This is a genomic window from Actinoplanes aureus, from assembly GCF_015704865.1.
In the GTDB taxonomy this organism is placed as follows: domain Bacteria; phylum Actinomycetota; class Actinomycetes; order Mycobacteriales; family Micromonosporaceae; genus Actinoplanes; species Actinoplanes aureus.
In genome coordinates this window covers 337,877-395,547 of sequence record NZ_JADQTO010000001.1, presented here as the reverse complement: position 1 = coordinate 395,547, position 57,671 = coordinate 337,877, and the positions used below count along the sequence as shown (strand labels likewise).

The 57,671-nt window shown below is 70.9% G+C and carries 44 protein-coding genes and 2 pseudogenes (1 of these 46 cut by a window edge); 20 read left to right on the top strand and 26 right to left on the bottom strand.

Annotated elements, in window-relative coordinates:
• Window positions 1-24: 24 nt before the first annotated feature.
• The 5 genes from I4J89_RS01795 to I4J89_RS01775 all read left to right on the top strand — a co-directional run bounded on the left by I4J89_RS01795 (window position 25) and on the right by I4J89_RS01775 (window position 9,245).
• Window positions 25-1,467 carry an MFS transporter gene (locus I4J89_RS01795; protein ID WP_196412003.1) on the top strand — a complete coding sequence of 481 codons (1,443 nt, stop codon included), beginning with the start codon at window positions 25-27 and terminating at the stop codon, window positions 1,465-1,467.
• Between the two features lie 54 nt (window positions 1,468-1,521).
• On the top strand, window positions 1,522-2,520 hold the full coding sequence (locus I4J89_RS01790; RefSeq protein WP_196412002.1) for a magnesium transporter CorA family protein: 999 nt from the start codon (window positions 1,522-1,524) through the stop codon (window positions 2,518-2,520).
• Between the two features lie 61 nt (window positions 2,521-2,581).
• Entirely contained in the window at window positions 2,582-5,599 is a 3,018-nt protein-coding gene (locus I4J89_RS01785; RefSeq protein WP_196412001.1) for a permease-like cell division protein FtsX, read from the top strand.
• The gene (locus I4J89_RS01780) at window positions 5,596-8,604 is read left to right on the top strand and encodes an FtsX-like permease family protein (protein WP_196412000.1); all 3,009 of its coding nucleotides are present in this window, start codon (window positions 5,596-5,598) and stop codon (window positions 8,602-8,604) included. The genes I4J89_RS01785 and I4J89_RS01780 overlap by 4 nt, the downstream gene beginning before the upstream one ends.
• The gene (locus I4J89_RS01775; protein WP_196411999.1) at window positions 8,592-9,245 is read left to right on the top strand and encodes an ABC transporter ATP-binding protein; all 654 of its coding nucleotides are present in this window, start codon (window positions 8,592-8,594) and stop codon (window positions 9,243-9,245) included. Before I4J89_RS01780 ends, I4J89_RS01775 begins: the two co-directional genes overlap by 13 nt.
• 87 nt (window positions 9,246-9,332) lie before the next feature.
• On the opposite strand, the gene I4J89_RS01770 is transcribed toward I4J89_RS01775, so the two are convergent.
• Window positions 9,333-10,178, bottom strand: coding sequence for an ABC transporter ATP-binding protein (locus I4J89_RS01770; protein WP_196411998.1), 846 nt, complete (start codon window positions 10,176-10,178; stop codon window positions 9,333-9,335).
• 139 nt (window positions 10,179-10,317) lie between these two features.
• On the opposite strand from I4J89_RS01770, the gene I4J89_RS01765 reads away from it, so the two are divergent.
• The 3 genes from I4J89_RS01765 to I4J89_RS01755 are packed head-to-tail and all read left to right on the top strand — an operon-like array spanning window position 10,318 to window position 15,081.
• The gene (locus I4J89_RS01765) at window positions 10,318-11,256 is read left to right on the top strand and encodes a ribose-phosphate diphosphokinase (RefSeq protein ID WP_196411997.1); all 939 of its coding nucleotides are present in this window, start codon (window positions 10,318-10,320) and stop codon (window positions 11,254-11,256) included.
• A gap of 50 nt (window positions 11,257-11,306) precedes the next feature.
• On the top strand, window positions 11,307-13,334 hold the full coding sequence (locus tag I4J89_RS01760) for a hybrid sensor histidine kinase/response regulator (RefSeq protein ID WP_230858164.1): 2,028 nt from the start codon (window positions 11,307-11,309) through the stop codon (window positions 13,332-13,334).
• A gap of 46 nt (window positions 13,335-13,380) precedes the next feature.
• On the top strand, window positions 13,381-15,081 hold the full coding sequence (locus I4J89_RS01755) for a serine/threonine-protein kinase (RefSeq protein WP_230858163.1): 1,701 nt from the start codon (window positions 13,381-13,383) through the stop codon (window positions 15,079-15,081).
• Window positions 15,082-15,261: 180 nt separating this feature from the next.
• Here the strand turns inward: I4J89_RS01755 and I4J89_RS01750 are convergent, their stop codons facing one another.
• Both I4J89_RS01750 and I4J89_RS01745 read right to left on the bottom strand, forming a co-directional pair.
• Window positions 15,262-15,549, bottom strand: a complete 288-nt coding sequence (locus tag I4J89_RS01750; RefSeq protein ID WP_196411994.1) for a PLD nuclease N-terminal domain-containing protein — start codon at window positions 15,547-15,549, stop codon at window positions 15,262-15,264.
• A 203-nt stretch (window positions 15,550-15,752) separates the two neighbouring features.
• A complete protein-coding gene (locus tag I4J89_RS01745) occupies window positions 15,753-16,535 on the bottom strand; it encodes an SGNH/GDSL hydrolase family protein (RefSeq protein ID WP_196411993.1) in 783 nt (260 codons plus the stop codon).
• Between the two features lie 239 nt (window positions 16,536-16,774).
• Between I4J89_RS01745 and I4J89_RS01740 the strand changes: the two genes are divergently transcribed.
• Window positions 16,775-17,149 (top strand): hypothetical protein, encoded by a 375-nt coding sequence (locus I4J89_RS01740; protein ID WP_196411992.1) that lies wholly within the window; start codon window positions 16,775-16,777, stop codon window positions 17,147-17,149.
• A 135-nt stretch (window positions 17,150-17,284) separates the two neighbouring features.
• On the opposite strand, the gene I4J89_RS01735 is transcribed toward I4J89_RS01740, so the two are convergent.
• Window positions 17,285-18,298, bottom strand: a complete 1,014-nt coding sequence (locus tag I4J89_RS01735) for a LacI family DNA-binding transcriptional regulator (protein ID WP_196411991.1) — start codon at window positions 18,296-18,298, stop codon at window positions 17,285-17,287.
• Between the two features lie 133 nt (window positions 18,299-18,431).
• Between I4J89_RS01735 and I4J89_RS01730 the strand changes: the two genes are divergently transcribed.
• The 5 genes and pseudogenes from I4J89_RS01730 to I4J89_RS01710 all read left to right on the top strand — a co-directional run bounded on the left by I4J89_RS01730 (window position 18,432) and on the right by I4J89_RS01710 (window position 25,479).
• Window positions 18,432-20,408 carry a beta-galactosidase gene (locus I4J89_RS01730; protein ID WP_196411990.1) on the top strand — a complete coding sequence of 659 codons (1,977 nt, stop codon included), beginning with the start codon at window positions 18,432-18,434 and terminating at the stop codon, window positions 20,406-20,408.
• Window positions 20,405-21,271 (top strand): carbohydrate ABC transporter permease, encoded by an 867-nt coding sequence (locus tag I4J89_RS01725; RefSeq protein ID WP_196411989.1) that lies wholly within the window; start codon window positions 20,405-20,407, stop codon window positions 21,269-21,271. Before I4J89_RS01730 ends, I4J89_RS01725 begins: the two co-directional genes overlap by 4 nt.
• A complete protein-coding gene (locus I4J89_RS01720) occupies window positions 21,268-22,095 on the top strand; it encodes a carbohydrate ABC transporter permease (protein ID WP_309238146.1) in 828 nt (275 codons plus the stop codon). The genes I4J89_RS01725 and I4J89_RS01720 overlap by 4 nt, the downstream gene beginning before the upstream one ends.
• A 10-nt stretch (window positions 22,096-22,105) precedes the next feature.
• Window positions 22,106-23,125, top strand: a pseudogene (locus I4J89_RS01715) (ABC transporter substrate-binding protein); the annotation flags it as partial.
• A 356-nt stretch (window positions 23,126-23,481) separates the two neighbouring features.
• The gene (locus tag I4J89_RS01710) at window positions 23,482-25,479 is read left to right on the top strand and encodes an alpha-galactosidase (protein WP_196411988.1); all 1,998 of its coding nucleotides are present in this window, start codon (window positions 23,482-23,484) and stop codon (window positions 25,477-25,479) included.
• Here I4J89_RS01710 and I4J89_RS01705 read toward each other — a convergent pair.
• Genes I4J89_RS01705 through I4J89_RS01690 form a run of 4 tightly spaced genes read right to left on the bottom strand, consistent with a single transcriptional unit; the run spans window position 25,462 to window position 28,682 of the window.
• Entirely contained in the window at window positions 25,462-25,722 is a 261-nt protein-coding gene (locus I4J89_RS01705; protein WP_196411987.1) for a DUF6510 family protein, read from the bottom strand. The two genes, I4J89_RS01710 and I4J89_RS01705, sit on opposite strands and share 18 nt — an antisense overlap.
• Window positions 25,722-26,477 carry a ferredoxin reductase gene (locus tag I4J89_RS01700; protein ID WP_196411986.1) on the bottom strand — a complete coding sequence of 252 codons (756 nt, stop codon included), beginning with the start codon at window positions 26,475-26,477 and terminating at the stop codon, window positions 25,722-25,724. Before I4J89_RS01700 ends, I4J89_RS01705 begins: the two co-directional genes overlap by 1 nt.
• Complete coding sequence (locus tag I4J89_RS01695; protein ID WP_196411985.1) at window positions 26,447-27,046, bottom strand: sulfite oxidase-like oxidoreductase; 600 nt, start codon at window positions 27,044-27,046, stop codon at window positions 26,447-26,449. Before I4J89_RS01695 ends, I4J89_RS01700 begins: the two co-directional genes overlap by 31 nt.
• 31 nt (window positions 27,047-27,077) lie before the next feature.
• Window positions 27,078-28,682 carry a S8 family serine peptidase gene (locus I4J89_RS01690; RefSeq protein ID WP_309238145.1) on the bottom strand — a complete coding sequence of 535 codons (1,605 nt, stop codon included), beginning with the start codon at window positions 28,680-28,682 and terminating at the stop codon, window positions 27,078-27,080.
• A 109-nt stretch (window positions 28,683-28,791) separates the two neighbouring features.
• Here I4J89_RS01690 and I4J89_RS01685 point away from each other — a divergent pair, with 109 nt between their 5' ends.
• Together I4J89_RS01685 and I4J89_RS01680 are read left to right on the top strand one after the other, a co-directional pair.
• The gene (locus I4J89_RS01685; protein ID WP_196411984.1) at window positions 28,792-29,226 is read left to right on the top strand and encodes a nitroreductase family deazaflavin-dependent oxidoreductase; all 435 of its coding nucleotides are present in this window, start codon (window positions 28,792-28,794) and stop codon (window positions 29,224-29,226) included.
• Between the two features lie 65 nt (window positions 29,227-29,291).
• Window positions 29,292-30,422: a DUF5925 domain-containing protein gene (locus tag I4J89_RS01680; RefSeq protein ID WP_196411983.1), complete on the top strand. Its 1,131-nt coding sequence runs from the start codon at window positions 29,292-29,294 to the stop codon at window positions 30,420-30,422.
• A 675-nt stretch (window positions 30,423-31,097) separates the two neighbouring features.
• On the opposite strand, the gene I4J89_RS01675 is transcribed toward I4J89_RS01680, so the two are convergent.
• The 8 genes from I4J89_RS01675 to I4J89_RS01640 form a co-directional block, all read right to left on the bottom strand.
• Entirely contained in the window at window positions 31,098-33,059 is a 1,962-nt protein-coding gene (locus tag I4J89_RS01675; RefSeq protein ID WP_196411982.1) for a S8 family serine peptidase, read from the bottom strand.
• A 187-nt stretch (window positions 33,060-33,246) separates the two neighbouring features.
• Window positions 33,247-34,656, bottom strand: a complete 1,410-nt coding sequence (locus tag I4J89_RS01670; RefSeq protein WP_196411981.1) for a multicopper oxidase family protein — start codon at window positions 34,654-34,656, stop codon at window positions 33,247-33,249.
• A gap of 4 nt (window positions 34,657-34,660) precedes the next feature.
• The gene (locus tag I4J89_RS01665) at window positions 34,661-35,095 is read right to left on the bottom strand and encodes a hypothetical protein (RefSeq protein WP_196411980.1); all 435 of its coding nucleotides are present in this window, start codon (window positions 35,093-35,095) and stop codon (window positions 34,661-34,663) included.
• Window positions 35,096-35,265: 170 nt separating this feature from the next.
• Complete coding sequence (locus I4J89_RS01660) at window positions 35,266-35,559, bottom strand: DUF1540 domain-containing protein (protein WP_196411979.1); 294 nt, start codon at window positions 35,557-35,559, stop codon at window positions 35,266-35,268.
• Window positions 35,560-35,807: 248 nt separating this feature from the next.
• Window positions 35,808-37,016: an adenylosuccinate synthetase gene (locus I4J89_RS01655; protein ID WP_196411978.1), complete on the bottom strand. Its 1,209-nt coding sequence runs from the start codon at window positions 37,014-37,016 to the stop codon at window positions 35,808-35,810.
• Window positions 37,013-37,972 carry a hypothetical protein gene (locus I4J89_RS01650; protein WP_196411977.1) on the bottom strand — a complete coding sequence of 320 codons (960 nt, stop codon included), beginning with the start codon at window positions 37,970-37,972 and terminating at the stop codon, window positions 37,013-37,015. The genes I4J89_RS01655 and I4J89_RS01650 overlap by 4 nt, the downstream gene beginning before the upstream one ends.
• An 11-nt stretch (window positions 37,973-37,983) precedes the next feature.
• Complete coding sequence (locus I4J89_RS01645) at window positions 37,984-38,922, bottom strand: serine/threonine-protein kinase (RefSeq protein ID WP_196411976.1); 939 nt, start codon at window positions 38,920-38,922, stop codon at window positions 37,984-37,986.
• A gap of 49 nt (window positions 38,923-38,971) precedes the next feature.
• Window positions 38,972-39,721: an NUDIX hydrolase gene (locus I4J89_RS01640; RefSeq protein WP_196411975.1), complete on the bottom strand. Its 750-nt coding sequence runs from the start codon at window positions 39,719-39,721 to the stop codon at window positions 38,972-38,974.
• 234 nt (window positions 39,722-39,955) lie between these two features.
• Here I4J89_RS01640 and I4J89_RS01635 point away from each other — a divergent pair, with 234 nt between their 5' ends.
• Window positions 39,956-40,573: a hypothetical protein gene (locus tag I4J89_RS01635; RefSeq protein WP_196411974.1), complete on the top strand. Its 618-nt coding sequence runs from the start codon at window positions 39,956-39,958 to the stop codon at window positions 40,571-40,573.
• Between the two features lie 119 nt (window positions 40,574-40,692).
• Here I4J89_RS01635 and I4J89_RS01630 read toward each other — a convergent pair whose 3' ends face one another.
• Both I4J89_RS01630 and I4J89_RS01625 read right to left on the bottom strand, forming a co-directional pair.
• Window positions 40,693-42,399: an IPT/TIG domain-containing protein gene (locus I4J89_RS01630; protein ID WP_196411973.1), complete on the bottom strand. Its 1,707-nt coding sequence runs from the start codon at window positions 42,397-42,399 to the stop codon at window positions 40,693-40,695.
• An 833-nt stretch (window positions 42,400-43,232) separates the two neighbouring features.
• Window positions 43,233-44,021, bottom strand: coding sequence for a hypothetical protein (locus tag I4J89_RS01625; protein ID WP_196411972.1), 789 nt, complete (start codon window positions 44,019-44,021; stop codon window positions 43,233-43,235).
• A gap of 230 nt (window positions 44,022-44,251) precedes the next feature.
• On the opposite strand from I4J89_RS01625, the gene I4J89_RS01620 reads away from it, so the two are divergent.
• Window positions 44,252-46,138: a S8 family peptidase gene (locus I4J89_RS01620; RefSeq protein ID WP_196411971.1), complete on the top strand. Its 1,887-nt coding sequence runs from the start codon at window positions 44,252-44,254 to the stop codon at window positions 46,136-46,138.
• Between the two features lie 84 nt (window positions 46,139-46,222).
• On the opposite strand, the gene I4J89_RS01615 is transcribed toward I4J89_RS01620, so the two are convergent.
• Window positions 46,223-46,948: a hypothetical protein gene (locus tag I4J89_RS01615; RefSeq protein ID WP_196411970.1), complete on the bottom strand. Its 726-nt coding sequence runs from the start codon at window positions 46,946-46,948 to the stop codon at window positions 46,223-46,225.
• A 369-nt stretch (window positions 46,949-47,317) separates the two neighbouring features.
• On the opposite strand from I4J89_RS01615, the gene I4J89_RS01610 reads away from it, so the two are divergent.
• On the top strand, window positions 47,318-47,548 hold the full coding sequence (locus I4J89_RS01610) for a hypothetical protein (protein WP_196411969.1): 231 nt from the start codon (window positions 47,318-47,320) through the stop codon (window positions 47,546-47,548).
• A gap of 104 nt (window positions 47,549-47,652) precedes the next feature.
• Here I4J89_RS01610 and I4J89_RS01605 read toward each other — a convergent pair whose 3' ends face one another.
• The 6 genes from I4J89_RS01605 to I4J89_RS01580 are packed head-to-tail and all read right to left on the bottom strand — an operon-like array spanning window position 47,653 to window position 56,391.
• A complete protein-coding gene (locus tag I4J89_RS01605; RefSeq protein ID WP_196411968.1) occupies window positions 47,653-48,414 on the bottom strand; it encodes a class I SAM-dependent methyltransferase in 762 nt (253 codons plus the stop codon).
• Between the two features lie 60 nt (window positions 48,415-48,474).
• Complete coding sequence (locus I4J89_RS01600; RefSeq protein WP_309238144.1) at window positions 48,475-49,665, bottom strand: VWA domain-containing protein; 1,191 nt, start codon at window positions 49,663-49,665, stop codon at window positions 48,475-48,477.
• Between the two features lie 22 nt (window positions 49,666-49,687).
• The gene (locus I4J89_RS01595; RefSeq protein ID WP_196411967.1) at window positions 49,688-49,894 is read right to left on the bottom strand and encodes a hypothetical protein; all 207 of its coding nucleotides are present in this window, start codon (window positions 49,892-49,894) and stop codon (window positions 49,688-49,690) included.
• Complete coding sequence (locus tag I4J89_RS01590; RefSeq protein WP_230858162.1) at window positions 49,891-52,320, bottom strand: DUF5682 family protein; 2,430 nt, start codon at window positions 52,318-52,320, stop codon at window positions 49,891-49,893. The genes I4J89_RS01595 and I4J89_RS01590 overlap by 4 nt, the downstream gene beginning before the upstream one ends.
• Window positions 52,313-53,374 carry an ATP-binding protein gene (locus I4J89_RS01585; RefSeq protein ID WP_196411966.1) on the bottom strand — a complete coding sequence of 354 codons (1,062 nt, stop codon included), beginning with the start codon at window positions 53,372-53,374 and terminating at the stop codon, window positions 52,313-52,315. Before I4J89_RS01585 ends, I4J89_RS01590 begins: the two co-directional genes overlap by 8 nt.
• Window positions 53,371-56,391: an SWIM zinc finger family protein gene (locus I4J89_RS01580; protein ID WP_196411965.1), complete on the bottom strand. Its 3,021-nt coding sequence runs from the start codon at window positions 56,389-56,391 to the stop codon at window positions 53,371-53,373. The genes I4J89_RS01585 and I4J89_RS01580 overlap by 4 nt, the downstream gene beginning before the upstream one ends.
• Before the next feature lie 50 nt (window positions 56,392-56,441).
• On the opposite strand from I4J89_RS01580, the gene I4J89_RS49190 reads away from it, so the two are divergent.
• Window positions 56,442-57,086: an NAD-dependent epimerase/dehydratase family protein gene (locus I4J89_RS49190; RefSeq protein ID WP_230858161.1), complete on the top strand. Its 645-nt coding sequence runs from the start codon at window positions 56,442-56,444 to the stop codon at window positions 57,084-57,086.
• 69 nt (window positions 57,087-57,155) lie between these two features.
• Here the strand turns inward: I4J89_RS49190 and I4J89_RS49185 are convergent.
• A pseudogene (locus I4J89_RS49185) lies at window positions 57,156-57,671 on the bottom strand (EamA family transporter); its annotated part runs 240 nt beyond the window's last position; the annotation flags it as partial.

The window sequence follows — 57,671 nt, the reverse complement described above, 5'->3', positions numbered from 1 at the left end:
GGACGCCGTACAGGGGGAGGCCTGATGGAAAAGAATCGACGGTGGTGGGCGCTTGTCGCGGTGGCGCTCGGCACCTTCATGACGTATCTGGACAACAACGTCGTCAACGTGGCCTTGCCCAGCATTCAGCGGGACCTCGGCCTGAGCATCGCCGGCCTGGAGTGGATCACCAGCGCGTACATCCTGGTCTTCGCCGGCCTGCTGCTGGCCGGCGGCCGCATCGCGGACGTGCTCGGCACCCGGCTCGCGTTCCTGGCCGGCCTGGTGGTCTTCACCGTGGCGTCGGTCGCGGCGGGCCTGGCCGACAGTCAGGGTCTGCTGATCAGCGCGCGGGCCGTGCAGGGCGTCGGCGCGGCACTGCTGGCGCCCGCCTCGCTGGCGCTGCTCCAGGAGCTCTTCCCGGACCCGAAGGAGCGCGGTACGGCCATCGGCGTCTGGGGCGGGGTGGGCGCACTCGCTCTCGCGGTCGGCCCGTTCACCGGCGGAGTGCTCAGCGAGTACGTCTCCTGGGGCTGGATCTTCCTGATCAACCTGCCGATCGGTGTGGCCACGCTGGCCATCCTGCTGTTCAGCGTCCCGTCGGGGCACGGCGCCGCACAACGGACGGCCGGACTGACCCGCGTCCTGCGACGCCTGGACCCGGCCGGGCTGGCCGCGTCGTCCGTGTCGCTGTTCGCTCTCACGTACGCATTGATCGAAGGTGACGCTGAGGGCTGGACCTCGCCGCTGATCCTCGGGTTCTTCGGGGTGGCCGCGGTCGCGGCCGTGGTGTTCGTGTTCCTGCAGAGCCGCAACGCGGACTCGATGATGAACCTGGCGTTCTTCCGCTCCCGGATGTTCACCGGCGGGCTGCTGGCGATGGGCCTGTGGGCCTTCGGCGTCTTCGGCATCTACTTCTACATGGCGATCTACCTGCAGAACGTGCTCGGCTTCTCGCCGACCGGCGCCGGCGCGGCGTTTATCCCGATGGCGATCATCACCGCCGTCGGCGCGGTCCTCGCGCCGCGCCTGGAGGCCCGCTTCGGCGTCGCCCGGGTGACCGCTTTCGGTCTCGCCGTGATGGCCGCCGCCATCGGTGGCATCGCGCGGTACGGCGAGGGCACCAGCTACGGCGACCTGCTGCCCTGGTTCGCGCTGTACGGCGTCGGCGGCGGCCTGCTGATCCCGTTGAGCACCGTGGTGGTCGACGCGCTGCCGCCCGGCCGGGCCGGGATCGCGTCCGGGATGCTCAACGTCTCCCGGGAGGTGTTCGGCCTGCTCGGCGTGACGGTGCTCGGCGCGATCCTGTCCAACCGGGCGAACGCCGCCACCGGCTCCGAGATGCACCGCTTCCTGGAGGGCTACCAGTTCTCGCTCATCGTGGCGGCGGTGCTCGTCGCCGTCGGCGTCCCGGTCAGCCTCTACATGCTGCGCCGTGGTGGGCAATCGAAGACCGTCACCGAGGAGCGGGTCCTGGAGGCGGTCTGACGGCTGCGCCGCGGCCGGTCGCACGGCCGGCCGCGGCGATCTTACTGTGGTGCGGTGACCGCACTTTCCTGTCCTGTCCGGACCCGGCTCTACGAGGCCGGCCGGGTGATCGCGGAGGACTTCGCCGCCGACCAGACCGCCGGCCTGCTGCGCGCCCACCCGGACGCGGTGGTCTGGCTGGACCTCTACGCACCCGGCCAGGCCGACCTGGAGGCCGTGGCCACCGACTTCGGACTGCACCCGCTGGCTGTCGAGGACGCGGTCGAGGAACATCAACGACCGAAGATCGATCGGTACGCCGATCACCTCTTCGTCAACCTCTACGCCGTCCGGTTCCACGGCGACGGGACCACCGCGCAGCTTCGCAAGGTCGAGATCAGCGCCTTCGTCACCAGCCGGGCGCTGATCACCGTGCACAAGTCACCGGGCGACATCGACGTGCTGCTCCAACGCTGGGACACCGACCCCGAGCTGGGTGCCGTCGGCGGCGTCAACTTCCTGGTCTACGGCCTGCTCGACGTCGTGGTGGACAGCCAGTACGCGACCGCCCGGTCGATCGACGAGGCGATGGACACCGCCGAGGACCAACTGCTGGAGGAGGGCGGCGCGCCCCGTCCGGTTCGGCTCTACGGTTTCGCGCTGCGCAAGTGCCTGGCCAATCTGCTCCGGGTGGTCGCGCCCATGCGTGACGTCGTCGACCAGCTGGACAAGGCCGAGATCGAGCCGGTGAACGACCATCTGCGGGCGTACTACCGGGACGTCGAGGACCAGGCTCAGCGGACCCTGGAGCTGACCGAGCACTCCCGGACCCGGATCACCGAGCTGCTCGACGCCGACTCCACCGAGCAGGGCAACGTGCTGAACCAGGTCACCCGCAAACTCGCCGCCTGGGCCGCGATCATCGCGGTGCCGACCGCGCTCACCGGTTTCTTCGGACAGAATCTGCCGTACCCCGGGTACGACAACCAGGGCGGCTTCCTGGCGAGCAGCATTCTCATCGCCACGTCCGCGATCGGCCTGTACGTCTTCCTGAAGCGGCGCGGCTGGCTGTAAAAACCGGGCCCCCGAACGGCCGGTTGATCGCGTAACCTCGCCCCAAACCGGGGGAGGGGCCATGTTCGCACTCGTCTTCGGCGCGGTGCGGACCCGGGCCGCCCAGGTGCTGACGATTCTCGTGCTCACCGCCCTCGCGGCAGCCGTCGCCGCAGCCGGACCGTGGTACGCGTTCGCCGCCGTCGGTGAGGCCGCCACCGCGTACCTCGAGGTCGCCCCGCCGGCCCAGCGCACCGTCTCGGTGCAGAGCCGGATCGAGACCCAGGGCAAGGCGGAGGCCGAACTGGCCGAGTTCACCGACCAGGTGGTGTCCGGGCTGCCGGCCGGTCTCGGTGACGGGCTCGCCGGGATGGCCGGGCCGGTCAGCGTGCGTACCGGCCCGGCGAGCACGAGCATGCCGGTGGCGTACCGGGACGGGTTCTGCGAGCACGTCCGTCTGACCGGCAGCTGTCCCGCCGCCCGCGGTGAGATCGCGATCAGTCACGAGGCGGCTCAGCGGCTCGGCATCCGGGCCGGCGAGGTTCTGTCGATCGTCACCACCACGGCGAGCGGCCGGCTCGACATGCGGGTGGTGGCGCTCTACGCGCTCGTCGACCCGGGCGGGACGTACTGGGCCAATCGCCTGTTCCGCCCCGAGGCCACGCTGGATCCGGCGTTCACCACGGTGGACACGTTCACCCACCGGCAGCTGTGGGTGCCGACCATGGCGTACGACGTCGTGGTGCCGGACGCCATGCTCCGCGGCGACGGCGGGCGCGACTTCGTCGCCGAGATCGACGCCGCCGACCTGCGGCTCGGCCAGGTCCAGCTGCGGATGGGTACCCAGGCCCGGCCGCTGCACCAGGCCATCACCAACGACCGGTACACGATTCTGACCGGTGTGCTGACCGCCGGCGTACAGATGCTGATTCTGACCTGGTTCGCGGTCGGACTGGCCGGCTGGTTCACCCTGCGCGAGCGGCGCGCCGACGCGGCGCTGCTCAAGCTGCGCGGGGTGAGCCGGTTCGGGATGCTCCGGCTGGCCTGGGGACAGCACCTGGTGCCGCTGATCCTCGGCGTGCTGGCCGGGGTCCCGGCCGGTTACCTGCTGGCCCGCGGCCTGGCCGGCCCGGTCACCGTCGCACCCGACCGCGAGGCGGCGCTGGTGTTCTGCGCCGCGGCGGTGGCGGCGGTCCTGTTCGGAAGCCTGGCCGTGCTGGCCGCCGTCGAGGCCACCGTGCTCGGCCGGCCGGTGTCCGCGCTGCTCACCCGGGCCGGTTCCATCCGGGGTGCCTGGCGCCCGGCGGTGGTGGACGTACTCCTGATGGTCATCGCGGCCGCCGCGGTCTACCAGGCCCGTACGACCGGCGCCGGATACGGGCTCGGCCCGGCCGCGCCCGCTTTGGTCGCGCTGGCGGTCGGTCTGCTGGCCGCTCGGCTGCTGAGCCGCGCGGCGGCCCGGGGCGGCGGGGCGGCGCTGCGGGCCGGGCGCCTGCGTACCGGCCTGACCGCCCTGCGATTCTCCCGCGCACCCGGGACCGACCGGGTCTTCGCGCTGCTCGTGGTGGCGGTCGCGCTGTTCACGACGGCGGCCGGTGGCTGGCGGGCGGAGAGCGGGTCCCGGGCCGACCGCAGCATTGCCGACCTCGGCGCCGAACGGGTTCTCACCGTCGAGGCGATCAACCGCACCGCGCTGCTGCACGCGGTCCGCGGTGTCGATCCGGGCGGCCGGGAGGCGATGGCGGCGGTCTGGAACCGTGGCAATGTTCAGGAGGTCCTCGAGGTGGACACCGCCCGGCTGGCCGCGGTGACCACCTGGCGACCGGAGTACGGCCCGGCGAGCCGGTTCCCGGACGCCGTGGCCGAGGACACCCGGCCGCCGATGCCGCTGGTCACCGAGGACAGTCTGACGCTGCGGGTCCGGCGCGAGGGGCCGGCCGTGGCGCTCGCCCTCCAGCTTCAGCACGAGGGCACCGGCCTGCCGGTGACCGCCGGGTTCGGAATGCTGCCGGCGGGTGAGCACACGGTGACCGTGCCGGTGTCCGGGTGCACCGAAGCGCCGGGCTGCCGGATCGTGCGCTGGGAACTGACCACCCCGCCGGACCGGAACCGGCGGATCGACCCGCCGCCGCCCGGGGCTTCGGCCACCGTGCTGAGGCTCGGTCAGGGCGGCACGGACACCGGAGTCCTCGACGCCGCGCTGCTCGGCGACATCAGCCGGTGGCGGGCCGCCACCACCGGTGCGGCCCTGGACGTCACGGCCGCGGACGGGACCCTGCGGCTGGCCGCCGACTCCAACCCCACCGAGGTGATAAGGCCGGGTGCGGAGGCCTGGACGTCGGACACGCTGCCGATGCCGGCCCTGCTCGCCGGTCCGGCACCGGAGGACTGGCTGGACACCGAGCCGACCCTGATGGCGTACGGCGAGGCGCTACCGCTGCGGGTGCTCGACCAGGTGGCCGCCCTGCCGGTGGTCGGCCGGGGCGGCCTGATGATCGACCTGGACGCGGCCCGCCGGTTCGCCGCCGAGTCCGATCCGGGCGGGGAATACCAGGTGTGGCTGGCGCCCGGGGCCCGGCCCGGCATCGTGGCCGATCTGACCGCTGCCGGGCTGACCGTGACCGGCGACGCCACCGCGGCCGGCTACGCGGACCGGCTCGGCGCGCAGGGCCCCGCCGTGGTGGTCCGCTTCGCCCTGGTCGCCGGTGTCGCGGCGCTCCTGCTCGCGGCGGCGATGCTGGCGGTCGCCGTCACGGTCGACCGCCGTTCGCTCGCCGAGCAGCTCGCGGCGTTGCGCGTACAGGGCCTGACCCGCCGGACCGCGGTCGGCACCGGGTACGCGGGCACCGTCGCGCTTGTCCTCGCCGGCCTGCTCGGCGGTGTCCTGGCCGGGCTCCTGGCGGTCGCGCTCACCGACTGGACCGTGCCGCCGTTCACCGACGGCTGGGCCGTGCTGGCTCCGCCCGGCCCACTGGACGCCGCCGCGGTCGCCCTGGCGGCACTCGGCTCCCTGGTGGTGCTCGGCCTGGCCGCCTGGCTGGCGCTGGCACCGCTGATCCGCGGCATGCACGAGGGCCACACGAGGGGAGAGGGCCGATGATCTCCCTGGTCCTGGCGATGGTCTGGACGCGGCGCGGGCAGGCGCTCACTCTCGCCCTGCTCGCCATGCTCGCCGTCTCCTCGGCGGTCGCGGCGCCGGCCTTCCTGATCGCCGCCGAGCGCGCGATCGCCGACGGCCAGATCGCCACCGCCTCCACAAGCGATCTGAGCCTGGTGGCCCGCCGCAGCCACGACGTCCGGGAGGACCCGGAGAGCGGCGGCACCCCGGAGGTCAAGTTCCCGGATGTCGGGCAGGTCCTGCTCAACCTGGACGGGTTCACCTACTACCACTCCGCCGAGGTCGCCACGGTCGGTCTCGAGGAGGCCGACACCTACCCCTCCCGGCTCGTCTTCCGCCAGGAGATCTGCGCCCACGTACGGATCCTGACCGGCCGCTGCCTGGCCGCCGAGGGTGACGTGCTGCTCGGCGAGAAGACCGCGGAACGGCTCGGGCTGGCCGCCGGCGACTCGATCGTCCTGCGAGCGGCCCGGCAGAACGAGGCCACCCGCCCGATCACCTGGCGGCCGGACGCCGTGCCGAAGACGCTCACCGTGGCCGGCACCTACCGGCCGATCGACCCGACCGGCGCGTACTGGGCGTTGCACGGCTACTTCCTGTCCGGTCCGGACATCGGTCCGGGCGAGCCGCTCTTCACCAACACGGTCACGCTGAACTCGATGAAGCGGACCATCACGGTGATGGCCATCGACGGTGTCGCCGAGCCCGGCACGCTGGACATCGACCGGCTCGACGAGCTGCGGGCCGACCTGAACCAACTCAACAGCACCGCGAGCGAACTACAGGACTCGCTGCTGTTCGACACCGGGATCCCCCGGGTGCTGGACCGCATCGACGAGGGACGGGCGGTGGCCGGTCTGCTGGTGCCGGTCCTGTCCGTACCGCTGGTCCTGCTCGCCTGCTTCACCATCTACCTGACCGTCGGTTACGGAGCGCAGGGCCGGCAGAGCGAGCTCGCCGTCGTCGCCCTGCGCGGCGCGCGCTGGTGGACCCGCTGGTGGCTGGCGACCGGCGAGAGCCTCGCCGCGGTCCTGGCCGGCGCCGTCGTCGGCTGCCTGACCGGGCAGCTGCTGGTCAACCTGGTGGCCGCGGTCCTGTTCCCCGGCGTCGGCACCGATCCCGCCTTCACCTCGCTGGAGTACGCGCCGGCCGCCGCGGTGGCCGCCCTGGTCGCGGCGGTGGCGGCCCAGCGCCGGCAACTCATGAGCCCGGTCACCGGCCTGCTGCGGCGGACTCCGGCGGCCGACCACCACCGGTTCACGGTCACCGAGGCGGTGGTGGCGGTGCTCGCCGTGGCGACCGGTGTCCAGTTCGCCCTCTCCGGCGGCGCCCTCGACGGGATCGGCCTGTTCGCGCCCGCGCTGCTCATCCTGGCGCTCGCCCTGCTCGCCGCCCGGGCACTGCTTCCCCTGGTCAACCGGTACGCGAGCCGGGCGCTGCGGCGTGGCCGGCTCGGCATCGCCCTGGCCGGGATCCAGCTCTCCCGCCGCCCCGGTGCCGGTCAGCTGTTCGCCCTGCTGGTGGCCGCCGCCGCGGTCGCCGCGTACGGGACCAGCGCGGTGGACACCGCCGCTCGCGGCCGTGCTGTCGAGGCCCACCTGGGTACCGGAGCCGCCCGGGTGATCACCGTGGAGCCGGTGACCCGGCAGCGGCTGCTCGACGGGGTCCGGGCCGCCGACCCGCAGAAGCGGTTCGCGATGGCTGTCACGATCCTCCCGGGTGGGGGAACCGGGGTGGGTGCCGGTCTCGCCCTGGACACCGAACGGCTGGCCGCGGTCGCCGCTTGGCCGGGTGGCGCCCCGGACCCGGACGCGTTGCACCAGCTCATGCGCCCGCCGGTGCCGCAGTTCCCCACCTTCGGCTCCTCGGACATCGCCTTGGACCTGGCGACGTCCAGCGCGAATCTGCGGTTGGCGGTCTTCCTGTCGTCCACGACCGGGCTCGGCGGAACCGATGTGGAGTTCGAGCTGAAGCCGGGCACGCACACCTACCGGGAGAACGTGCCGATGTGCGAGGGCGGCTGCCGGCTCACCGGCATACGGATCGGCGGGATGGGCACCGCCGCCGATGTGGCCGGGCAGCTGGTGATCCGCGGGCTGAACACCACCGAGCCGGCCCCGCTGACCGACCCGGCCCGCTGGCGGACGTCCGAGGAGGTCCGCCTGTCGTCCGCGCCGGACGGGCTCCGGGCCGACGTCGAGGTCTCCGCCAGCGTCGCCGAGAACGGCTGGATCCAGCCGGCCAGCGCGCCCCTGCCGCTGCCGGTCGCCTACGCGGGCCGGGCGCCGGCCGACTGGATCATCAACGATCTGAGCTTCGACTCGATTCCGGTCAAGCCGGTCGCGACGCTGCCCGCGGTGCCCGCGCTGGGCCGGCAGGCGACCCTGGTCGATCTGGAGTACGTGACGCAGTTCCCGGTCGAGGCGAAGCCGGTGGCGGATCCGCAGGTCTGGCTCAGCGCGGACGCACCGGACGACGTTCTCGAGCGGCTGCGGGCACAGGGTCTGCGGATGGTCTCCGACGTCTCGGCCGATGACGCCCGGGCCAGCCTGGACAAGGAGGGTCCGGCGGTCGCCCTCTGGTTCTACCTGCTCAGTGCGGTCCTTGCCGGGCTGCTCGGCGCCGGGGCGCTGGTGCTGACCGTGGCGGTGGACCGGGTGCGGCGTACCGAGGACCTGTCCGCGTTGCGCGTCCAGGGGCTGCGACCACGTCCGGCCGGGCAGGCCACGCTCTGGACGTACCCGGTGCTGGTGGTCATCGCGACCGCGGTCGGTCTGCTGGTGGCCGCGGTGGCGTGGCGGCTGACCGGCTGGGGGCTGCCGCTGGCCGGCCTCACCCCGCCGGACCTGCCGCTGCCGCAGTGGCCCCGGCCGAGCGCCCTGCTCGCGGCCGCCGGTGCGGTCCTCGCGGTGCAGCTGCTGGTGGCCGTGCTGGGCGGACGGGATCTGCGTAACCGGATCGAAAGGGGACGACGATGGTCACGCTGACCGTGGAAGCGGCGGACTTCGCCTACGGCGGGGCCGCGCCGGTGCTGAGCGGGGTCACCGTGACCGCCCGGCCCGGCGAGATTCTGGCGGTCACCGGGACCTCCGGGGCGGGCAAGACCACGCTGCTCAGCGCCATGGCGGGACTGCTGCCGGCGCGTACCGGCGAGGTGGCGGTGGACGGGACGCCGCTGTCCGGTCGCGACCAGGCGGTCTCCCTCGGTGTGGTGCTGATCCCGCAGGACAACGGCCTGGCCGCGATCCTCACCGCGGCCGAGAACGTCTCGGTGGCGGTGATCGCGATCGGTGGCTCGCCCGCCGATGCCCGGCGCCGGACCGCCGACTCGCTGGAGGTGCTCGGCCTGTCCGGCCAGGCGAACCAGCTGATCGACGAGTTGTCCGGCGGCCAGCAGCAGCGCGCGGCCATCGCCCGCGGACTGGCGCTGCACGGGGACGTGCTGCTGGCCGACGAGGTCACCAGCGAGCTGGACGCGGCGAACCGGCAGCGCGTCCTGGAACTGCTGCGGGCCGAGGCCGCGCGCGGTGCCGCCGTGGTCCTGGCCACGCACGATCCCGAGGCGGCCGCGGTCTGCGATCGCGAACTGCATCTGGCCGACGGCGAAGCCGTCTGGGCCCGGCCCTGACCCGTGGATCAGCCCGGCGGTCGCGCTGCGGCCCGGACCCGGGCCCAGGTGGCGCGGCTGGGCGGGACCTTTCGTCGACGCGTACCTCTAATGGGTGGGAATTTCGGAACCACCCGGCACCAGCGTGACCTCGCCGTCCACGTGCTGGACCGTGAACAGGGTGCCCGGCGGGTAGGAACCGAGCACGTCCGGCGGCAGCTGGACCGTCCCGTCCCCGGCGACCACCGCGAAGTCCTGGCCGTCGCGGCCCTCCGCGCCGACGCGCCCGTCGCGGATGGTGACCGCGCGGCCCAGCCGGGCGCCCACCTCGTTGTCGTGGGTGACCACCACGATCGTGGTGTGGCGTTCCTCGTTCACCGTTTCGAGGGCGTCGAGCACCTCGTCGCGGCCCGCCGTGTCCAGCCGGCTGGTCGGCTCGTCGACCAGCAGAAGGCCGGGACCTGCGGCGATACCGACCGCGAGGGCGGCCCGCTGGCGGCCGCCGGGGGTGAGGTCGGTGAGCCGGCGCCGGCCCTGGCCGGGCAGACCGACCAGGTCGAGGATGCGGTCCGGGTCGTCGAGCTTGATGCCGCGGGTGTGTGCGGCGCGGCGCTGGGCCAGCCAGATGTTGCGGTGCAGCGTCGCGTACGGCAGCAGGTTGCGGGCCGCGCCCTGCAGGACCACACCGATCTCGGTGCCGCGCAGCCGGGAGATCTCGCCGTCGGAGAGCTTGCCCATGTCGTAGGTGCCGATGTTGATCCGGCCGGCGGACGGGCGCATCAGGCCCGCGAGCAGGGCGATCAGGGTGGACTTACCGGAGCCGGACGGGCCGACCAGGGCGAGCGTCTCGCCGGGCGCGATGGACAGGTCGACGCCGGCGAGGGCGACCACGTCGCCTGCCTCGGCGCGGTAGATGTGCACCACTCGGCGGCAGGCGACGGCCAGTCCGTTCATGACGCCCAAACTAATCAACACACGCCACTGTGAGCAATTTTCAACCTGGCATTGGGCCTGAAGCTGCCGGGCCGTCGTCCGGCGCCGGCATGCGAGGCCCTCGCCACGTTGAAAAAGGCTCAGTGAATAGGGTGTCCCCGTGCGCGACATCGCCGTCTTCACCGGATCTGCCCATCCCGAGCTGGCCGCCGAGATCTGCGAGCACCTCGCGGTGCCGCTGCTGCCCACCCGGATCTCCCGGTTCGCCAACGACTGCATCGAGGTGCAGCTGCAGGGGAACTGCCGGGAACGGGACGTTTTCCTGATCCAGCCGCTGGTCCCCCCGACCCAGGAGCACCTCGCTGAGCTGCTCTTCATGCTCGACGCCGCCCGGGGCGCGTCGGCCGGCCGGATCACCGTGGTCCTGCCGCACTACGCGTACGCCCGCAGCGACAAGAAGGACGCCCCGCGCATCTCGATCGGTGGCCGCCTGGTCGCCGACCTGCTTTCCACCGCCGGCGCCGACCGGGTGCTGGCGATGACCCTGCACTCGCCGCAGGTGCATGGCTTCTTCAACATCCCGGTCGACCACCTGCACGCGCTGCGCGAGCTGGCCCACCACTTCCGCGGCTACGACCTGTCGAACAGCGTCGTGGTCTCGCCGGACCTGGGCAACGCGAAGGAGGCGGCGGCGTTCGCCCGGATGCTCGGCATCGAGGTGGCGGCCGGCGCGAAGCAGCGGTTCGCCGACGACAAGGTGGTGATCAGCTCGGTGATCGGCGAGGTCGCCGACCGGGACGTGATCGTGCTGGACGACGAGATCGCCAAGGGCAGCACCGTCTTCGAGCTGCTGGCCCGGCTCCGCGAGCGGAACGTCCGCAGCGTGCGGGTGGCCTGTACGCACGGCCTGTTCACCAACGACGCGGTGCAGCGGCTGTCCGCCGAGAAGGAGATCGAGGAGATCGTCTGCACCAACACGGTGCCGATCCCGCAGAGCGGCCGCACCGAGAAGCTGACCATCCTGTCGGTCGCTCCGGCACTGGCCGAGGCGATGCGCCGGATCCACAACGGCGAGTCGGTAAGCGCCCTTTTCTCATAAAACGGCCTCATGAGCCTCACCTAACGCGAATCATGTTTCGCATGGGTGTCATGGCTTACCCCCTCCGGTACGCGCTCGCCGACCTCGCCCTCGCGCTTAGCCGAGCGGCGTCGGATCCGGCCGAGGTGCGGTCCACGGCCGCCCGTGCCGCCGCCGACATGATCGGTGACGGCGCGGGCGTGCAACTGCTTCGCGACGACGGCCGGTACGAGGAGCTCTCGTACCACCACCTGGACGACGAGCGTTCCGGCACACTGGCCCGGGCCCTCGATCGGATCGGACAGTCGCCCGACGACGAGTACTCGACCACGCTTGCCGCCAGCCGCCGCCCGATCGTGCTGGCCGGCGAGTCGGCGGCGGCGCTGTGCGGCCCGGAACACGGTGTCACCGCCGCGGTGCTGAGCCCGGTGATCGTCGACAACACGTACTCCGGCTACCTGATCCTGACCCGGCACACCCCGGACGCGTTCTACTCGACGCCCGAGGTGGAGCTGGCCCGGGACATCGCCGGCGAAGTGTCGCTGGCCGTCTCCAGCGCCCGGGCGCAGGAGCGGCTGCGTGCCTCCGAGGAGCGGTACCGCCGGGTTCTGGAGACCATCCCCGAGGGTGTGCTCCAGCTCGATCCGGAGGGCGTGGCGACGTACGCGAACGAGCCGATCGGCGTGGTCCTGGGCATGCCGCGGGCCGAGCTGATCGGGGTGTCGCTGCGCGGCTTCCTCGACAACGTCGGGCAGAAGGAGCTGGACCGCCGGATCGCCGAGTGCCGGACCGGCCGGTCGACGGTCGGCGCCACCCGCCTGATGCGGGCCGACGGGTCGCGGCGCAGCGTACGGATCAGCATGATGCCGGCCATGGACGACCACGGCGAGTTCGCCGGCGTCCTGTGCATGATCACCGACACCACCGACCACATCGACGCGCGCGGCCTGAAGCGGCAGCTGGACCACCTGCGCCGGCTGGACAGCCTGGGCCAGCTGATCGGCGGCCTGTCGCACGACTTCAACAACCTGATGACCGTGGTGGCCGGTTCGGCCGACATGATCCTGTCCACCGCTGAGGAGGACTCGCCGCACGAGCAGCTGGCGAAGGACATCCTGGACGCGGTCAACAAGGGCCGGACCCTGACTCACCAGCTCCTGGCGTTCGGCCGCAGCGAGGGCAACCGGCCCGAGGTCATCCCGATCCCGGACCTGCTCACCGACGTGCAGACGCTGTTCAGCCGTACGCTCGGCGAGCACATCGGCCTGGACCTGACGTTCGGTGCGGACGTGTGGCCGATCAAGGCCGAGCGCGGTCCGCTCGAACAGGCCCTGGTGAACCTGGCCGCGAACGCCCGCGACGCGATGCTGCACGGCGGCATGGTCCGGGTGGCCGCCACCAACGAGGTGATCGAGCCGGGTCAGCTGGCCGAGGGCGCCCCGACCGGCAAGCTGGTGCACCTCGTGGTCACCGACACCGGCATCGGGATGGCCGACGAGATCCGCCGCCGGGCGCTGGAGCCGTTCTTCACCACCAGGCCGACCGCCGCCGGACTGGGACTGGCCACCACCGCCGGGATCGTGGCGAACCTGGGTGGCCACATCGAGCTGGAGTCCCAGCCACGGATCGGCACCACCGTGCACATCTACCTGCCGGCGGCCGAGGAGCAGCGGGCGGGCGGTGAGCGCCGGGAGAAGAACGCCGTGATCGGCCGGGTCCTGATCGTCGAGGACCAGCCGGACGTGGCCCAGCTGGTGCAGCGGCTGATCGCGCCGGCCGGGTACGAGATCACGGTGGCGACGGACGCGCTGATGGCGGTCACTCAGGTGGCCACCGGGACGCGGCCGGACCTGCTGATCACCGACGTCGTGATGCCGACGATGACCGGGCCGGAGCTGGCCGGCGCGTTGCGTGCCCACCAGCCGGACCTGCCGGTGCTCTACATGTCGGGTTACACGGCGGCGTCGCTCGGGCCGCAGCTGCACCTGGACGACAACAGCATGCTGCTGGAGAAGCCGTTCACCCGGTCCACACTGCTCGGCGCGATCCGCTCGCTGTGTGGTCCGCAACCCGTGAACGACAGGGGTGCGAAGCAGTGACGGGAGCGCGCTGACTCGTACCGAACCGGGTTGCTCAGCTTGCCAGATGATACGGACAAACCGCAGTATTCCGTGGCATTGCCGTCATCGGAAGGACCGCGGAGTGACCCAGGATCCCACGGATAGCGGCTCGGATGCGCCACTGGCCGGGCGGTGTGTCGGGAATTCTTATTATTTAGTCAGACCAATCGGACAGGGCGCCACCGGCACCGTCTGGCAGGGCGAAGACCGCTCGACCGGCGAGCCGGTGGCCGTCAAGCTGCTCCACGAGAGTCTGCTTCGGCAGCCGCGGCTGGTCACCCGCTTCGTCCAGGAGCGGACCATCCTGTTGATGCTGAGGCACCGCCACGTGGTCCGGGTCCGGGACCTGTTCAGCGTGGGCGAGACCCTCGGCCTGGTGATGGACCTGGTCGACGGCGGCAGCCTGCGTGATCACCTGCACCGGCACGGCACCGTCGCGCCCGCCGAGGCGGTCCGGCTCGCCGCCCAGGTCGCCTCGGCGCTGGCCGAGGCACATGAGCTCGGCATCATCCACCGCGACCTGAAACCGGACAACATCCTGCTGGACGGCTCCCGGCAGACCCGGCTCACCGACTTCGGCATCGCCCGCATCCTCAACCTGCCGAGCATGACCACTCCGAACGCGGTCGTCGGCACCCCGCACTACATGGCGCCCGAGGCGTTCCACGGCACCACACCGAGCCCCGCCACCGACGTCTACGCCCTCGGTGTGCTCCTCTACGAGCTCGTGTCCGGGCATCCGCCGTACCGCAGCGACTCCATCCCCGACCTCATGCGCCTGCACGCGGAAGGCAACCCGGAACGCCGCCCCGGCATCCCCGACCCGCTCTGGCGGATCATCACGTCCTGCCTCGCCGGTAAGCCGCGCCTGCGCCCCAGCGCCGCCGAACTCGTCACCGACCTGACCGCCCTGGCCGGGCACCTCGGCGACGTACCGGCCCTGACGCCCCCACCGTGCGCGAGCAGTCCCGCCCTGGACTCCGAACCGGTCCGCCTGCCCTTCCCGCGCCGCCGCGCCCCGCGCAACGACGCGCCACGCAACCGCTGGATTCGCCCCGGCGTGACCGCCGCGCTGGTCGCCGGAACCATGCTCGCCTCCGGCATCGCCACCACGGCCTGGCATCTGGGCCGCTCCGGCGACGAACCACTCACGGTGATCGTCGCCCCCACCGCCGCGCCCGCCGACCGGCCCTTGGCGCCGCGGCGCCCGGCCTCCCAAGCACCCTCCACCCGGCCTGCGAAAACACACAAGGCCGCACGGGGCGTCGCGCTTCCAGCGCCCAAACCCCATGCGGCCGTACGCGCTACGGCTACCGCCGCGACAAGGAACGCCGCCCGATCGCCCCTACCCGAGGGAAAGCCCTACGGGCCCTGGCAGTGCGCCCAGAACTTCGTCTTCGACCTACCCACACGCACCCCTCTCGGCCCGCGCCCGTGCCACTCGGTAGGCCGCGACGTCCAGTTCCGGGCTTCACTGACCGCCCCGGCCGGTGGCCGCGGCCGGATCGAGGTCCGCCTCCAGGACGCACACACCGGCCGCACCGTATCCGGCCCGACCACCTGCGACGGTCTCGCCTTCACCAGAGAGTCCTACACCCACGAGTGCGGCCCGGCCGGGGCCAACCCTCGCCGTGGGCGCACTTACGCGGTCGTCATGTCGTATCGCTACGAGCGCGATGGTCGCGCCGCCACCAACAGCTCCCGCGGCCAGCCCTTCACCTGGTAGGCCACGCTAGCGGGTCTTGTCCGGCCTAACGTGGGTGCTGTCTGGCGGCCGTTGAGACAGCGTTGAGCGTGGGCCAAGCAAGATCACCGCTTGAGGACCCTGACTACGGGAGCCCTCTAGCGGCGTCGCCGCGTTGCTCAAGATCAAATCAGGGCCGCATCGTGTAGTGCGGCGCCGTCGTCAGCGGTTGCGGATCGCTTCGGCGAGCTGGCGGACGAACTCCGGGTCGTCATCCGGGCCAATGGGTCCGCGCGGTCCCGGCGTCGCGTGGATGTCGGTGGCCGAGGTGATGCGGCCGCCGCGGAACCAGGCGATCGCTCCAGCGATCGGGCAGAGCATGATGAGAACCGCCCAGGCGCCTCGCGGGAACGAGCGAACCCGAGCCCGGTCAGTGGCCAGGCAGTCGATCAACGCCACCACGCTGAGCGCGACGACGATCAGGAAAAGCAGCGTGTTCACTCGGGCCATGGCAAGAATGCTGACGGCCCCCGGCGGCCGTCCCGGTCCGGCCACGGTGCGGCCGGGTTGCGCCTGCCGGCCGGGGTGGGGCCGGGTCGCGCGATACCTGCGGGCCGCAAGCGTCAGGGTCGTCCGGCTGACGCCCACCGCCCAACCGCGACGTGCGGCTGGAACGCTGGTCGTCAGCCGGACCATTCGGGACCCGGTGGAGGTCAGGCGGCCGAGCCGGAGAACGCCGGCAGATAGCCGTTGGTGTAGCCGCTGCTGTTCGGGTGGTAGGAGTTCTGCGGCGGGATGATCGTCAGCCCGTTGATATACGGCCGTGACGTGCACGCCCCATGCCCGGAGAACTCGTCACGCACGTCCGAGTAGACGAAGCCGGCCGCCTCAGCGCGCTGCTTGATCATCGCGTCGAGAACCTCGGCACCGCTGTTCAGGGACCTGCGCTTGGCGATGCTCATCTCGCAGATCAGCGATGAGGTGCCGAAGAGCAGCGGGTAGCCCAGCACGACCACCCGCGCCTCCGGAGCCTTTGCCCGGATCGCCTGGTACGCGGCGTCCAGCTTCCCGGGCAGCGTGTTCGCGACGTACGCCTTCCCCTCGTTCACCTTCGCGGCGCATGCCGAGTCGGTCGAGGTCAGGCAGGTGATGACGGTCGGCGCGAAGCCGGCGTCGTTGCCGCCGATGGTGATGCTGACCAGGTCGGCGCCGCTGCGCATGGCGGGCGCCTGGGTGTTGACGATGTCGTCGGTGACGGCACCGCCGCAGGCCAGGAACTGGAACGAGGCCGGGTCGTTCCGGCTGGCCCACTGGGCGGCATAGCTGGTGTTGCTGCGCATGCACGAACCGGACTGGCCGGGCGCGCCGACGCCGCTGGAGTAGGAGTCGCCGAGGGCGACGTAGTCGATGGTGCTCGCGGCCTGGGCGGGGGCGGCGAGGGCGAGGCTCAGAAGGGACGAGGTGACGAGAGTGGCGAGGACGTGGGCCGTTCTCATCGATGGCCTCCGATATCCGCGTGGGGATCTGGGGCCGAAGCGCTTCGGTTACCGCACAGTAAGTCAAGGTCCTGAGAAAAGGAATCCGGTGACTTTCTTATTACAAAGGAGTAACATGCATCGATGTGACCTGGGCTTATCACAAAGGGTCATGTTACGTGTGCCGAGCGGATCGATCTCTCAACGGCCGTTGAGCCGATCTTCAGCGTGTTTACAGACCAGCGGATTACCGTCGCGCCATGGACGAGAACCGAGCCCGCCGGGTGGTCGGGAAGCTGCGCGAGCGCAACGTGTTCGCCCATCTGAAACTCCCGCGCGCCGGCGTCACGCGGTACGGGATCCGGGTGGTGCTCGCCGACGGTCGTGAGGCCGTCTGGGACAACGACGGCACCGCCGGTCTCGAGGCGCAGGTCATGCGCGACGGTGTCCTGGTCGGCTTCGTCCCGCAGATCCCCGGCTCGGAGAACTTCGGCGAGGAGCAGATCATCGAGGCGATCGCCGCCGCCGACTACGACCAGCCGATCGGCCGTTCCGCCCCGCCGGCCGTGCGCCGCCCGGTCCCGCCGCCCCCGCCGCCCAGCCTGGCCCAGCGCCTGCGCAGCTTCCGCGGCTAGAGAACCTTCGTAGTCAGGATCTTGTCCGGCCCAACGTGGGTGCTGTCTGGCGGCCGTTGAGACGGCATTGAGCGTGGGCTGGCTCGGCAACCAGCGGCCGACCGCGACCGGCGCCACACACCGCAAGCAGGCACCTCAGGCGGACTCGCGCCAGACGATCGGGGTGGGCAGCAGCTGGCCGCCCGGCTCCAGCACCTCGCCGCGCAACTGCCGCAGCACCAGTTGCGCCGCGCACGACCCCAGCTGCTTCGCCGGTTGGTGCACGGTGGAGAGCTGCGGCTGGCACCGCACCGCCCAGGTGCTGTCGTCGAAGCCGACCACACCCACGTCGCCGGGCACGCTGCGCCCGGCTTCCCGGAGTGCCTCCAGGGCACCGGCCGCGATCGCGTCCGACGCGGCGAAGACCCCGTCGATGGCCGGCTCCGCGGCGAGCAGCGCCCGCATGCCTTTGACGCCTGACCCGTAGTCGTAGTGCGGCACGTCGGCGACCAGTTCCGCGTCGTACGCCGTACCCAATGCGGCCTTGAAGCCGGCCAGGCGGTCGATGCCGGAGTCGCGGTCGAGCGCCGCCGCGATCATGCCGATTCGCCGGCGGCCGCCGGCGAGCAGGCGGGCGGTGATCGCCTGGGCGGAGCCCGCGTTGTCTATCCCGACGAACGGAATGCTCTGGTCCAGATCGGGTGGGTGCCCGACGAACGCGGCGGGCAGCGCCAGTTCGGAGATGACCTTGATGATCGGGTCCCGGGTACGGGCCGACACCACGATCGCGCCGTCCACGAAGCCGCCGCTGAGGTAGCGGGCGACCCGTTCGGTGTCGCGGGCCGATTCGACGACGAGGCTGACCATCTGGTGGTCGGCCAGGGAGAGCGCCGCGTTGGCGCCGAGCATGATCGAGCCGATGTTGGGGTCGTCGAGGAAGAGCGAGTGCGGCTCCAGCGCGACGAAGGCGACCGCCTGTGACCTGCGCATCTTCAGGGCGCGAGCCGCGTTGTTCGGTACGTACCCGACTTCAGTGATCGCGGCCTCGATCGCCGCGCGGGCCTCGGCGGAGACGTATCCGCCGTTCAGCACGCGGCTCACGGTGCCACGGGAGACGCCCGCGGCGGCCGCGATGTCGTGCACGGTGGCGCGTCTGTGAGGCCGGGACATGAGATCACAGTAACGCCGCCGCTATTGACCGAGTGCCAGGCCAGTCCTACTGTGTGCACGTTCACACATTCGTAACCGGCGTCACAAAGTTCGGAAATGTGTGCACGTGCACAGACCTGTGACCAGGAGTTTTATGAGCACCTTCCCCCTTCCGGGAATCAGCCTCGGCTGTGATTACAACCCGGAACAGTGGTCGCCCGACGTGTGGCGCGAGGACGTCGCGCTGATGCGCCGGGCCGGCGTCGACCTGGTGGCCGTCAACATCTTCGGCTGGTCGAACCTGGAACCGAGCCCTGGCCGGTACCACTTCGACGACCTGGACGAGGTCGTCGGGCTGCTGCACGCGAACGGCATCCGGGTGAACCTCGGAACCGGAACCTCGTCACCGCCGCCCTGGCTCAGCACGCTCTACCCCGAGATCCTCCCGGCCGCGGCCGACGGCACGACCCGGTTCCCGGGTGGGCGGCAGGCCTGGTGCCCCAGCTCCCCGGTGTTCCGGGACCGGGCGTACGAACTGGTGGACCGGGTCGCCCAGCGTTACGGCAACCATCCGGCGGTGGCGCTCTGGCACGTCTCCAACGAGCTGGGCTGCCACAACGCGCTCTGCTACTGCGAGGCCAGCGCCGACGCGTTCCGGGACTGGCTGCAGAGCCGCTACCGCAAGATCGAGACGCTGAACGAGGCGTGGGGCACCTCGTTCTGGAGCCAGCGATACGGCGACTGGGCCGAGATCCAGCCGCCCCGGCTCGCGCTCTCGCTGCGCAACCCGGCCCAGATCGTCGACTTCCACCGGTTCAGCTCGGACGAGTTGCTCAGCTACTACCGGGGCGAAGCCGCCATCCTGCGCCGCCATTCGACAACACCGGTCACCACGAACTTCATGGTCACCGCGCACATCCGCAACCTGGACTACTGGTCCTGGGCGCCGGAGATGGACGTGGTGGCGAACGACCACTACCTGGACCACCGGCTGGGCGACCCGGTCGGCGAGCTCTCCTTCGCCGCCGACCTGACCCGCGGACTGGCCGGGGGAGCGCCGTGGATGCTCATGGAGCAGTCGGCCGGCGCGGTCAACTGGCAGCCGCACAACCTCACCAAGGCGCCCGGCGAGATGCTCCGCAACTCGCTCACCCACGTGGCCCGCGGCGCCGACTCGATCTGCTTCTTCCAGTGGCGCGCCTCGGCGCAGGGTGCCGAGAAGTTCCACTCGGCGCTGCTGCCGCACGCCGGCACGGACACCGTCGCCTGGCGGGAGGTGCTGCGGCTCTCCGAGACCCTGGACCGGATCGGGGAGGTGGCCGGGACACGGGTGACGGCCGACGTCGCGCTGCTCTTCAGCTGGGAGTCGTGGTGGTCGGCCGAGGGAGAGGCCCGGCCGTCGCAGTCGGTGAGCTACCTCGACCAGGTGCACGCCGCGCACCGGGCGCTGCGGGAACTCGGCGTGACGGCCGACGTGGTCTCCCCGGACGCCGATCTCAGCGGGTACCGGCTCGTCGTCGTGCCGTGCCTGTACATGGTCAGTGACCCGGCCGCCGAGCGGATCACCGAGTACGTGAGCGCCGGCGGCCACCTGCTCGTCACGTTCTTCTCCGGGATCGTCGACGAGCGGGACCGGATCCGGCTCGGCGGTTACCCGGGCGCCTTCCGGGACGTCCTCGGCGTCCTGGCCGAGGAGTTCGCCCCGCTGCTGCCCGGGCACGAGGTCACGCTCAGCAACGGCGCCAAGGGTTCGCTCTGGACCGAGCGCCTGCGCACGACGACGGCGGAGACGATCGCCAGCTACACCGACGGGCCGCTGCCCGGCATCCCGGCGATCACCCGCAACGAGTACGGCGAAGGGCAGGCCTGGTACGTCGCAACCGCGCTCGACCTGCGCGAGGTGCTGGACACCGCCACCCGCGACGCCGGGGTCCGGGGCGCCGGCGACCGGACCGTCGAAGTGGTACGCCGCACCGGCGACGGCCGCGGCTACCTCTTCGTCATCAACCACGGGACGGAGCCCGCCGAGATCGCCGCCACCGGCCACGACCTGGTCACCGGCGAGCCGGTCCGAGGCGTGCTCCGCGTCGAGGCCGGCGGCGTGGGCGTCGTGAAAGAGGGGCCGGCATGAGGAAACCGGTGAAGGCCCTGCTCTTCTTCATCCTGCCGTTCGGCCTGCTGTTCACGGCCTTCTACCTGGTCCCGATCGGGTACGCGATCAAGCAGTCCCTGTACAAGGTCGAGCGCACCGGCACGTTCGGCCCGGCCCGCGAGGTCTTCGGCGGTCTGGAGCAGTACCAGCGGGTGCTGGAGAACGGCCCGTTCTGGGAGTCGATCGGCCGGGTGCTGCTGTTCGGCGTGGTCCAGGTTCCGATCATGCTGGGCCTGGCGCTGGTCCTGGCGTTGCTGCTCGACTCGGGACTGGTCAAGGGCCGGCGCTTCTTCCGGCTCGCGTTCTTCGTCCCGTACGCGGTCCCCGGTGTGGTCGCCGCGATCATGTGGGGCTTCCTCTACTCGCCGAACCTGTCCCCGTTCACCACGGTGACCAGCAATGTCGACCTGCTCTCCGCCGACCTGGTGCTCTGGGCCATGGCGAACGTCGTGACCTGGGTCTACGTCGGCTACAACATGCTGATCATCTACTCGGCGCTGCTGGCCGTACCGACCGAGGTCTACGAGGCGGCGCGGATCGACGGTGCCGGGCAGTTCCGTACCGCGTGGTCCATCAAGATCCCGCTGGTGATGCCGGCGATCGTGCTGACCACGGTCTTCTCGATCATCGGCACGCTCCAGCTGCTGGCCGAGCCGCAGGTGTTCCGGACCTTCAGCTCGGCGGTGTCCAGCACGTACACGCCGAACCTGACCGTCTACTCCACCTCGTCCATCCCGAACTTCAACCTGGCCGCCGCGTTCTCGGTGGTCCTGGCGCTCGCCACGTGCGCCCTCTCCTTCGCGTTCCTCAAGATGACCCAGCGGCGGGGAGGCGAGCAGTGAGGAACCGCATCCTGCCCATGCTGATCATGGGGGCCGGCACCCTCTACTTCCTGGTGCCGATCTGGTGGCTGCTGGTCGGAGCCTCCAAGACCCGCGGCCAGTTCTCCAGCACCGAGCCGCTCTGGTTCGCCGACTTCGCCCTCTTCGACAACTTGGGAGAGCTTTTCGCGTACCGCGAAGGGGTTTTCCTCCGGTGGCTGGCCAACAGCCTGGCCTACACCGGCGGTGCGGCCCTGCTCGGCACCCTGCTCGCCGCCATGTGCGGCTACGCACTGGCGAAGTACCGCTTCCCGGGCCGGGAAGCGATCTTCAACGTGGTGCTCAGCGGCGTGCTGGTCCCGGCCACCGCGCTCGCGCTCCCGCTGTTCCTGATCTTCAGCTCGTTCGAGGCGACGAACACCTTCTGGTCGGTCTTCCTGCCCAGCCTGGTCAACCCGTTCGGCGTCTACCTGGCCCGGATCTACGCCACCGCGAGCGTGCCGGACGAGCTGCTCGAAGCGGCCCGCCTGGACGGCTCAGGCGAGATCCGGACGTTCTTCCAGGTCTCCAGCAAGCTGATGTTCCCGGCCCTGGTGACCATCTTCCTGTTCCACTTCGTCGCGGTCTGGAACAACTTCCTGCTCCCGCTGATCATGCTCGGCGAGGAGCGGCTCTTCCCCGTGACGCTCGGCCTCTACTCCTGGAACACCCAGGTCAACCAGGCTCCCGAGCTGCGCATGTTGGTGCTCGTCGGCGCGCTCGTCTCGATCGTGCCGCTGGTGATCGCGTTCCTGCTGCTTCAACGCTTCTGGCGCAACGGCCTCGGCGCCGGCGCCGTCAAATAAGAGAAAGAGGATGGAAATGCGTTTCCCGATACGCTCGCTCAGCCTCGTGCTGACCTCGGCCCTGGCCCTGGCCGCCTGCTCGTCCGGCGGCGACGGCGGTGAGGAAGCGACGACCGGCGCGGCGGCCGGCTGCGCGCCGTCCTCCGGACCGGTCACGCTGAACTACACCACCTGGATCCCCGGCATCGAGACCGTGGTCAAGGCCTGGAACGACAAGAACCCGAACATCCAGGTCAAGGTGCAGACCGGCCCGAACGGCAACGGCGGCACGTACCAGAACTTCTTCAACCAGCTGAAGGCTGGCAACGCGCCGGACCTGGGCCACATCGAGTACGACGCGCTGCCCAGCTTCCGGGTGCAGGACGGCCTGCTGAACCTCGCGGGCTGCCAAGAGGTGACCGCGGCGAAGGACCAGTTCGTCGAGTGGACCTGGAACCAGGTCACCTTCGGTGAGGAGAACTCGATCTACGGCGTGCCGCAGGACGCCGGCCCGATGGCGCTGTTCTACCGCAAGGACCTGTTCGAGAAGAACGGCATCGCCGTCCCCACCACCTGGGACGAGTACGCGGCGGCCGCCGAGAAGGTGAAGACGGCCGGCGGCTACATCACCAACTTCTCGCAGAGCGACATCAACCAGTTCGCGGGTCTGGCCTGGCAGGCCGGCGGCCGCTGGTTCGGCAACGACGGCAGCAAGTGGTCGGTGAACCTGGCCGACGAGAACACCACCAAGGTGGCGAACTACTGGCAGGGCCTGCTCGACAAGAAGCTGGTCTCCACGGTGCCGCCGTGGACCACCGAGTGGGACAACGCGTACAACACCAGCAAGGCGTGGACCTGGGTGTCCGCGGTCTGGGGCGCCAACTCGATCATGTCCGGCGCGCCGGACACGTCCGGCAAGTGGGCGGTCGCCCCGATGCCGCAGTGGACCTCGGGCGGCACCGTCGCCGGTAACTGGGGCGGCTCGTCCACCGCGGTCTTCAAGGGCTCGAAGCACCCGTACGAGGCCGCGAAGTTCGCGCTCTGGCTGAACACCTCCGAGGAGGCGCTGACCCTGCTCAACAAGGAGGCCAACCTCTACCCGGCGACCAAGGCCGGCGCCTCGCTGCCCGCGCTCTCCGACGGAGTCGAGTTCTACGGCGGCCAGAAGATCTACGATGTCTTCGCGCAGGCCTCCACCCAGGTCGCGCCCGACTTCACCTGGGGCCCGACGATGACCTCCACCTACGCCAGCGCCTCCGACGGCTTCAAGAAGGCCGTCTCCGGCAGCGGCACCCTGGTCGACGCGCTCAAGGCCGCCCAGACCTCGACCATCGAGAACATGAAGTCCCAGTCCATCCCGGTCGCGGCGCCCCCGGCCCCCCCCGCGGCGCCGCGCCCACCTGCGGCGTGGTGCCCCCCCGCCCCGCTGCCGTACCCACGATCCTCCACTGGGGCGCCGACCTGGGCGAATGCGATCTCGAGACGCTCGCGGACAGCGCGGTTCCGGCGATCCCGCCGAGCTCGATCGACGTACCCCTGCGCCTTTCTCTCCTGCCATCCCTCGAAGAGGGATGGACCGGGCGGCCATCGCTGTCCGGCACGCCCGCAGCCGGCTTCCGGCTGGTCAGTGCTCACTCTTCGGACAACACCGCATCAGTACGGGCTACGAGCTCGGACTCGTCGCAAGAGGTGATCACGGAGCTGGAGATGTCCCCGGAGGGTGTCCTGCGTGTCCGGCACCGCCTGACGAACCATGGCACCGCGGATGTCGACCTGTCCGGCCTCGACGTCCTGCTCCCGATCCCCGCCGAGGCCTCCGAGCTGCTCGACTTCACCGGCCTGTGGTCGCACGAGCGGCAGCCGCAACGCGCCCCGCTGCGGCACGGCGTCTGGAGCCGGGAGAGCCGGCACGGCCGTCCCGGGCACGACGACGCGTTCCTGATGATGGCCGGCCGGCCCGGCTTCGACTTCCGGCACGGCCGGGTCTGGGCCGTGCACCTGGCGTGGAGCGGCGACAAGCGGATCTGGGCGGAGCGGTCCGCGCTCGGCTACGGCGTACTCGGCGCCGGTGAGCTGCTCGCCCCGGGCGAGGTCCGCCTCGCGCCGGGGGAGACCTATGAGACGCCATGGCTGGTGGCGGTCTTCTCGGATGCCGGCATCGACGGACTCTCCGACCGCCTGCATCCGTGGATCCGCGCGAGCTCCGCACCGCGCCTGCCCCGCCCGGTCGTGCTGAACACCTGGGAGGCCGTCTACTTCGACCAGGACCTGCCGACGCTGGAACGCCTGGCCGACGCCGCCGCCGAGGTGGGCGTGGAACGGTTCGTGCTGGACGACGGCTGGTTCACCGGCCGCCGCGACGACAAGCGCGCCCTCGGCGACTGGTCCGTGGACCCGGCAATCTGGCCGGACGGCCTGCATCCGCTGATCAAGTGGGTCCACGATCGCGGGATGGACTTCGGCCTCTGGGTCGAACCCGAGATGATCAGCCCGGACTCGTCCCTGGCCGCCGCCCACCCGGACTGGATCCTCGACAACGGTCCGACATGGCGCTGGCAGCGAGTCCTCGACTTGAGCACGCCCGGGGCCTACGACCACGTGCTCAGCCGGTTGACCGCTCTGCTCACCGAGTACCCGATCGCGTTCCTCAAGTGGGACCACAACCGCGACCTGCTGGTACCCGGCGTCTCGCACCGGCAGACCACCGCGCTGTACCGGCTGCTCGCCGAGGTGCGGACGGCCTTCCCGGACGTGGAGATCGAGAGCTGCGCGTCCGGCGGCGCCCGGATCGACCTCGGCATCCTGGAGCTGGTCGACCGGTTCTGGACCTCGGACACCAACGACCCGCTCGACCGGCAGCGGATCCAGCGGTGGACCGGCGTGCTGATCCCGCCCGAGTACCTGGGGGGTCACCTGGGCGCGGCCACCGCCCACGTCACCGGACGTACCTCGGCGCTGGAGTTCCGCCTGGCCACCGCACTGTTCGGCAGCGCCGGCATCGAGTGGGACCTGACCGCCGCCACCCCCGCCGAGCGTGCCGAGATCGCCGCGTGGATCGCCGAGTACAAGCGGCTGCGCCCGCTGCTGCACACCGGCGTGGTGGTCCGCGCCGACGACCGCCTGCACGGTGTGGTCGCCCAGGACCGTTCCCGGGCGGTGTACGCCCTGGTGGCGACCGGCTCGCCGGCGGCCGCCCTGCCACCGCCGGTGCGGTTCCCCGGCCTGGACCCGGACCGGCTTTACACGGTCCGGCCGATCGGCACCCAGCCCCGGGTGGTGCAGGACGCCCCGCCCGCGTGGCTGGCCGCCGGATCGGTGACGCTCCCGGGCCGTGTGCTGGCCGAGGTGGGCCTCCCGGTGCCGCTGCTCGCGCCGGAGCGGGCCCTGCTACTCGCCGTCGAGTGAGAGTTCCAGGCGGGTGGCGCCGCTGAGGCAGAGGAAGACCCGATCCGGGGTACGGACCAGGCGCAGCACCACGTCCTCGCAGCTCGGGCAGCGTCCGACCAGGCCGGGTGCCGGCTGGAAGACCCGCAGGGTGGCCACCGCGCCGGCGTGCCCGCAGCCGGCGCAGGTGAAGACCGCCGCGGTCAGGTCACCGGCGAAGACCTCGCGCAGATCACCGGCGAGGGCGTTCCCGTCCAGCTCCATCAGGCACCACCGAAACGCTCGGTCCGGATCTTCTTGGCGTCGTGGCCGAGGGCGACCAGGATGTCCGCGGCGGTCTCGACGAACGAGGTGGGACCGCAGACGAAGCAGTCCGGCTGGAAGTCGGGCGGCCAGCCGTGCGTGTTGAGGACCGCCACGTCGATCCGCTTCGGCGGTGCCGGCCAGCCGTCCGGCGCCTTGCGGGTGTAGACGAAGTGCACGTCGAGGCCCGGGTCGTCGCGTACCCGCCGGCGCAGCTCGTCGGCGTAGCAGGCGTCCTCCGGCGTGCGTACCGAATAGATCAGCCGGAACGGCTGCCGGCCGCGCGCCAGGCCGCGGGCCCGGATCATCGCCATCAGCGGCACCACGCCGGAGCCGCCGGCGACCAGTAGCACCGGCGCCGGCTGCTTCTCCCGCCAGACGAACCAGCCGCCCACCGGGCCGCGCAGTTCGAGCTGGTCACCCTTCTCGACGACATCGGTGAGGTACGGCGACACCTCGCCGTCCTCCAGCCGCTGCACGGTCAGCTCGACCGTGCCGCCGCCGTCCGAGGGCCACGCCGAGGCGATCGAGTAGCTGCGCTGTGCGGAGTAGCCGTCCTCGGCGGTCAGCCGGATGTCGACGTGCTGACCGGGCAGGTGACCCGGCCACTCCGGCACGTCGAGCACCAGCGTGCGCGCCGTCTTCGTCTCCCAGCGGGTGTCGACCACGGTCGCCACCCGCCAGGTCAGTCTCCGTGGTACCGCTGCTCGGACCATGGGTCCCCATACATGTGATAGCCGGCGGCCTCCCAGAAGCCCGGCTCGTCCTCGGGCATCATGCGCAGCCCGTTGACCCACTTCGCCGACTTCCAGAAGTACAGGTGCGGGATGAGCAGCCGGGCCGGGCCGCCGTGCTCCGGGTGCAGCGGCTCGCCGTCGAACTCGTACGCCACCCAGGCCTTGCCGTCGAGCAGGTCCTCGACCGGCACGTTCGTGGTGTAACCGCCGAAGCTGTGCGCCATCGCGTAGTCGGCCGCCGACTCCACATCCGCCATGAGGGTGTCCAGCGAGACGCCCTTCCAGGTGGTGCCCAGCTTGGACCACTTGGTCACACAGTGGATGTCGACGGTGAACTCATCGGCCGGCAGGGCGGTGAACTCGTCCCAGTTCCAGGTGTGCTTCTCACCGGTCTCGGTGATGATCGAGAACTGCCAGCGATCAAGCGGGATCCGCGGGGTCGGTCCGGCGGAGAGCACCGGGAAGTCGTGCGTCAGGTACTGGCCGGGCGGCAGGTCGGGCGACGACTCACGCCGCCGCCCGCCGAAGCCGCGGGAGATGATGCCCATGAGGTATGAGTAAACCTCACCATCGGCGTCCTCAGGCCTTGACCGTGCCGCTGGTCACGCCACGCACCGACTTCGTGTTCGCCACCACCACGCGGTACTTCCCGCCCCGGACCAGCTTCGTCACCTTCCGGGCGGACGCCGCCGAGTAGGTCCGCACGGTGGTCCAGCGCTTCTTGAGGTAGCGCTGGACGTACATCTTCTGGCCGGTCGCGCCGGTGACCCGTACCGTGATCGCGCCCTTGCCGGAGCGAACCACCGTGGCCCTCGCCTGCACGCCGTAGCCGGCGGTGGCGGAGGCCGCCGCCGACATCGCGGTGGCCGGCACCTGCAACCGGGCACGGAAGGCGCCGGTCGCGGTGCGTACGAGGGTGTACCGGCCGGCCGCGTCGGTCCGCACCGCCGAGCAGCGCCACGCCCCGCCGCTCACCGAGACGCAGATCGAGGCGGCGCGGCCGGCCAGGCGGCGGCCCTCGGCGGACGCGGTGAACGTCGTGCTGGTCCGGGTGCCGTAGGACACCAGCCGTGTGGCGACGTTCGAGACGACGACCTGGCTGAGCGAGGCCAGGGCCGCGGCGGCGTCGAGGCGCCCGTAGCCGTAGTCCCGGTCGAACCCCCGGGCGCCCAGGTCCACGGCGGAGCGCTCCAGCGTCTGCTCGATCTGATCCGGGGTGGCGGCCGGCCGATACGCCTTGACCAATGCGGCGGCCGCCGCCACGTGCGGCGCGGCCATCGAGGTGCCGCTCATGGTGCCGTATCCGCGGCGCTCGAGGCTCGTCGGAAAGGTGTTGAGGATGACGCTGCCGGGCGCCGCGAGGTCGACGTAGGCACCGGCGGTGGAGTAGTAGGCGTACCGGTCGGCGGCGTCGGTGGCGGCCACCGCGATGACGCCGGGGTCGGCCGCCGGGTAGCTGACCGGGCTGCCCTTGGTCCGTTCGTTGCCGGCGGCGGCCACCACGGTGACACCCTTGCTCCGGGCGTACGCGACCGCGGCGGTCACCGCACCCATCTGATCGGCCGTGCCCAGCGACATGTTGATCACCTGGGCGCCGTGGTCGGCGGCCCAGACGATGCCCTCCGCGGTGTCCGACATCCAGCCGCTGCCGTCCGCGCCGAGCGCCTTCACCGGCAGGATCCGCGCGCCCGGGGCGACACCGGAGACGCCGACGCCGTTGCCGGTCAGGGCGGCGATGGTCCCGGCCACGTGGGTGCCGTGTCCGTTCTCGTCGCTGTCCCCGCCCGCGACGTCGCCGATCGTGTCGTAACCGGCGAGGACCTTGCCCCTCAGGTCGGGATGAGCGCCGTCCACCCCGGTGTCGATCACCGCGACCGTGACCCCGGCGCCGGTGGAGACGCCCCAGGCCCGCGTCGCGCCGATCTTCACCAGATCCCACTGGGAGCTCCGGTACGGGTCGGAGCCGGCCAGCGCGCGTACCGGGACGTCGGTCTCCACGCTGAGCACGCTCGCGGCCCGCATCACCCGGCCGGCCTCGCCGATCGTGAACACCGGGCGGCCCGCGGCGTCGAGTGAGGTGACCACCACACGGCCCGCCGTGGTCTCGTCCGCCCGGGCGCCGGCGGGAAGCCCCGCCACCGCCAAGGCCACCGTCAACGTACCGATGACAAGTCGTCGCCGCACTCGCCTGTCCCTTCTTCGATGGTGGTCCGACCATTCGAAGGTGATCTGTGCGGAGTGCGTTCCGGGCAGGGAGGCGGTAGCGGTTCGGGTGCGATCTAGACTCGGCATCATGCCTTTGACTGGTGAGTACGCGCCCAGCACGTCGGACTGGGCTCGCAAGCAGGCCGAGAAGTACGAGGCGACGGATGGCGCCCAGGCGAACACCATCATGGAAAGGCCGATCATCGTACTGACGAGCGTCGGCGCGAAGACCGGGCAACTGCGCAAGACCGCGCTGATGCGGGTCGAGCACGACGGGGAGTACGCGGTCGTCGGCTCGCTCGGCGGCGCCCCGAAGAACCCGGTCTGGGTCTACAACATCCGCAAGAACCCGCACGTCGAGCTCCAGGACGGGGCGGAGAAGCACGACTACACCGTCCGCGAGGTCTCCGGGGAGGAACGGCAGATCTGGTGGGATCGGGCCGTCGAGGCCTACCCGCCGTACGCGGACTACCAGACCAAGACCGACCGTCTGATCCCGGTGTTCGTCCTGACCCGACGCTGATTTCACCGCACCCGACGGTGGGAAAACGGGATGCCGAGCCGTCCTTCGGCCCGGATCATGGAACGATGCGCGTACCGCACCAGTCCGTGGACCGGGCCGCCGGCCGTCTCGCCGAGCCGGCCGGCTTCACCCTGCCGCTGGCCGGGTCCGTCGACGACGACGACCGGCTGGTGGACGTCGTGGACCTGCTGGCCCTCGACGCGTTCGTCACCGGGCGGGAGCCGTTCGGGCGTACCAAGTTCCTGGAGAACCTGCGTGCCGACGCGCCGCTCACCCTCCCGGACGCCCGCCTGGTCCGCGAGGCCAAGGACGACGACGGGCACGGCCGGCTGAGCGTCGGCGAGGGCTGGTCGCTGCACGTCACCCGCTGGAAGCAGAGCCGGCGCGCCCGGGTCGAGGTCACCGCGATCAGCGCCGAACTGGCCGATCGGGTGCTCGCCGAGGCCATCGCGGACGCCTGCGACGACCCGCCGCCGATCGCCGACAGCGTGCCGATCGGCTTCTGGCATCAGGGACCGCACGGCCCGCGCCGGACCGAGCGGGAGATCGGCGCGACCCCTTGGGACGAGATCCGCTCCAACTACGCCACACCGGTCGCCGAGACCCTGGAACGGCTGATGACCGTCGACGGCTCGTCGGTCAACGGCCGTCTCCTGCTGTTGCACGGCGAGCCCGGCACCGGCAAGACGACCGCGCTGCGGGCCCTCGCCCAGCAGTGGCGGTCCTGGTGCCAGGTGGACTGCGTGCTCGACCCGGAGCGTCTCTTCGCCGACCCCGCCTACCTGATGAACGTGGCGCTGGGCAGCGACGACAACGGGCCGAAGTGGCGGCTGCTGATGCTCGAGGACTGCGACGAGCTGATCCGTGGCGAGGCCAAGGCGAGCGCCGGCCAGGCCCTGTCCCGCCTGCTCAACCTCACCGACGGCCTGCTCGGGCAGGGCCGCAACGCGCTCATCGCGATCACCACGAACGAGGACCTGTCCGCGTTGCACCCCGCCGTGGTCCGGCCGGGCCGCTGTCTGGCCAGCATCGAGGTCGGTCGCCTGCCGTACGCCGAGGCGGCCGCCTGGCTCGGCTCACCCGCCGGGATCGGCCCGGAGGGCGCCACCCTTGCCGAGCTCTACGCCCTGAAGACTGGCGCCGCACCGGTGACCGTCCCCCAGCGGGAGTCACCGATCGGCGGTATGTACCTGTAGAGAGCCTTCGTGGTCAGGGTCTTGCCCGGCCCAACGTGGGTGCTGTCTGGCGGCCGTTGAGACAGCATTGAGCGTTGGCCAAGCTCCATCACCGCTTGGGACGCGCGGCTCGGCCCAGCGCGGCTCGGCTCGGCGCGGCCCAGCTCGGCTCGGCGCGGCGCGGCGCGGGAGGCGGTGACAGCCATCCGGCACAGCCGGGCCGCTTTTTCGGCCTATTTGATCACTCGGCTGTGCGCTAGGTCTGCTTCCCGGAGTTGAAGCAGCCCTGGCGCACAGCCGGCCCGCGAAACCCGGCCTTATCGATCACGGAGCTCGTAGCAGTGGCTCTCTCGCTGATCAACACCACACCGGCCATGCCCGGCGGGCGGGAGGCAGTCACCGGCCGGGCGTACCCGGCCCCGCGATCCGCGAGTAGGCACTCCGGCCGCTGGCCCGCATCCACGGCCGGGCGCAGCCGGCCTCACCAACCGCAAGTAGGCACCCCGGCCGCTGGCCAGCAACCAGCGGCCGGTCGCAACCGGTCCTGCGAACCGCGAGCGAAGAGCTCCACCCACCCGGGCCCGGCGGTCGCGGTAGGGCACGGCTCAGGCAGTCAGCTCGCGCGGGAACGCGGAGGACACCGCATGAACGCGTACCCCGAAGAAGTGGACGGCCGACCCTGACCCGGAAAGCTGTCTAGGCCTTCACGGATCCGCTGGTCACGCTCTGCACGGTGGCCGTGCCGGCCACCACGACCCGATACGTCGCACCGCTGACCAGGCCGGTCAAGGTCTGGTTCGCTTCGGTGACGTACGTCTGGACGGTGGTCCACTGTCCGGCGGTGTATCGCTGGAGGGTCATCGCCTGCCCGGTGGGCCCGTTGACGGTCACGGCGAGCGTGCCCTTCGCGGTACGGGTCACCGTGACCGCCGCCTTCACCGTGCGGGTCGCCGTCGCCGACGCGCCGGTGTTGGCGCCGGTCGCGGCCACGACCAGCCGGACCCGGAAGGCGCCGGTCGCGGTGCGGGTGTCCAGGTAGGTGCCGTCCACGGTGGTCCGCACCGAGGTGCAGGACCAGGTCTCACCGGCGGGCGCGACGCAGATCGAGGCCGGCTGGTCCGCGAAGGCCGTCCCGCCCGCGGTGACGGTGAACGTGGTGACCGCCGTGGTCCCGTAGGTGACGCGCTGAGTGGAGGAGTCCGCAGTGACGACGGTCTGTGCCGGTGCCGGCTCGGTCGGAGCCGGTTCGTTCGGGGCCGGCGCCGTGGTGGGCGGGCTCGTGGGCGCGCTGGTCTCGGTCGCGGTGGGTGCCGGGGTCGCCGGCTCAGTGGCCGGCGGCTCGGTCGCCGGCGGCTCGGTCGTCGGCTCGGTGGCCGGCGGTTCGGTCGTCGGTGCGGCGCTGGTCGGCTCGGTCGTGACGGGTGTGCTGGTCGGCGGGGTGGTGACCGGCCCGATCGCCTCGAGCGCGGCCGCTGCGTCGACCCGTCCGTAGCCGTAGTCGTTGTCCCTACCGGGGCTGCCGAGATCGATCGCGGAGGTCTTCAGCGCGATCTCCACCTCGTCCGGGGTGATCCCCGGCCGGTCCGCGACCAGGAGCGCGGCGACCGCCGCCACGTGCGGCGCGGCCATCGAGGTGCCGGAGAGCCGTCCATAACCGGGGGTGTGCAGGACCCTCGGGTACGTGCTGACGATCGCGCTGCCCGGCGCGGCCACATCCACGTAGTCCCCGGCGTTGGAGTAGTTCGCGACCGTGTCCGTGGAATCGGTGGCGGCCACCGTGATCACGCCCGCGTCGGCGGCGGGGTACTGGATGGGGCTGCCCTGGGCTCGGCTGTTGCCGGCGGCGGCGACCACCACGACGTTCCTGCTGCGGGCGTAGGCGATCGCGGTGCTCACCGCACCGGTCCGGCCGGTCGAGCCCAGCGACATGTTGATCACGTGAGCGCCGTGGTCGGCGGCCCAGACGATGCCCTCGGCCACATCGGACATGTAGCCCGAGCCGTTCGCCCCCAGCACCTTGACCGGCAGGATCGACGAGTCCGGGGCGACCGACGCCACGCCGGACCCGTTACCGGTCGTCGCGGCGATCGTGCCGGCCACATGGGTGCCGTGGCCGTTCCCGTCCGAGCTGACACCCTCGGTGCCGCTTATCGCGTCGTAGCCGGAGAGCACTCGGCCGGTCAGGTCCTCGTGCGAGACGTCCACACCGGTGTCGATCACCGCGACCGTCACGCCGGCGCCGGTCGACCGCTGCCAGGCCGCCGGCACCCGCATGGTGTCCAGGTCCCACTGAAGGGGCCGGTACCGGTCGGTGCCGGTGGGCGCCTGGAACATCTCGGCCACGGCGTCGACCTCGACGCCGACCGTGTTCTCCGCCCGCTGCGCGTCCCGGACCAGGCCGGCCGCGCTCGCCCGGTCGGTCGCCTCGGTGACGGTGACGACCGGCCGGCCGTTCGCGTCCAGGGTGGTGGTGACGACGCGGGCCGGCTCGGCGGGCGAGACGACGGCGGGCAGGATTTCCTCCGGGCTCGCGGAGAGCCCGTAGGTGACCGGCGCCCAGCCTGGCGTGCCGGTGGGCAGGACGTAGGCGCCCACGCCCGCGATCGCGAGCGCCGCGAGCGCACCCGCGAAGATGCCACGCTTGACCGGCTGCCTCATCCGTCCACCTCTCGTCGACTGCGACGCCATCCGGCGCCGCGTCGACAACTGTCCGGCCGGACAAGTGCGACGGCGGACGCTGTGGGGTGCGGCTGAGGTGCGGCCTGCGTCGATGCCACCGCGACATCACGGCCCCCGGCCGTGCTCGTCTCCGGCCGTGCTCGCTTCCGGGCGGGCACGGCTCGGCTTACTCGGGGACGTTGCCGGCGTCGCCGCCGACCCGGTATGGGGTGCTGACGTCGGCGTAGGCCAGGTGGGCGGTCAAGCCTTCAGGGACGTGCTCCAGGTTGTGGCAGTGGTCCGCCCAGATGCCCGGGTTGTCGGCCACAAACGCGATCTCGTAGCGGTCACCGTCGGCCACGTCGAGCGAGTCGATCCACCACGGACTGCCGGTCGCGGCGACACCGTTGCGGCTGAGCACCACGGCGTGGTGGCCGTGCAGGTGCATCGGGTGCACCTCACCGCTGACGTTGCGGATGGTCATCCGGACGATGTCGCCGGTACGGACCATGAACATCGGCACGTCCGGGAAGAGCCGGCCGTTCACGGTCCACCACATGCCGGGCATTCCGTCCAGGAAGCCGATCCGCCGCCCGATCCGATAGTCGAAGACGCGGGTCGCCCGTCCCGGGTCGAAGCCGAGCGGGGCCGGTGTCCCGTACGTCAGGAGGTCGACCAGCTCGCGCGGCTCGGCCGAGGCCGCGCCCGATCCGATGGCGGCGCCCCCGCCGACGTCCACCCGCCCCGGCGCGGTGAACTCCAGATCGACCCGGCCGCCCGCGGTGAGCAGCACGGCCGCGCCGCCGATCGGGCCGGGTTGGTGCAGGTCACGGCCGTCCACCGCGACCACCCGGTAGGCCGTCCCGCTCACCCAGACCCGGATCGGCCCGGCATCCGTGTTGATCACCCGGGCGCGCACCGTCCGGCCCGAGGACGCCGCCTCACCGGAGGTGGCCGGAAATTCGGAGACGCCCGGCTTGCCGTTGATGGTTCGCCGCCCCTGGTAGGTGTGCACCTGCACCACGTGATCGCCGCCGGCCGGTGACGGCGGCTCGATCACCAGCGCACCGAAGAGCCCGCCCCGGACCTGCTCGTGGGAGACCTGATGGGAGTGGTACCAGTAGGTGCCCGCGTCCCGGGCGACGAACCGGTACACGTGACTGCGACCGGGAGCGATCGCGTCCTGGGTGATGCCGGCGACGCCGTCCTCGCCGTTCGGGACGTCCACGCCGTGCCAGTGCAGGGTCACCCCGTCCGGCACCGACTCGTTCACCAGCGTCACCTGGATCAGATCGCCCTGCCGGGCGCGGATCTCCGGACCGGGGGAGGAGCCGTTGATCGTGTAGCGGTCGCCGTCCCGCCGGGTGGTCAGGGTGACGGTCACCGCCGGGGTCCCGGACGGCCCCCGCAGGTCGGCGACGCTGATCCCGCCGGTGTGCTGGTGGCCGGCGGGTGGGCCGCCGCCGTAGTCGGCGTAACCCATGGTGGCCATGTCGTAGGTGCCGGGAACCAGGCTGTCGTACCAGAACCAGCCGATCGGCCCGAGCACGGCAAGGGCCGCCACCGTGGCGATGGCGGCCCGGACGCTGGTGCGCACGCTCTCAGGAGACGGCGGCCGGCGAAGCCGGAACCGCGCTGGTGGCCTCGCGGGCCTTACGGGCGGCCACGCCGGCCACCCCGGCGATCGCGAACGCGTTGACGCCGTGCAACAGGCCCAGGACCGGCGCCGCGAAACCGGCGAACGCCAGAACGACCTGCAGGATCGTGACACCGAGCGTGATCGCGGCCCACTTGACGCCGCCCGGGATCCGGGCGAAGAACGAGACGATCAGCAGGAGCAGAGCGAGCAGCGGCATGACCATGACGCCGATCTGCCCGTGCACGACGTGCGCCCAGTTGCCCTCGGAGTTCTTGTCGAGGACCGTTCCGGAATCGAGGTCGTTGAGGACGAGGAACCAGGCACCGGCGATCACCGCGGCCTGAACGACCACGCCGAGCGCGATGAGAATGGCGAGAATGCGATAAGCGGAACGCACCGGACTTTTCCCCCTTCGAGCCGGACCCTCTCAGCATCGGCCGGGGTCGAAGGGCGGGCAATACGCCCGGAAGCGTATTTCCTGGTAGGGCGTACGTCGTAGGTGGCATGCGGACACGAACGAGCCCGCCGTCTCGGGAGAGGCGGCGGGCTCGGATCAGTCGTGGCGGCTCAGCCCCGCTGGTAGGTGAGGCAGTCGGCCTTGTCGGCGGAGGCGCCCACGGTGATCGCCGGGGCACGGCACTCCAGGTTCTCGTTGTACGTGCAGTCGGCCCGCTTGCAAGCGCCGACCTGTGCGGTGGCCACGCCCATGCCGCCCTGCTCGCCCGAGTTGATGAAGGTGTCGCACTCGGCGGTGCTCAGGCTGCCGATGGTGATCGCGAAGGCGGTACAGCCGTCGTGGTTGTACCCGCATTCGGCGACGGTACAGGTCTGCACGCGCGGCATGTTCATCATCTGCGTCATGGTTACCAGCTCCCCTGATGGTTATTGGCCTCACGCCGACCATAACTCCGGTTCGAAGCAATTTCCATGTCGTTTAATGATGTTGCTGGTAAAGATTCGACTCATTAGGTAAGGCACGCCTAAGGGGCATGAGGTAAGGCATGCCTAAATGTGGGTGCTGATCACAGGTCAAGCATAGTTGCAGCTCAGAGCGCTTGTGACGGGGTTTCTCGGCACCTGCGAATGCGACGGGTAAATCAATTACCGGATTATGCGACGACCGGCACCGCGGTGAAAGTCTTGTCAACGGAACGCGGGCCGCGGGACTCCAGAATGACCGGGGCGCCGAGCAGATCGCTGATCTCGGCAGACCAATCCTCGGGCCGGTGGAGATCGCCCGGACGGGCCCGGAGCAGCCGGTTCGTGATCCGTTCCTGATGGACCAGGTCGCGCGGTGGGCCGGGGGCGATCCGGTCCCAGAGTTCGCCGTCGATCCGGTACGACCGGCAGACGCGCAGACCCGGGCAGCGTTCCGGGGCGTCGAGGTGGGTCACCCCGAGCCCGTCGACACCGCCGGCCACCTCGACGGCGTACCGGTGGGCGACCGCGTCGAAGTGGCCGATCCGGAACGTGCCCTGCCAGGCGTCGCGGCCGTTGTGCGGTTCGGGCAGATCGAGATCGGGTGCCTCGGTGACGAACGGTCCGGCGCCGTGCCGGGTGGTGTAGGTACGCACCACGCCGATCCGCCGGAACGAGGGGCAGAGCGCGGCGACGTTGTCGAAGGTGGTGGTGGACCAGGTGGTGTGCGGGTGCCAGCCGTACCACTCGTCGAGCAGGACACCCTGCGCGCCCTCGAAGACGCACGGGCCCTCGGCGAGCAGCCGGTCGGTATGGGTGGAGTCGACGACGCGTACCGTCCGGGCGAAGGCGGTGAACGCGTCGACCACGTCGTCGAGGGGGTACTCGCAGTCGCCGAGGGCGTCGCGGACGCCGGCGAGGCGGCGCCGGAGAGTAGCCGGCCGGAGGGTGTCGGCGATCCTGGGGGCATCGGGGACGCGTAGGGCGTACGCCATCGTCTCTCCGATGCCCATGCCGCAGGAACCGTGACGGTGCGTGCCGCGCGCGAGTTCCCGGCGCCGGTTGGCGGCGCGATGCCACGGAGTGGCGAGCAGGGCGTCACCATCGACCGTGAGCAGGTGATATGGGTTGCCGAGCGCTCGCGCCTCGGCGGCCAGCGCGAGCGGATCGACCACGCAGAAGCGAGTCAGGTGGGTGGGGACGCCACGCAGCGTGCCGGAGCCGAACTGGGCGAAGGTGTGGTGGCGGCCGTCCTCGGTGACCACGTTGTGCCCGGCCTGCGCGCCTCCGTTGAAGCGCAGGACCGCTTTGATCTTGTTCGAGGCGCAGAGGGCGTCCACGACGGTGCCCTTGCCGGCGTCGCCGTAGCCCAGATCGACGACGGCGATGTGCTCTCTCACAGACGCTGGTTTCCGCTCGGGCCCGCGGTGATCTCGAAGGGCGCGTCGCGCACCACCGGGTTGCGTTGCAGCGGGGCCAGCGCCCGGCCGACCGTGCCGCCCGCCGCCGAGCCGATGTCGGACAGGTCGGCGATGCCCTCGTCCAGGTCGATGGCGTCCTCGCCGAGGCCGACCGTCAGCGCGATCGTCTCGCAGACCGCGTCCAGGTCGTCGAGCTCCAGGACGTTCTGGCCGAGCAGGGCTCGCCAGCGGCCCAGCACCTCCTTGTCGCCGCCCCATCCGGCCGCGGTCGGCAGGATGTAATAGACGTCGTACTTCCGCTTCAGCTCGGTCATCAGGTCTTCGATCCTGATGCTCGCCTTGATTTCGTCGCCGATCACGGCTTCGACCTCGCGCGGCTTCACCTTCGGGTACGGCATTTCGTCGCCGATCAGGAAGAGGTAACCGCGCCGCCCCCGGTTGATCATCGAGTCCAGGACCGTGTGCCGGGCCATGAAGTAGAGCGCCAGTTCGTAGGACTCGTGCTTCTGCCCGCCACCACCGCCCTCCAGAACGATCCGGGCCAGGTCCTCGTCCATCCGGTTGTCCGACTCGAACTGCCCGACCTGCAGCGGCGCCCGGTCGCAGGTGGCGTCCCCGATCGCGCCGAACAGGATCTGCGGGTCGATCGCGTAGTTCCGCCGGGTCAGCAGGCCCAGCAGCTGCGGCAGCTTGGTCTGCAGGACCCGCGGCACGTTACCCATCGAACCGGTCACGTCGAAGAGGACGGCGATCGGCGTACTGAACGGGTGCTCCTCGCTGTCCCGGCTCTCCCGCATGAACACGCCCCGCGGGTCGAGTTCCGGGTGGACGGTGCGGGCGCCGCTGTCGCTGTAGGAGAAGGCGCTCTGCCCGCGCGCGGAGCGGTACTCGGCCGCCGCGGTGTAGACGTCGGTGGACCAGCGTCCGCTTCCCATGGTGTTCCTCCTCAGATCCGGATGATCTCGTCCAGTTCGGCCAGGAGCGCCCAGGCATCCTGAGGCCGCATTCGCGGCGCTTGATAGACGCAGCCGGCGGCGAACTCCGTCAGCCGCTGCGGCATTCGCGGTCCCAGCAGGCGCGTCATCAGTCCGGTTGCCATGTAGATGTCAGTGGCTGGGGTGGCGGTCCTGTCGTTCAGCACCTCCGGCGGATAGGCGACTTCCCTTGCCTTCACTATCGCCCTCGGTCGATGCCCGGAGTAGCACCAATCCACCAGAACCAAGCCGCGATGCTCGGGGTGGATCAGGACGTGCGGTTCGAGGATCGCGCCGTGGATCACGCCGGCCCGGTGCGCCCAGCCGAGGGCGGTCAGCAGCCGGCGCCAGATCCAGACGCCGTCCTCCAGAGTTTCCGTGGTGCTCAGTCGTCGCATCCCGCGCTGGCGCCTGATCACGTTGACCGTGCGTCTGCGGTGGTCGTGGTCCTCGTGGGTGAAGGTTTCGACGAGCCGGGGAGCGTAGGCGCGGAACCTCGGGTCGCCGTCCGTCCGCAGCTTGAGGAGCGCGTCGGCCTCGGCCCGCATCAGGTCGTTGTCCGCGGGGTCGCGGGGGATCTTGAGGAGGGTGTCGCCGGTGTCGAGCAGCTCCGCGATGTCGCCGGAGGCGAAAGTGTCCTCGATCCGATAGACGCCGTTCCGCGTGCGCAGCGTCCCCGTCGGCCGGTGCGCGTCGCCCCTCTCGTGGTAGAGCGCGGAAAGCTTGGCGAAAGCCTGCGTCGCGGTCGCGCGCCGCGCCGCACTCACGGTGTCCGGGTGGACCAGCTTCACCCATTTCCGGTACGCGTGAACGGCATCGGATCCACCCGTCCCCAGGTCACTGAACCGCTCGGCCGCCATGATCCGCGGCACCGCCTCATCAAAGGTGATCATCTGGTCCGCCGCCTCCACGTCCGGCGGTGGCGTCCCCGGTAGTGGCGCGGCCTCTTCTCCGGCGTCGTCATCTCACCCGGTCCTCCCTCGTGGGTCTGAGCAGCGCCGGGTGCAGCAGGCGGGCGTCGCCGGCCTGGTAGAGCTTGGCCCTCGGCCCGCCCCGGTCCCCGCCGCGTGCGGTGGTCCGGCCGGTGCCCTCGACGAACCCCGGCACGGAGAGCACCTTGCGGTGGAAGTTGCCGGCGTGCAGTTCCTCGCCCCAGACCGCGGCGTAGACGTGCCGCAGCTCGCTGATCGTGAACTCGGGATCGGTGAAGGCGGTGGCGAGAGGCGTGTACTCGAGCTTGTCGCGGGCGCGCTCCAGGCCGTCGGCGAGCACGTCGTCGTGGTCGAAGGCCAGGTCCTTGGCCTCGTCGACCGGCACCCAGTAGGCCCGTGCCGCGTCGGTGCCGGCCGTGGGCTCCGGCAGTCGCGGGGCGAATGCCAGGTAGGCGACCGAGATGACGCGCATCCTGGGGTCGCGGTCGGGGTCGCCGTAGGTCTTGAGCTGCTCCAGGTGGACCCGGCCGAGCTCGCCCTGCCCCGGGGTCAGGCCGGTCTCCTCGGCGAACTCCCTCAGTGCGGCCTCGTCGAGGGTCTCGTTCTTGACGAAGCCGCCGGGGAGGGCGCGCTGGCCGGCGTAGGGCTGAGTTCCGCGCTCAACAAGCAGGACACAGAGTTTGCCGTCCCGGATCGTCAGCGCCACGACGTCAACGGTGACCGCGACCGCGGGATAGCGCCGCGGGTCGTAGCCGGCCAGATAGCTCACCTCGTCCATCTTGCGTTCTTCTCTCTATGAGTCTTACTCGATGCGAGAGGAACATAGCGATGTCGATCGCCGTCCGTCAACCCGTGGCTGTGGAACGGCTGAGTCTGTGGCAGTTTGGCCGTGTGGATTAGGAGTTTTTGTCAGCATTGACAGTCCAAGTTCCCACAGTCATGGGGGGCTTGATCCGGAGAACTTGGAGGGTGTTGAGCGATGACTGGACCGATGGCAGGCCATCGTGCGCGGGTGGCCGCAGTGACCGGAGTGGCGCTGATCCTGGGGCTGAGTGGCTGCGGGGGCGACTCGGAGAGTTCGACAGAGTCGCAGGCGGTGTCGGACGGAAGTTCGGCCAGCCCGGCTACTTCAGCGGTGTCGCCGTCTGGTGAGAACGCGCCGACGTCGCCGAGTCCGAGGCCGTCGAAGACGCCGCCGTCGCTCAGCCCGTCGGAGAAGGAGCGGGTCGCGAAGGTGCGCAAGTCAGCGGTCGTAGGCAAGGTCGAGATCAAACGCGGAATGCAACCCCGACCGGAAGCCTCGGTGGACGATCTTCAGATCACCAACAGCGGCAATATTAAGAAAGACCGGAGCACTATGCGTGTGGTGTCAGCGCGTGGTGACCTCACCGGTCAGCGGGAACTCGCGTGGGTGGCCGGCAAGGGCGAGCCAGTCGGGAACGGGGTTTCATGCACGCAACGGATTCGGTTGCAGAACAACAAGAAGGCGGGAGTTCGCGAGAACCTTCTGCTGTGCTGGCGCCTCAGCGCTGAGAGGAGCGTCTACACCGTCGCAGTCGACCTGGATGGCAACCCTTCCCGACGGAAGAGCGTAGCCGCGATATTGAAGCGCTGGAAAACGATGAACTAGCCCCACATTAAGAGCGAAGGGCGGCCGCACCTGTGCGGCCGCCGTGCGGTCGTTAAGGAAACCCGGCGACTCGCGCTAGAAGCAACGAGCCGCCGGGCCTGGTCGCGGCCAAGTCCGAACTAGAACTCGGCCACTGTGAAGGACGAGCCGCTTGCGACAACGGACTCAAGATAGGTGGATGCGGTTTGGGCCGCTCGACTTCCGCTACTCACAACGGTGAGGTTGTATGAGCCGTCGGGAACGGGCGTGCTTGGCTGGATGGTTGTGGTGGCCACGGCGCTAAGCGTGCCAAGCGCCGGTTTCGAGATAGTCGCTGACAGGCGGTCCGACGCCACGGCGGTGATGACCGTTCCGGGTGCGATCTCAGTGGCGTCAATGATTCGGTCGCCGACATCTCCGGCATAGAACATGGGAGTTGCGGAGGTGACGGTCCTGCTGCCGATGGCGGCGATGGAGATACCGGTTGTCGCTCGCGCGTCGGCACCGATAGTGATGCTGTGGAAGTTGCCGGAGGTTCCGATAGTACCGGCGGTGCTGAGCGTGGCTACTGTCCCGGCCGCATTCACCGCGGTAATGACGGTGTCGGCGGCGATAGCGGCGTCAACGGCTTCATCCACGTACAGGCCGGTGACCTCCTCGCCGACGTCGGCCTGGGTGAGGCCACCGCCGGGAACGGTCAGCGTCGTCGTGCCGCCGAGGGTAGCGATTGCCGTCGTGGCGTTTGCAGCGGCGATAGTCGTTCCGCCGGTGGTGTAGTTGGCGTCATTCTCAGTCGTGGCCGACGGGAGGGTTGCGTCAGCAGTCGTCTGGGACAGAACGAGCGTGCAGATCAGCTCCGTGTCGTCAATGACGAGAACGTCGATACATTCGGACGTCTGGGGTCGCGTCTTCTTGTTGGCACTGTCAGCGGGGTTGTAGTTGCCGTTGACGAGGTAGACCTTTGCGTCGGGCAGGGTCCAGCCGAAGGTGTAGTTCAGGAACCCGGACCCGTACATGTCGATGTCGACGAAGTTCCGGGTCGACGGTGCCGTGTTCGGCGTAACGGTAGTTCCGTTGACGAAGTCGAAAGCGTCGTTCATGCGAAGGGTGCCGGCGGTCGTTTCAATGATCAGGTCCGCATCGTTCTGCGGGGACGCCTTGGGAACTGTGGCCGTGAAGTAGTTGTTAGCTCCTGGCTGGACCGTCAGGGGGAGGCCGCCCAGCGTGGCCGTTATCGAACCCGCAGTCGTGGGCAGGTTGGTCCCGGTAACGGTAATCTGTGTACCACCCATGGCCGGGCCAGAGGTCGGACTGATCGCGGCAAGGGTAGCGGCAGCTACCACCGAGTAGCTCGCGGTTCCGACCAGCGGGCTGGCGTCAGTCGCCGAGCCGTAGATGCAGACGTTGTACCGCGTTGTACCGCCGGCCGCACCGTAGTCGGAGAGGTCGATATTGGCGCCCGTCGTGCCGGCAGCGGCCGCCTTGATGGAGACGGCGACCTTGTTGTTGGACACCTTCTTGGTGGTTTCGGCAGCCACAATGCCAGTGTTGGATGCGCTGGGCAGGACGTTGGAGCTATACCTGGCCGTCGTCCAGGTTTGCTGGCACGCAGCCTGACCGAAGTAAGCGACGGGTGCCGTGTAGCCGGTCAGCCACGGCGTTGTAGACGTGCCTGTGAAGCTGTTGCCACCGGTGTTGGCTCCTGAGGCGTTGCTCAACGTGAGAGTCACTGCCGCTGCCTGAGCTGGCAGCGCGGTTGCACCGAGCACGACCACGGCCGTCGCCGCCGTCGCGAGCCCGGCGCGCACAGCGCGCCGAGTTTCGATGCGTGTTTTGGACTTACGCATGCGAGGTCCTCCTACGGTTTCTGGAAACCGTCTGTGGGATGGGTGTGCCCGGGGTCGCTCGCGGCGCCGTCGGGCGGTTCTCGCCGGAAGCGTAACTTGGTGCGATTGAACAAACACCTAGAGTGACAAAGTTCAGTGAATTCGCTGTTGCGTCCGTTGGCGTCCGCGCGAAGCTCATGCCCTTTTGTCCGACTTTGCAAAAGCGCGTCGGACTATCGCGGCTATTAGTGCGCACACGGCAAATCCCACGGGCATAATGTCGGGAGGTTCGCGCGATAAATTCACGCACCTTACTTTCGGTCTGCCCGCGACCGTCGCGCATCAGGGTTGGTCAGACGTCTGCCCGCGGTATGCGCGCCTCGCGAATCCGTATCCGGCGCAGCAATGCAAGCCGGAAGGAAGCACCGGCCGATGATTCATGTCGCGATCGGTCAAACGCCCACTCGTCCACAGCGGTGTGGGTCGGCGCTGTGCGTCGTATTTAGAGCTTTCGAGAACGTAGGCCAATCCCGATACGAGGCCTATGGCAATCGCATAGGCTCCGAGAGACTGGCCGATCCGCTCACCGCTATGGCACACCGCGAGCTGCCAAACGTTGCTCACGACATCGCGCACTGAACGCCATTTGCGATGTCGCTGTGCGTTCGGTCGGATTCTTTCTGCCTATTTTAAGGCAGCGGGTAGTCATGCCTGCTTGCCATGCCTTGCCGCAGTCCATGCGCAACGGGAGTTCCAGTGCCCGTTGATCTCCTGCCGGGGCGGCGGCGAATCGCAGCGTCTACATGAGGCCGGCCGCGCCACCCGCTACCGCAGCCGGCGTCCATGCTGGCCGGTCAGCCGAGCTTCGCCCACTCCTTGTCGATGATCGCGACACTCTCCGCAGCCTTCGGCTTGCCGTTCGGCGTAACCGCCATCGTCACCACACTCCGCTGAGCCGACGTCCGCCAGCAGAGCAGCAGACTAGGCCGCTCCCGCGCCGGTACCCCTGCGCTGAAGCGAATCCTGTTGGTGCAGTTCGCACTCCCAACCCGCTCGCCTTTGTCGGCCGCGATCGCCAGCGCGCGCTGACCGGTCAGGTCGTCCCGTGCGGTAGTCACCCGGATAGTGCCGTTCTTCGTCTGCACCGTACGCTCGCTGACTGCGGCTTCCCCTGCGGCCGCCTGCTTCAACGGGCGCTTGAGCGGAACCCCGTCCGCTGCGGCCTTGGCTCGCGCTTCCTTGATCTTCCGGCGAACTTCGGCGGAAGTCTTCTCCTCAGACCGCGAGGCCTGCTTACGCTCTTCCATCTTCGGCGCCGGCGACGCGCTGGCGGAGCTGACAAGGCCGGCGGAGCTGGCAGGGCTGGCCGGTGCACTCGACGCCACCGCCTCCAACGATGCCGCCGCCACCGCGGCGGACACCGGCGCCATCGGCGTAGCTGTACTCAACGGCGCCATCGCCGCCGGCTCCGGCAGGCTCTGCTGGGAGTCACTGGACTGAGCCGCCAGTAACGCCCCACCCGCCAGCACTACCGCCGCCGCGCCCGTACCGATTAAGGCGAGCCGGCGGCGCTTGCCGCGCCGAGCCGGCGCCGCAGCAGCGCCCTCCTCGGTTGCCGGTGGTTGCTGCTCATGGTCGGTCATGCCGCTGTCCTCCGGTTTTGTCGGCTTCGTGAGCCTTCATGCTTCCAAAACGTGAGGACACATCCGCTCGAATCCGGATACTTCCAGCCGATCCTCAGGCTCGACCGAGAAAGCCGCCGCACCGGCTCTTCTGCTGTGCTACCGAGGCGCAACGTTCCGACACCGGCTGTCACAACCGTCCCCTCCGAATCTGATTCCCGTAAGCAAAACGGGGGAGAGGGAAGCGCTTGATGAAGGTTCAGATCCGTAGGTACGCCGTCGCCACCGCCGCTATCGGTGCTCTTGCCGCTGTCGGTGCGTTCGCTCTTCCGACCGGCTCGGCGGGCTGGGAGCCCGTCACCTACGGCTTGACCGCCAGCCCGGAGCAGCTGCTCCCGGCCACCGTCTCCGCCGAGAAGCCCGCCCGGGTCGTCACCACGACGATCGGCGAGGACGGCAAGCCGGTGATCACCGTCAAGGAGGCCACCGACAAGGCCTCCGCGGCCAAGCTGGTCGAGGACGGCCAGGGCGCCGAGGACGCGGTGAGCGTCGAGGTCGACGCCAAGATGTACGCGCTCGGCATCCCGACCGGCTCGGACCCGTCGCGGAGCCAGCAGTGGGACTTCTCGAAGCTGAAGATCGCCGAGGCGTGGAAGAAGTCGACCGGTGAGAACGTCACCGTCGCGGTGATCGACTCCGGTGTCGACTCCAAGCACCCGGACCTGGCCGGCAACGTGCTCAGCGGCTACGACGCGATCAGCAACAAGGCCGGCACGATCACCGACGGCAACGGGCACGGCACGCACGTGGCGGGCACGATCTCGGCGGTCACCGGCAACGGCGTCGGTATCTCGGCTGTCGCCCCGAACGCGAAGATTCTGCCGGTCAAGGCGCTCGGCTCGAACGGCAGCGGCAACATGTCCGACGCCGCCGAGGGCATCATCTGGGCCACCGACCACGGTGCCCAGGTCATCAACATGTCGCTCGGCTCGACCCAGAAGGTCACCGCTGTCACCAACGCGGTCAACTACGCCCGTAGCAAGGGTGTCACCGTCATCGCGGCGGCCGGCAACAGCCGTACCTCGGGCAGCCCCATCTCGTACCCCGCCGCTGACGCCGGTGTGATCGCGGTGGCGGCCACCGACTCCAACGACCGCTACGGCAGCTACTCCAACGCCGGCAGCTACGTGGACGTGGCGGCCCCGGGCAGCAACATCCTCAGCACCTACCCGACGGCGCTCGGTTCCGCGTACAAGTCGATGAACGGCACCTCGATGGCCTCGCCGCACATCGCGGCGGTTGCCGCGCTGCTGAAGGCCGCCAACCCGGCGCTGACGCCGGACCAGATCGAGGCCGCCATGGAGGAGACCGCGGTCGACCTGGGCACGAAGGGCTTCGACAAGGACTACGGCAACGGGCGCGTCGACCCGGTGGCCGCGCTGGCCGCCGTCGCTCCGGTGACCACGCCGCCCACCACGGCTCCGACCACCGCACCCACGGCTCCGAGCACCGGCGCGCCGGTCACCAGCGCGCCGACCAAGGCTCCGACCTCCGCGCCGGTCACCACCGCTCCCACCACGGGCGCCCCGGTGACGACCGTGCCGGGCAAGGTCACCCCGGTGATCACCGTCAACAGCACCTCGCCCGAGGTTGCTTACGGCACCAGCACCGTCACCACCTTCTCGGTGCAGGCCGGCGGCAAGGCGTGGGCGCTGCAGGGCGTCTCGGTCTGCGTCTCCGAGGCCGGCGGTGCGGTGCAGTGCACCGACACCAAGACCACCGAGGCCGGCACCGTCGCGGTGACCCGCACGGCCAAGGCGTCGTACGAGGTCTATGTCCAGGTCGCCGAGTCGAACACGACCACGGCCGTGACCTCGGCCAAGGTCGGCTACAAGGTGCGTGCCACGGTGAACGCCGTCCGCTCCGGCACGGGCCTCATGACGATCACCATCAACGGTGCGACCGGCCAGACCGCCCAGGTCCAGCAGAACGTCCGGGGCACCTGGAAGACCGTCCTGACGTTCAAGGCTTCGGCCAGCGTCCGCATCGGTGGTCTGGTCCGCGGCCAGCAGTACCGCGTCGTGCTGCCGGACACCGCCGCGGTACTGGGCGCGACCAGCCCGACCGTCACCGCCTGACGAACACGACAGAAATCGCGGCAGGGCTTCACGCCCTGCCGCGATTTTTCTTTGCCCAGCGACTGGCGGGCCGCCGCTCCGGCGTCAACCGAGCTTCGCCCATTCCTCGCCGATGATGTCGACGCTCCTGGCGGTCGGGGCCTCGCCATTCGTGACCACCGCCATGGTCACCACGCTGCGGGCCTTCGACGTGCGCCAGCACAGCAGCACCGTCGGCCGCTCCTCGGCCGGCGCCCCCGCGGCCATCCGGACATCGCTCGTACACCAGACACCGTTGCCGATCGGTCTGCCCTTGTCGCCGGCCAGTTGCAGCTCACGCTCGCCGGTCAGGTCCCGCCGCGCGCTCACGATCCGGATCGTGCCGTTCTCCAGGGCCTCGGTCCGCTCGTTGACGCCGTCTTGCGCTCGCACGCCCAGCTTGCTGCTCCGATCCGTCGCGGCCGACGTGGGCGTCGGCGCGGGGTCCGGCGTCCGGCTCACCGTGGGTGCCGGGCTGCGCTCCACCGGCTCCGCCGGCTTAGGAACTTTGGATGTACGGGTAACCGAAGGCTCAACGCTTGGCGCCGAACTGGCCGTGGCCGCTGTCGACGCGGTCAGTGGCGCCAGGGCGGCCGGTTCGGGCAGGCTCGGCTGCTCGGCGTTCATCAGTTGGGTGGCCAGGAAACCGGCCCCGGCCAGCACGGCGGCCGCACCGGTCAGGCCGACCACCGCTTGCTTGCGCCGGCGCTCCCGGCGCTGCGGCGTGGTGGCCGCCGCCGAGGCGTACAGGGCGGTCTGGGGTTCGGGTTCCCGTTGTTCGTCGTTGGCCATGTCACCGTCCTCCGGGTACTCGGGCCGTCGGGAACCCCATGCTTCCAAAGATCGGTACATATCGGGCGGGAATCGGCAAGGTAGCCACATCGGCCACACCGGAAACCCGGCACTGTCGGAAGTCGGTCAGTCGCTCTGGGTGATATTCACTGCCGCAGGCCGCGTACCCGATCGAAGACCCTCCTGCGGGCGGCACGCGTCACCCGGAGAAGGGAGGCACGGCCCCGGCGGTTGACCGGGCCGCCAATGCGCGCGCAATGTGTTGGGACAGGGTGCGATGGCGGCGGACCCGAGCCCCTCCGTCGCGCCCGCTCCATGGGAAGGGGCCCACGTGCGGCACGGTGCGTCCGGAAGACCCAGCGACCGGCCATGACCGCGCCCGACGAGCGCGCCGACCACGTACCCGACCGGCCGTCCTGGCGATGCCGCGCCTGCGGTGACCCTTGGCCGTGCGACCCGGCCCGCGAACGCCTGGCCGCCGAACTGAGCCGGGTCGACCTCGCCGTCCTCATGTGGGACCACCTGGAGGAAGCGGCCCGCGACATGCCGAAGGCTCCAGCTTCTGAGCTGTTCGACCGCTTCCTCCGCTGGACCAACTAGCCGGCTTCCGTAGTCAGGGTCTTGTCCGGCCCAACGTGGGTGCTGTCTGGCGGCCGTTGAGACAGCATTCAGCGTGGGCCGAGCAAGATCACCGCTTGAAGTGGTCAGCGTAGGGCGGCCACCGCGGCGTCGGTGCCGCCGCGCCAGATCACGCCGGCCTCGCGATAGCCGGCCGTGCGCAGCGCCTCCACGTGCCAGGCGGCCGGTGGGAACCACTCCTGGTCGTGGTCCTTCGCCGGGTAGATGCGTGCCCGCTCAGCGGCCTTCGGTGCGAGCTGTTCGTCGGCGGCGGCGCGGGCCCACCACTCGGGCCAGGAGGTGGAGGCGCCGGCCGCGTACCGGGCCTCGCGCTTCACCCGCGCGTGATCGCGTAGCTTGCCGGAGAGGATCGGCAGGCTCTCCTCCGGCATGTGGTCGGCGTTCGCGAAGACGCCGCCCGGGCGAAGCACCTCGCGGATCTCCGCGTAGAGCGTGCTGACCCGCTCGGCCGGCAGCCAGTGCAGCGCGGTGGCGGTCAGCACCGCGTCGAAGCCGTCCTCCGGAAGTTTCGCCCGCCAGCCGGAGTCGCCGAGGTCCGCGTCGACGATGGTGGCGCGGTCCCGCAGCGAGGATTTGGCGATCGTCAGCAGCACCGGGTCCTGGTCCAGCACGGTGACCTGGGCGCCGGGGAAACGAGCGAGCGTACGCAGCGAAATCGTGCCGGTGCCGCCGGCGAGGTCGAGCAACCGCGGTGGCCTGCCCTCGGTGATCGCCGCGACGGCGTCGAGCATGGTCGCGAACCGGTGCTCCCGATCCGGTATGAAAGCTTCCTGCTGACGATTCCAGCTCTCCTGCCAGACCTCCGGGTCATTCAAGTAAGCAGTCATGGCCCATACGGTAGTTACTTTGGTCCACCTTCGACACCCCGGCCCGCGGGGGAGGCTGGATCAACGACCGGTTGTCGCCCGCTGGTCGGTGAGGCGTTCGGCGAAAGCCTTCAGGTCCCGGCGTTCGATCGCGGCGGCCATCAGGTCCGGGAACGCGTCCGGCGTACAAGCGAATGCCGGAACTCCCAGCGCCGCCAGCGCCGCCGCGTTCTCGTGGTCGTAGGAGGGCGCGCCCTCGTCGGAGAGGGCCAGCAACACCACCACCTGTACGCCCGCCGCGGTCATCTCCGCCACCCGCCGCAGCATCTCCTCCCGGATCCCGCCCTCATACAGGTCGCTGATCAGCACAAAGATGCTGTCCCGAGGCCGCGTGATCAACTGCTGGCTGTACGCGACAGCCCGGTTGATATCCGTCCCCCCGCCGAGCTGCGTCCCGAACAGCACCTCCACCGGATCGCTGAGCTGCTCCGTCAGATCGACCACGCTGGTGTCGAAGACGACCAGCGAGGTGCGCAGCGATCGCATCGACGCGAGCACCGCGGCGAACACTCCGGAGAACACCACCGACGCCGCCATCGACCCGGACTGGTCGACGCAGAGCACCACGTCGCGCTGCACCGAGGTGCCGCGTCGCCCGTACCCGATCAGCCGTTCCGGGATCACGGTGCGGTGTTCGGCCTGGTAGTGCTTGAGGTTGGCGAGGATCGTCCGGTCCCAGTCGATGTCGGCGTGCCGGGGCCGGCTGATCCGTGCGGCCCGGTTCAGCGCGCCGGTCACGGCCGCCCGGGTCTTCTGCTCGATCCGGCGTTCCAGCTGCTCGACGACTTTCCGGACCACCTGGCGGGCGGTCTCCTTGGTCTTGTCGGGCATCACCCGGTTCAGCGAGAGCAGCGTCCCGACCAGGTGCACGTCCGGTTCGACGGCGGCGAGCATCTCCGGTTCCAGGAGCAGCCGGGTGAGGTCCAGCCGCTCGATGGCGTCGGCCTGCATGACCTGGACCACCGTGCTGGGGAAGTACTCCCGGATGTCGCCGAGCCAGCGGGCCACCTTCGGCGCCGAGCCGCCCAGTCCGGCGGAACGCTTGTCGGACGGCCCGTCGCCGCCGTCCCCACCGTCGTAGAGAGCGGCGAGTGCGGCATCCATCGCCCCGTCCCGGCCGGCCGCCGCACCGAGCGACTCCTCGGCCGCTCCGCCGAGCACCAGCCGCCACCGCCGGGCCCGCTCCCGACCGGCCTCTGTTCCCCCAGTCACCACGCCTCCCGTGCGGGGTCGATCACGGCGCCTGCCGGGTGGTCGGCTGCGTCTGCTGGGACGAACTGCTGAACAGCATCTGCATGCCGGTGTCCAGGCTCGGCTTCTCGTCGAGAGGCTCCTCTTCCGGAGGGCTGCTGAACCACACGTCCGGCACCTGCGGCCGGCGTTGCTCGACCACCGGCCCGTCCGCTGCGGTCCGCTCCGGTTCGATCTGCTTCTCGATCATGTTTCCTCCGATGAACTCGGGCCGCCGGCATGGGGCCCGAGGGTGTTATAGGTGGGTGTGCCCGGGTCGCCGGTCTTCGGACCGGGGGTTGGAAGGGCGGGCGGAAGGATTGGTGCGGCCGGACGGTGGCGTGACGCACGGTTGCGGACAGTGTCCGGCTCGACGGGCGGAAGAGCGAACGGATTCGAGCCCCCGGCACGCAGTTCGCGCCCGAGCAGGGCGCTGAGCACCGGCAGCACCGTCGCCGCCCGCTCCGGATCAACGGCGCCGGCTTCCGCCCCGCGTTTCGCGCGGTCACCCGCCACCCGCTCGCCGATGGCCCGCCGCTCGCCGGCGTCGAAACCACCGAAAGTACGGCGTAGCAGCGGCAGCACGTCGTCGAAGGCGTCCGCCGGGATGTCCGCCAGCCAGTCGTCGACCAGCGCGAGCAAGGCGTCGTCGTGCACCAGCAGCAGTCCGCCCCCGGAGAGGAATCCTTCCACCCATGCCGCGGCGTGGGCGGGCGGGGTACCCACGGTCAGCGGGAGCCGCATCCGGCGGCGGACTTCGGCGGCGTCCAGCCGGCCCGCGTCGAGCAGCAGGCGGGTCAGCCGGCCGGCCGGCAAGCCGTGCAGGTCGGGCCGCGTGGCCAGCGACTCGATCGTGGTGAACCACAGCTCGCGCAGCCTCTCGTCGGCGAGCAGTCCCACCGCCTGGTGCACGCCGTCCACACCGTCACGGAACTGCTTCGCCGCGTCGTCGGAGAGCGAGCCGGCCGCCGACGGCAGCCCGGCGCAGACCCGGCCGAGCAGCCCGGCGGTCACCGTGGCGAGCCCGGCCACATCGGTACGCCGTACGTCCCCGTACCGCAGGGTCCGGGCGAGCGCGGGGATCGCCGCCATCAGGTGGTGCACGTCCGCATCGAGCGCGGCCCGGGTGTCCAAGGCGGCGAGCACCGCCGGGTACGCGTCCGCCAGATCCGCCAGCAGGCAGGTCTCCACGAGCCCGGTGACCTCGGCGAGACTGCTCGCGGCCCGGGCCTGCCGGGTCACCCGGGCGGTCGCCGCCGCGACCACCGTCGTGCCCCACATGCTGCCCTCGACCAGCCGCACCGCGAACTCCGGCTGCCAGCGGATCCGCCACTCCTCCCGGAACGTTCCGGTGCTCCGCCGGGTGGTGCGCTCGCCCCACGGCACGTCCAGGACCCGGAGCCGGTGGAGCAGCCGGCTGCGGCGCAGGTCGTTGTCGCGGCGCAGGTCCAGGTCGAGGGTGCGCTCGGTGGGCTCCGGCTTGAGGCGTACCGAACGCTGCTGTGCGGTGAGGTCGCGGGCGAGCGGGACGGCCGGCATCTCGTCGGGCACCGCGCCGAGGCGTTCCCCGACGACCAGGCGCCGGGAGATCAGCTCGGTGCGGAGCGGTTCGCCGTCGCACATCACCGCCTCGGCGGCCTCGGTGACCTCGGCCAGCCCGGCGAGGGGCCGTCCCCGCAGCGTAGCGAGGGCCTCAGCGAGCCGGGTCGCCTCGATGACGTGCGCCGACGACGTCGGTACGCCCTCCGCGCGCAACACCCCCGCCGCGTCCACCAGCCACCGCGGCACCACCTCGTCAGCCGACGTGAACAGGTGGTGATACCACCCCGGCGACCGCACCCCCGCGCCGTAACCGGACCAGGACGCCAACCGCCCGTACGTCCACGGCACCCAGGTGATCGCGACCTTCCCCTTGCGGCGGCCCTTGAGCAGCGCGGTGTCGTCCTTGACCGGCACCTTGCGGGCGAGCGCCGGCACATGCCAGGCCCCGCACACCACCGCGATGTCGTCGTGCCGGCGCCGCTCCTCCCGCAGTACCGTCCGCATGTACGCCTCGCGGAGCAGATCGTCCGGATCCTCCGGCGCGCTCTCCCGGATGGCCGTCATCGCCTCCGCGATCGCCTCGAAGACCGGCACGCCCCGGTGCTCGACGACGTCCTCCCACCAGCGTTCCGGATCGTCGTACCCGGCTGCGGCGGCCAGCTCCCCGATCGGATCGACCGGCCGCACCGGCGCCGATTCCGGAGCCTCGACGTCTGCGGCCGCCGAGAAGAGAGAGTCGGCGGGCTGCGGCGGGACGTCCCTGGCCGGGCCGGAGCGGGGGGCGACCCGGTACGCGTACGGAAGATCGAAGAACCGCACCGGCACGTCGTGCCGGACCGCCCAGCTGATCGCCTGCCATTCCGGGGAGAAGACGGCGAACGGCCAGAACGCGGCCCGTCCCGGATCGTCCACCGCGTACCCCAGCAGCGCGACCGGTGGTTCCAGACCCTCGTCCGCCACCCAGCGCACCAGGTCGTCGGCCTCTGGTGGGCCCTCGACCAGCAGCACGCCGGGCGGGTGCGCGTCCAACTCGCGGACCACGGCCCGGGCCGAGCCGGGCCCGTGGTGCCGGATCCCGTAGAACCGTTCAGGCATCGCGGGCAGCCCGGTAGAAGTCGCGCCAGCCGTCCCTCTCGCGGACGACGGTCTCCAGGTACTCCCGCCAGACGACACCGTCGGAGACCGGGTCCTTGATCACGGCGCCGACGATCCCGGCGGCCACGTCGCCGGGGTGCAGGGTGCCGTCGCCGAAGTGGGCGGCGAGCGCGATCCCGTTGGTGACCACCGAGATGGCCTCCGCGGTGGAGAGCGTGCCGGTGGGGGACTTGAGCTTGGTCCGGCCGTCCTCGGTCATCCCGGACCGCAGCTCGCGGAAGACCGTGACGACCCGGCGGATCTCCTCCAGCGCGGCCGGCACCTCCGGCAGTTCCAGCGAACGGCCGAGCTGGGCGACCCGCCGGGCGACGATCTCCACCTCGTCGTCGGCGCTGGCCGGCATCGGCAGCACCACGGTGTTGAACCGGCGGCGCAGGGCGCTGGACAGCTCGTTCACCCCGCGGTCCCGGTCGTTGGCGGTGGCGATCAGGTTGAACCCGCGCTGAGCCTGCACCTCCGTGTTCAGCTCCGGCACCGGCAACGTCTTCTCGGAGAGGATGGTGATCAGGGCGTCCTGCACGTCGGACGGGACCCGGGTCAGCTCCTCGAGTCGCGCGATCGCGCCGGTCCGCATGGCCCGCATGATCGGGCTCGGCACCAGGGCGGCGTCGGTGGGGCCCTCGGCGAGCAGGCGGGCGTAGTTCCACCCGTACCGGATCGCCTCCTCGGCGGTGCCCGCCGTGCCCTGCACCAGCAGCGTCGAGTCGCCGGAGACGGCCGCCGCCAGGTGCTCGGAGACCCAGGTCTTCGCGGTACCCGGTACGCCGAGCAGCAGCAGCGCCCGGTCGGTGGCGAGGGTGGCGACCGCGACCTCGATGAGGCGGCGTGGGCCCACGTACTTCGGGGAGATCTTGGCGCCGTCGCCGAGCAGGTAGGTGACCACGGCCTGCGGCGACAGCCGCCAGCCCGGCGGACGCGGCCGGTCGTCGGCGGCAGCGAGCAGGGACAGCTCCTCGGCGTACTGGTCCTCGGCGTGCGGTCGCAGTGCGGTCACTGAAGCTCCTGAAGCATCTCGTGGCGGTAGGTGAGGGTGCGGGCCAGGTCGGTCACCGGCCGCACCCGGGTCGGGTCGACGAGCTGGTCCAGCTGGGCGGCGAGCCGCCCGGCCAGATCCGCGTACGCCGGGGGCATGGCGAGCGCGGCGGTCCGGCACAGCTCGCCGAGCTGCCAGGTGTGCCGATCGGTACGCGCCCGGGCCGCGACCGTCTCCAGCACGGTGGCCGCGAGATGGTCCGGCCACGGGCCCGGGTGCAGGGCGAGGAGCCGATGAGCGGAGCCGTCCCCGGCCCGCAGCGCGTCGGCGGCGAGCCCGGCCAGCCGGTCCGGTGGCAGCACCAGGTGCAGGTCCCAGCGCACCGCCTCTCGCAGTGTGCCGGAGTCGGTTTCGAGCAGCGCGACCGCCCAGGCAGCGTTGCGCTGTGTGACGGCGGCCTTGGCCCAGCCGTGCAGCAGCGGGTTGGCCCAGTCGTGGCCGCGGGCCACCGCCAGGTAACCGGCCGGCTCCAGTTCGGTCCAGGTCTCCAGCGGAGTGCCCGCCACCACCTCTTCCAGCAGCCACGCCCCAGCACCGATGCCGCGCACCGGCGCGGCACCGACCCCATCCCGGCGCAACGCCGGATCCAGCTCCTCCGGCGGCTCGACGACCAGCCGCGCCGGGCCAGGCGGCGAAACAGCGGCGCGCGCCGGGCCGGCCGGGAAAGCGGCGGCGGGCGCCGGGCTGGGCGGGGAGGCGGCGGGCGCCGGGCTGGGCGGGGAGGCGGCGCGCGGCCGCCCGGGCGATGCGTAGCCGATCAGCCGGACGGCGGCATGCGCCCGCTCCGCCATCCGGCGGCCGAGCTGTGCGCCCGGCAGCTGCCGGAGGAGATCCAGCGCAGCCTCGCGAACCTCCTTGCGGCGATCGTCGAGCGCGGTCTCCAGCAACGGCTCGTCCCGTAGCGACAGCCCGGTGGCGAAGGTGGTGAGGAAGCGGGCCCGGTTTTCCGAGGACTCGCTCCTCCAGTCGCTCTCCACGAGCTCCCTGGCCTGGTCCGGATCCGTGCGCCGCAGCGCGGCCAGGTGGCTGAGCCGCTCGGAACCGGTGGCGGTGTGCCAGTCCGCGATGCTCACCGGGACGGCCTCGTCGAGGAGCCAGCTCCAGTCGCCGCGCTGCTCGGCCAGCCAGGCGCCGCGCCGCCCGGCCACCAGGGCCAGCTCGGTGCGGATCGTGGTGTTGCGCCGGCCGGCGTCGAGCAGGGCCGGAAGCATCGCCGGTGGCACGAGGCCACCGCGGGCGGCGGCCGCCGCCAGCCACTGCGCCAGGAGCTCCTGCTCCAGATGGCTCCCGCCGGGCGCCCCACCGCCGAGGATCCGCGCCAGCCGGGCCGAAGCGGCGGAAGGCAGAAGCGGGGCGGTCTCCGCGGGCGCGGCGGGAACCGGCACCCGGCCGATCTCCGGAACGATGCCGGCCCGGCGGCAGGTCAGAGCAACCGCAGCGGCCTCCAGCAGCGCCGAAGCCGCCGACCACCCTCCACCGGTCACGCCAGGAGGGACCTCGCCCGCCGGGCCGCTCGCGGCGGCCGGCCCACCCGCCGGGGCGCCGGCGACGGCCGGCCCAGTGGCCGCAGCGCCCATCTCGACCACCAGTGACCCGGCGTGCACCGTCTCGCTGGCCCACGGCCGCCGCCCGGTGCCCACCAGAGCCGCCGCCAGCAGCTCCGGCGGCAACTCCGGCGCGCGCCGCGCCCCGAAAGCCGGAACAGGCGCACCCGCGGGCACGAAGGAGCCGTCCACCCAGGCGGCCAGGGGCCGCAGCCCGGCCGGCGACCACTCCGCGGCCACTGTCGCCGGCGCCGCGCCCGCCGCGGCGAGCAGCCACCACGGCTCACCGTGGCCGGGCGCCAGCGGCAGGGCATCGCCGGCCGCGTCCACCAGGTGACCATCGGACGCCGGGATGACATCGGCGAGCAGCATCGGTGCGTCGAACCGCCAGGGCTCCGCGGCCAGGATCGACGCCCAGCCGGAGAGAGCCGCCCGGATCGGGCCGGCGCCGTCGGGCGAGGCGAAGGGCTCGGCGGCGGAGACGCGCTCGGCGACGAGCGCGCGCAGCGGTGCCGAGCCGGGGTAGAAGCAGAGGTCGCCGCGGAATTCGGTGCCCGGCACCAGGTCGGCGGTGAGCGCCTGGCCGGGTGCCGCGAACGACAGCACCAGCGCGAACCGGCCGGTCGCGGCGCCGCGCAACCAGGTGCGCCGGGTGGTCAGCGCGCCGTCGTCGGACTCGGTCTGGCCGAGGACCTGCCAGCGGTCGGTGACGCGGGGACCGGACAGGACGTCATCGGTCGAGGTGGGAAAGCCGATCCGGGAACGCACGGTCGCGGCCAGGGGTGCCGCGAGCGAGTCGAGCCGGTCATGCGCGGTGACCAGCAGCCGGAGCATCGCGAGCTCGCCGAGAACCCGGTCGGCCCACTGCGGGCCGATGCCGGCGACGCCGGAGAGCCGCCGGAGCGCACCGGCCGGACCCGGGGCCTGCGCGTCGACCAGGCGGGCCGCCATCGGCTCGAACGTCTGCCGGCCGGCCCGGGCGAAACCGGCCAGCCCCTGCTCCACCTGGTCGTCGAGCCAGCGGCGCAACTCGGTCATGCCGCCGGTCACCCGGTCGGCCCGCTCCTGCGCCCGTTTCGCTGCGGCCACCGGATCGGGTGTGGACGCGGCGCGTGGCTTGGCCCGCGCCGCCCGTGCCGCCTGCCAGGTGGTGGCGAACTCGGGTGCCGGCCCGCCACCGACGCCGGAGGTGGCCCAGACCAGCAGCAACCCGAGCACGTGCTTGCAGGGGATCTTGCGGCTCGGGCAGGAGCACTTGAACGCCGGACCGGCCAGGTCGGCCGCCACCTGATAGCTCCGGCAGAGGCCCCAGAGGATCTCGTCTAGCCGGCCCGTCGCGGAGAACTGACCGGTGACGCCCCGTGCGTTCCGGAGCGAGCCGGGGTCGGGTGCGAGAGCCTCGACCTGGGGGATGGACCATCGTTCAACGGGCACGATGAGACCCTAGGCCCGGGGTACGACGTTTTCGCATCGGAGGAGCGGGCATGCGCGTGATCGTCTTCGGGGCGACCGGGATGGTGGGTCAGGGCGTGCTGCGGGAGTGCCTGCTCGCGCCGGACGTGACCGGGGTGCTGGCGGTGACCCGTACGCCCACCGGCCTGCACCACCCGAAGCTGCACGAGGCCATTCTCACCGACCTGGCCGATCTGACCTCGATCGAGGCGGACCTATCGGGTTACGACGCCTGTTTCTACTGCCTCGGCGTCTCCTCGGTCGGCATGGACGAGGCCGCTTACACCCGGATCTCCTACGACTTCCCGATGGCGGCCGCCCGTCCGCTGGCGAGGCTGAACCCGGACCTCACCTTCGTCTACGTCTCCGGAGCCGGCACCGACCCGAACAGCCGGCTCATGTGGTCCCGGGTCAAGGGCCGCACCGAGAACGAGATCATGGCGCTCTTCCCGAACGGCTACGCCTTCCGCCCCGGCTTCATCCAGCCGACCTACGGCGTCCGATCGAAGACCGGCTGGTACAACACCGCCTACGCCCTCACCGCGCCGCTCCTGCCGATCCTGCGACGCGTGGTCCCGAAGCACGTGACCACCACCGACGCGGTCGGCCGGGCCATGTTGCGCGCCGCTCGCACCGGCTTCCCGAACCGGGTGGTGACCAGCGCGGACATGCGTTGACTGTCCCCACATGACGGCACCGGCCGCGAGAACCATGCCGGCCAGCTGCACCGGGGTCAGCGACTGCCCGAGCGCGGCCCAGCCGACCAGGGTGGCGGTCACCGGTGACAGCTGGGCGAGCAGCGAGACCCGCGAAGCGGGCAGGCGCTCCAGACCGCGGAACCAGATCGTGTACGCCAGCGCCGTCCCGATCAGCGACAGGTAGGCGTACCCCGCGAGGTTCGTCGCGGAGAGCGACCCCGGCACTCCCTCGACCATCAGCGTGATCGGGATGAGCAGCAGGCCGCCTGCGGTGAGCTGCCATCCGGTCGCGGTCAGCAGGGAGACCGCGGGCCGGCCCCACCGCTTGGTGAGAACCAGGCCGAACGCCATCGAGGCGGCACCGGCCAGCCCGGCGACCACGCCGATCGCGTCGAGCCGGGCGCTCGCGGTGAGCACGGCGAGGCCGACGCCGGCGGCGCCGAGCACACCCGCGAGCACGGTACGCACAGCCACCCGCTCAGCCAGCAGAAGCACACTGAGCCCGGCCACCAGCAGCGGCTGCACCGCGCCCAGAACCGCCGCCATGCCACCGGGCAGCCGGTA

Excerpts from the sequence above, each read along its gene's own strand:
- I4J89_RS01795 (WP_196412003.1), top strand. The coding sequence starts at position 25 with ATGGAAAAGAATCGACGGTGGTGGGCGCTTGTCGCGGTGGCGCTCGGC.
- I4J89_RS01785 (WP_196412001.1), top strand. The coding sequence starts at position 2,582 with ATGTTCGCACTCGTCTTCGGCGCGGTGCGGACCCGGGCCGCCCAGGTG.
- I4J89_RS01780 (WP_196412000.1), top strand. The coding sequence starts at position 5,596 with ATGATCTCCCTGGTCCTGGCGATGGTCTGGACGCGGCGCGGGCAGGCG.
- I4J89_RS01775 (WP_196411999.1), top strand. The coding sequence starts at position 8,592 with ATGGTCACGCTGACCGTGGAAGCGGCGGACTTCGCCTACGGCGGGGCC.
- I4J89_RS01770 (WP_196411998.1), bottom strand. The coding sequence starts at position 10,178 with ATGAACGGACTGGCCGTCGCCTGCCGCCGAGTGGTGCACATCTACCGC.
- I4J89_RS01760 (WP_230858164.1), top strand. The coding sequence starts at position 11,307 with ATGGCTTACCCCCTCCGGTACGCGCTCGCCGACCTCGCCCTCGCGCTT.
- I4J89_RS01755 (WP_230858163.1), top strand. The coding sequence starts at position 13,381 with ATGATACGGACAAACCGCAGTATTCCGTGGCATTGCCGTCATCGGAAG.
- I4J89_RS01750 (WP_196411994.1), bottom strand. The coding sequence starts at position 15,549 with ATGGCCCGAGTGAACACGCTGCTTTTCCTGATCGTCGTCGCGCTCAGC.
- I4J89_RS01745 (WP_196411993.1), bottom strand. The coding sequence starts at position 16,535 with ATGAGAACGGCCCACGTCCTCGCCACTCTCGTCACCTCGTCCCTTCTG.
- I4J89_RS01740 (WP_196411992.1), top strand. The coding sequence starts at position 16,775 with ATGGACGAGAACCGAGCCCGCCGGGTGGTCGGGAAGCTGCGCGAGCGC.
- I4J89_RS01735 (WP_196411991.1), bottom strand. The coding sequence starts at position 18,298 with ATGTCCCGGCCTCACAGACGCGCCACCGTGCACGACATCGCGGCCGCC.
- I4J89_RS01730 (WP_196411990.1), top strand. The coding sequence starts at position 18,432 with ATGAGCACCTTCCCCCTTCCGGGAATCAGCCTCGGCTGTGATTACAAC.
- I4J89_RS01725 (WP_196411989.1), top strand. The coding sequence starts at position 20,405 with ATGAGGAAACCGGTGAAGGCCCTGCTCTTCTTCATCCTGCCGTTCGGC.
- I4J89_RS01705 (WP_196411987.1), bottom strand. The coding sequence starts at position 25,722 with ATGGAGCTGGACGGGAACGCCCTCGCCGGTGATCTGCGCGAGGTCTTC.
- I4J89_RS01700 (WP_196411986.1), bottom strand. The coding sequence starts at position 26,477 with ATGGTCCGAGCAGCGGTACCACGGAGACTGACCTGGCGGGTGGCGACC.
- I4J89_RS01695 (WP_196411985.1), bottom strand. The coding sequence starts at position 27,046 with ATGGGCATCATCTCCCGCGGCTTCGGCGGGCGGCGGCGTGAGTCGTCG.
- I4J89_RS01685 (WP_196411984.1), top strand. The coding sequence starts at position 28,792 with ATGCCTTTGACTGGTGAGTACGCGCCCAGCACGTCGGACTGGGCTCGC.
- I4J89_RS01680 (WP_196411983.1), top strand. The coding sequence starts at position 29,292 with ATGCGCGTACCGCACCAGTCCGTGGACCGGGCCGCCGGCCGTCTCGCC.
- I4J89_RS01675 (WP_196411982.1), bottom strand. The coding sequence starts at position 33,059 with ATGAGGCAGCCGGTCAAGCGTGGCATCTTCGCGGGTGCGCTCGCGGCG.
- I4J89_RS01660 (WP_196411979.1), bottom strand. The coding sequence starts at position 35,559 with ATGACGCAGATGATGAACATGCCGCGCGTGCAGACCTGTACCGTCGCC.
- I4J89_RS01650 (WP_196411977.1), bottom strand. The coding sequence starts at position 37,972 with ATGGGAAGCGGACGCTGGTCCACCGACGTCTACACCGCGGCGGCCGAG.
- I4J89_RS01640 (WP_196411975.1), bottom strand. The coding sequence starts at position 39,721 with ATGGACGAGGTGAGCTATCTGGCCGGCTACGACCCGCGGCGCTATCCC.
- I4J89_RS01630 (WP_196411973.1), bottom strand. The coding sequence starts at position 42,399 with ATGCGTAAGTCCAAAACACGCATCGAAACTCGGCGCGCTGTGCGCGCC.
- I4J89_RS01625 (WP_196411972.1), bottom strand. The coding sequence starts at position 44,021 with ATGACCGACCATGAGCAGCAACCACCGGCAACCGAGGAGGGCGCTGCT.
- I4J89_RS01620 (WP_196411971.1), top strand. The coding sequence starts at position 44,252 with ATGAAGGTTCAGATCCGTAGGTACGCCGTCGCCACCGCCGCTATCGGT.
- I4J89_RS01615 (WP_196411970.1), bottom strand. The coding sequence starts at position 46,948 with ATGGCCAACGACGAACAACGGGAACCCGAACCCCAGACCGCCCTGTAC.
- I4J89_RS01610 (WP_196411969.1), top strand. The coding sequence starts at position 47,318 with ATGACCGCGCCCGACGAGCGCGCCGACCACGTACCCGACCGGCCGTCC.
- I4J89_RS01605 (WP_196411968.1), bottom strand. The coding sequence starts at position 48,414 with ATGACTGCTTACTTGAATGACCCGGAGGTCTGGCAGGAGAGCTGGAAT.
- I4J89_RS01595 (WP_196411967.1), bottom strand. The coding sequence starts at position 49,894 with ATGATCGAGAAGCAGATCGAACCGGAGCGGACCGCAGCGGACGGGCCG.
- I4J89_RS01590 (WP_230858162.1), bottom strand. The coding sequence starts at position 52,320 with ATGCCTGAACGGTTCTACGGGATCCGGCACCACGGGCCCGGCTCGGCC.
- I4J89_RS49190 (WP_230858161.1), top strand. The coding sequence starts at position 56,442 with ATGCGCGTGATCGTCTTCGGGGCGACCGGGATGGTGGGTCAGGGCGTG.